At 41.0% G+C, this 57,671-nt stretch carries 60 protein-coding genes, 7 tRNA genes and 1 riboswitch (2 of these 68 cut by a window edge); of the genes, 52 read left to right on the forward strand and 15 right to left on the reverse strand.

Annotated features, from left to right (window positions below; translation table 11 throughout):
* Positions 1–760, reverse strand: the 5' portion of a protein-coding gene (locus tag ACN6NB_RS02315) for a TRAP transporter substrate-binding protein (protein WP_260775319.1). The gene continues 338 nt to the left of window position 1, outside the view; only the first 760 of its 1,098 coding nucleotides appear in the window; the start codon lies at positions 758–760; its stop codon lies beyond the left edge, outside the window.
* 67 nt (positions 761–827) lie between these two features.
* On the opposite strand from ACN6NB_RS02315, the gene ACN6NB_RS02320 reads away from it, so the two are divergent.
* From ACN6NB_RS02320 to ACN6NB_RS02355, 8 genes are all read left to right on the forward strand, one after another.
* Positions 828–2,447, forward strand: a complete 1,620-nt coding sequence (locus tag ACN6NB_RS02320; protein WP_039182991.1) for an ATP-binding protein — start codon at positions 828–830, stop codon at positions 2,445–2,447.
* On the forward strand, positions 2,444–3,127 hold the full coding sequence (locus tag ACN6NB_RS02325) for a response regulator (protein WP_260775320.1): 684 nt from the start codon (positions 2,444–2,446) through the stop codon (positions 3,125–3,127). Before ACN6NB_RS02320 ends, ACN6NB_RS02325 begins: the two co-directional genes overlap by 4 nt.
* A 124-nt stretch (positions 3,128–3,251) precedes the next feature.
* Positions 3,252–4,520: a C4-dicarboxylate transporter DctP gene (gene dctP / locus ACN6NB_RS02330; protein ID WP_039176689.1), complete on the forward strand. Its 1,269-nt coding sequence runs from the start codon at positions 3,252–3,254 to the stop codon at positions 4,518–4,520.
* 198 nt (positions 4,521–4,718) lie between these two features.
* Positions 4,719–5,741 carry an AI-2E family transporter gene (locus tag ACN6NB_RS02335; RefSeq protein WP_039176691.1) on the forward strand — a complete coding sequence of 341 codons (1,023 nt, stop codon included), beginning with the start codon at positions 4,719–4,721 and terminating at the stop codon, positions 5,739–5,741.
* A gap of 63 nt (positions 5,742–5,804) precedes the next feature.
* A riboswitch (cyclic di-AMP (ydaO/yuaA leader) is annotated at positions 5,805–5,938 on the forward strand.
* A 76-nt stretch (positions 5,939–6,014) separates the two neighbouring features.
* Complete coding sequence (locus tag ACN6NB_RS02340; RefSeq protein WP_058837370.1) at positions 6,015–7,256, forward strand: dicarboxylate/amino acid:cation symporter; 1,242 nt, start codon at positions 6,015–6,017, stop codon at positions 7,254–7,256.
* A 127-nt stretch (positions 7,257–7,383) separates the two neighbouring features.
* Complete coding sequence (locus ACN6NB_RS02345) at positions 7,384–8,310, forward strand: ABC transporter ATP-binding protein (protein ID WP_058837371.1); 927 nt, start codon at positions 7,384–7,386, stop codon at positions 8,308–8,310.
* On the forward strand, positions 8,288–9,055 hold the full coding sequence (locus tag ACN6NB_RS02350; RefSeq protein WP_039176696.1) for an ABC transporter permease: 768 nt from the start codon (positions 8,288–8,290) through the stop codon (positions 9,053–9,055). Before ACN6NB_RS02345 ends, ACN6NB_RS02350 begins: the two co-directional genes overlap by 23 nt.
* Positions 9,056–9,172: 117 nt before the next feature.
* Positions 9,173–9,508 carry a hypothetical protein gene (locus ACN6NB_RS02355; RefSeq protein WP_008359528.1) on the forward strand — a complete coding sequence of 112 codons (336 nt, stop codon included), beginning with the start codon at positions 9,173–9,175 and terminating at the stop codon, positions 9,506–9,508.
* A 97-nt stretch (positions 9,509–9,605) separates the two neighbouring features.
* On the opposite strand, the gene fbpB is transcribed toward ACN6NB_RS02355, so the two are convergent.
* On the reverse strand, positions 9,606–9,755 hold the full coding sequence (gene fbpB / locus ACN6NB_RS02360) for a Fur-regulated basic protein FbpB (protein ID WP_064498175.1): 150 nt from the start codon (positions 9,753–9,755) through the stop codon (positions 9,606–9,608).
* Between the two features lie 308 nt (positions 9,756–10,063).
* Positions 10,064–10,384 carry a thioredoxin family protein gene (locus ACN6NB_RS02365; protein WP_012008983.1) on the reverse strand — a complete coding sequence of 107 codons (321 nt, stop codon included), beginning with the start codon at positions 10,382–10,384 and terminating at the stop codon, positions 10,064–10,066.
* A gap of 184 nt (positions 10,385–10,568) precedes the next feature.
* Here ACN6NB_RS02365 and ACN6NB_RS02370 point away from each other — a divergent pair, with 184 nt between their 5' ends.
* From ACN6NB_RS02370 to ACN6NB_RS02400, 7 genes are all read left to right on the forward strand, one after another.
* Entirely contained in the window at positions 10,569–11,651 is a 1,083-nt protein-coding gene (locus ACN6NB_RS02370; RefSeq protein ID WP_039176698.1) for a D-alanine--D-alanine ligase, read from the forward strand.
* Positions 11,652–11,731: 80 nt separating this feature from the next.
* Positions 11,732–13,096: a UDP-N-acetylmuramoyl-tripeptide--D-alanyl-D-alanine ligase gene (locus ACN6NB_RS02375; RefSeq protein WP_474253216.1), complete on the forward strand. Its 1,365-nt coding sequence runs from the start codon at positions 11,732–11,734 to the stop codon at positions 13,094–13,096.
* Between the two features lie 18 nt (positions 13,097–13,114).
* The gene (locus ACN6NB_RS02380; protein WP_058837372.1) at positions 13,115–13,807 is read left to right on the forward strand and encodes an alpha/beta hydrolase; all 693 of its coding nucleotides are present in this window, start codon (positions 13,115–13,117) and stop codon (positions 13,805–13,807) included.
* Positions 13,808–13,934: 127 nt separating this feature from the next.
* Positions 13,935–14,273: an avidin-fold protein gene (locus ACN6NB_RS02385; RefSeq protein WP_064498174.1), complete on the forward strand. Its 339-nt coding sequence runs from the start codon at positions 13,935–13,937 to the stop codon at positions 14,271–14,273.
* Positions 14,274–14,438: 165 nt separating this feature from the next.
* Positions 14,439–15,938: a degradosome RNA helicase CshA gene (gene cshA, locus ACN6NB_RS02390; RefSeq protein ID WP_024427371.1), complete on the forward strand. Its 1,500-nt coding sequence runs from the start codon at positions 14,439–14,441 to the stop codon at positions 15,936–15,938.
* Between the two features lie 112 nt (positions 15,939–16,050).
* Positions 16,051–16,530 carry a PH domain-containing protein gene (locus ACN6NB_RS02395; RefSeq protein WP_058837374.1) on the forward strand — a complete coding sequence of 160 codons (480 nt, stop codon included), beginning with the start codon at positions 16,051–16,053 and terminating at the stop codon, positions 16,528–16,530.
* Positions 16,520–18,016 carry a PH domain-containing protein gene (locus ACN6NB_RS02400; protein WP_047202004.1) on the forward strand — a complete coding sequence of 499 codons (1,497 nt, stop codon included), beginning with the start codon at positions 16,520–16,522 and terminating at the stop codon, positions 18,014–18,016. Before ACN6NB_RS02395 ends, ACN6NB_RS02400 begins: the two co-directional genes overlap by 11 nt.
* 54 nt (positions 18,017–18,070) lie before the next feature.
* Here ACN6NB_RS02400 and ACN6NB_RS02405 read toward each other — a convergent pair whose 3' ends face one another.
* A complete protein-coding gene (locus tag ACN6NB_RS02405; RefSeq protein ID WP_126681956.1) occupies positions 18,071–18,676 on the reverse strand; it encodes a rhomboid family intramembrane serine protease in 606 nt (201 codons plus the stop codon).
* A gap of 94 nt (positions 18,677–18,770) precedes the next feature.
* Between ACN6NB_RS02405 and acpS the strand changes: the two genes are divergently transcribed.
* The 14 genes from acpS (at position 18,771) to ACN6NB_RS02475 (ending at position 29,771) form a co-directional block, all read left to right on the forward strand.
* A complete protein-coding gene (gene acpS, locus ACN6NB_RS02410; protein WP_059376208.1) occupies positions 18,771–19,136 on the forward strand; it encodes a holo-ACP synthase in 366 nt (121 codons plus the stop codon).
* 160 nt (positions 19,137–19,296) lie between these two features.
* Positions 19,297–20,313, forward strand: a complete 1,017-nt coding sequence (locus ACN6NB_RS02415) for an outer membrane lipoprotein-sorting protein (protein WP_087975235.1) — start codon at positions 19,297–19,299, stop codon at positions 20,311–20,313.
* 140 nt (positions 20,314–20,453) lie between these two features.
* Positions 20,454–21,635, forward strand: a complete 1,182-nt coding sequence (gene alr, locus ACN6NB_RS02420; RefSeq protein WP_058837377.1) for an alanine racemase — start codon at positions 20,454–20,456, stop codon at positions 21,633–21,635.
* Between the two features lie 294 nt (positions 21,636–21,929).
* Positions 21,930–22,211: a hypothetical protein gene (locus tag ACN6NB_RS02425; RefSeq protein WP_003214273.1), complete on the forward strand. Its 282-nt coding sequence runs from the start codon at positions 21,930–21,932 to the stop codon at positions 22,209–22,211.
* A 4-nt stretch (positions 22,212–22,215) separates the two neighbouring features.
* Positions 22,216–22,566: a type II toxin-antitoxin system endoribonuclease NdoA gene (ndoA, locus tag ACN6NB_RS02430; protein ID WP_024425388.1), complete on the forward strand. Its 351-nt coding sequence runs from the start codon at positions 22,216–22,218 to the stop codon at positions 22,564–22,566.
* A gap of 116 nt (positions 22,567–22,682) precedes the next feature.
* The gene (locus tag ACN6NB_RS02435; RefSeq protein ID WP_039176712.1) at positions 22,683–23,513 is read left to right on the forward strand and encodes an RsbT co-antagonist protein RsbRA; all 831 of its coding nucleotides are present in this window, start codon (positions 22,683–22,685) and stop codon (positions 23,511–23,513) included.
* 4 nt (positions 23,514–23,517) lie between these two features.
* A complete protein-coding gene (gene rsbS / locus ACN6NB_RS02440; protein ID WP_003214235.1) occupies positions 23,518–23,886 on the forward strand; it encodes an RsbT antagonist protein RsbS in 369 nt (122 codons plus the stop codon).
* A 2-nt stretch (positions 23,887–23,888) separates the two neighbouring features.
* Positions 23,889–24,290 carry an anti-sigma regulatory factor gene (locus ACN6NB_RS02445; protein WP_024425390.1) on the forward strand — a complete coding sequence of 134 codons (402 nt, stop codon included), beginning with the start codon at positions 23,889–23,891 and terminating at the stop codon, positions 24,288–24,290.
* A gap of 10 nt (positions 24,291–24,300) precedes the next feature.
* On the forward strand, positions 24,301–25,308 hold the full coding sequence (locus ACN6NB_RS02450; protein WP_039176714.1) for a PP2C family protein-serine/threonine phosphatase: 1,008 nt from the start codon (positions 24,301–24,303) through the stop codon (positions 25,306–25,308).
* A 59-nt stretch (positions 25,309–25,367) separates the two neighbouring features.
* Entirely contained in the window at positions 25,368–25,697 is a 330-nt protein-coding gene (locus tag ACN6NB_RS02455) for an anti-sigma factor antagonist (RefSeq protein ID WP_017358393.1), read from the forward strand.
* Positions 25,694–26,182 carry an anti-sigma B factor RsbW gene (rsbW, locus tag ACN6NB_RS02460; protein WP_039176716.1) on the forward strand — a complete coding sequence of 163 codons (489 nt, stop codon included), beginning with the start codon at positions 25,694–25,696 and terminating at the stop codon, positions 26,180–26,182. Before ACN6NB_RS02455 ends, rsbW begins: the two co-directional genes overlap by 4 nt.
* Positions 26,148–26,936: an RNA polymerase sigma factor SigB gene (gene sigB / locus ACN6NB_RS02465; RefSeq protein WP_024427378.1), complete on the forward strand. Its 789-nt coding sequence runs from the start codon at positions 26,148–26,150 to the stop codon at positions 26,934–26,936. Before rsbW ends, sigB begins: the two co-directional genes overlap by 35 nt.
* A complete protein-coding gene (locus ACN6NB_RS02470) occupies positions 26,936–27,535 on the forward strand; it encodes a PP2C family serine/threonine-protein phosphatase (protein ID WP_039176718.1) in 600 nt (199 codons plus the stop codon). The genes sigB and ACN6NB_RS02470 overlap by 1 nt, the downstream gene beginning before the upstream one ends.
* A 76-nt stretch (positions 27,536–27,611) precedes the next feature.
* The gene (locus tag ACN6NB_RS02475) at positions 27,612–29,771 is read left to right on the forward strand and encodes a Tex family protein (RefSeq protein WP_039176721.1); all 2,160 of its coding nucleotides are present in this window, start codon (positions 27,612–27,614) and stop codon (positions 29,769–29,771) included.
* A gap of 19 nt (positions 29,772–29,790) precedes the next feature.
* Here ACN6NB_RS02475 and cmpA read toward each other — a convergent pair whose 3' ends face one another.
* Positions 29,791–29,925 (reverse strand): cortex morphogenetic protein CmpA, encoded by a 135-nt coding sequence (gene cmpA / locus ACN6NB_RS02480; protein WP_008346893.1) that lies wholly within the window; start codon positions 29,923–29,925, stop codon positions 29,791–29,793.
* 99 nt (positions 29,926–30,024) lie between these two features.
* Between cmpA and ACN6NB_RS02485 the strand changes: the two genes are divergently transcribed.
* The 15 genes from ACN6NB_RS02485 (at position 30,025) to cspC (ending at position 39,549) form a co-directional block, all read left to right on the forward strand.
* Positions 30,025–30,498, forward strand: coding sequence for a SprT family protein (locus ACN6NB_RS02485; RefSeq protein ID WP_099662930.1), 474 nt, complete (start codon positions 30,025–30,027; stop codon positions 30,496–30,498).
* A 200-nt stretch (positions 30,499–30,698) separates the two neighbouring features.
* A complete protein-coding gene (locus ACN6NB_RS02490; RefSeq protein ID WP_064498168.1) occupies positions 30,699–31,676 on the forward strand; it encodes a thiamine pyrophosphate-dependent dehydrogenase E1 component subunit alpha in 978 nt (325 codons plus the stop codon).
* A 20-nt stretch (positions 31,677–31,696) separates the two neighbouring features.
* Positions 31,697–32,734 carry an alpha-ketoacid dehydrogenase subunit beta gene (locus ACN6NB_RS02495; protein ID WP_008346887.1) on the forward strand — a complete coding sequence of 346 codons (1,038 nt, stop codon included), beginning with the start codon at positions 31,697–31,699 and terminating at the stop codon, positions 32,732–32,734.
* Positions 32,735–32,751: 17 nt separating this feature from the next.
* Entirely contained in the window at positions 32,752–33,885 is a 1,134-nt protein-coding gene (locus ACN6NB_RS02500; protein WP_126681957.1) for a dihydrolipoamide acetyltransferase family protein, read from the forward strand.
* Between the two features lie 16 nt (positions 33,886–33,901).
* Positions 33,902–35,281 carry a dihydrolipoyl dehydrogenase gene (gene lpdA, locus ACN6NB_RS02505; protein ID WP_039176732.1) on the forward strand — a complete coding sequence of 460 codons (1,380 nt, stop codon included), beginning with the start codon at positions 33,902–33,904 and terminating at the stop codon, positions 35,279–35,281.
* Positions 35,282–35,385: 104 nt separating this feature from the next.
* Positions 35,386–37,233 carry a sigma-54-dependent Fis family transcriptional regulator gene (locus ACN6NB_RS02510; RefSeq protein WP_474253217.1) on the forward strand — a complete coding sequence of 616 codons (1,848 nt, stop codon included), beginning with the start codon at positions 35,386–35,388 and terminating at the stop codon, positions 37,231–37,233.
* 223 nt (positions 37,234–37,456) lie between these two features.
* Positions 37,457–37,531: transfer RNA gene (locus ACN6NB_RS02515), tRNA-Asn, on the forward strand.
* A 4-nt stretch (positions 37,532–37,535) separates the two neighbouring features.
* Positions 37,536–37,626 (forward strand) — tRNA-Ser (locus ACN6NB_RS02520).
* Between the two features lie 9 nt (positions 37,627–37,635).
* Positions 37,636–37,707 (forward strand) — tRNA-Glu (locus ACN6NB_RS02525).
* A gap of 20 nt (positions 37,708–37,727) precedes the next feature.
* Positions 37,728–37,802: transfer RNA gene (locus ACN6NB_RS02530), tRNA-Gln, on the forward strand.
* 31 nt (positions 37,803–37,833) lie between these two features.
* Positions 37,834–37,909, forward strand: a tRNA-Lys gene (locus ACN6NB_RS02535).
* 7 nt (positions 37,910–37,916) lie between these two features.
* Positions 37,917–37,999, forward strand: a tRNA-Leu gene (locus tag ACN6NB_RS02540).
* A gap of 48 nt (positions 38,000–38,047) precedes the next feature.
* Positions 38,048–38,131, forward strand: a tRNA-Leu gene (locus ACN6NB_RS02545).
* 161 nt (positions 38,132–38,292) lie between these two features.
* On the forward strand, positions 38,293–39,087 hold the full coding sequence (locus ACN6NB_RS02550; protein ID WP_039176737.1) for an alpha/beta fold hydrolase: 795 nt from the start codon (positions 38,293–38,295) through the stop codon (positions 39,085–39,087).
* 258 nt (positions 39,088–39,345) lie between these two features.
* Positions 39,346–39,549, forward strand: coding sequence for a cold shock protein CspC (gene cspC / locus ACN6NB_RS02555; RefSeq protein WP_008346765.1), 204 nt, complete (start codon positions 39,346–39,348; stop codon positions 39,547–39,549).
* A 266-nt stretch (positions 39,550–39,815) separates the two neighbouring features.
* Here cspC and ACN6NB_RS02560 read toward each other — a convergent pair whose 3' ends face one another.
* Complete coding sequence (locus ACN6NB_RS02560) at positions 39,816–40,277, reverse strand: CarD family transcriptional regulator (protein ID WP_039176740.1); 462 nt, start codon at positions 40,275–40,277, stop codon at positions 39,816–39,818.
* A gap of 248 nt (positions 40,278–40,525) precedes the next feature.
* Positions 40,526–41,575 (reverse strand): NAD(P)-dependent alcohol dehydrogenase, encoded by a 1,050-nt coding sequence (locus ACN6NB_RS02565; protein ID WP_106025669.1) that lies wholly within the window; start codon positions 41,573–41,575, stop codon positions 40,526–40,528.
* A 208-nt stretch (positions 41,576–41,783) separates the two neighbouring features.
* On the opposite strand from ACN6NB_RS02565, the gene ACN6NB_RS02570 reads away from it, so the two are divergent.
* The gene (locus ACN6NB_RS02570; RefSeq protein ID WP_144495831.1) at positions 41,784–42,185 is read left to right on the forward strand and encodes a MerR family transcriptional regulator; all 402 of its coding nucleotides are present in this window, start codon (positions 41,784–41,786) and stop codon (positions 42,183–42,185) included.
* Positions 42,186–42,228: 43 nt separating this feature from the next.
* Here the strand turns inward: ACN6NB_RS02570 and bglS are convergent, their stop codons facing one another.
* Positions 42,229–42,957, reverse strand: coding sequence for a beta-glucanase (gene bglS, locus ACN6NB_RS02575; RefSeq protein ID WP_041089240.1), 729 nt, complete (start codon positions 42,955–42,957; stop codon positions 42,229–42,231).
* Positions 42,958–43,192: 235 nt separating this feature from the next.
* Between bglS and ACN6NB_RS02580 the strand changes: the two genes are divergently transcribed.
* A complete protein-coding gene (locus ACN6NB_RS02580; protein ID WP_224930346.1) occupies positions 43,193–43,789 on the forward strand; it encodes a TetR/AcrR family transcriptional regulator in 597 nt (198 codons plus the stop codon).
* 79 nt (positions 43,790–43,868) lie between these two features.
* Positions 43,869–45,308 (forward strand): DHA2 family efflux MFS transporter permease subunit, encoded by a 1,440-nt coding sequence (locus ACN6NB_RS02585; protein ID WP_059376082.1) that lies wholly within the window; start codon positions 43,869–43,871, stop codon positions 45,306–45,308.
* A gap of 139 nt (positions 45,309–45,447) precedes the next feature.
* Here ACN6NB_RS02585 and ACN6NB_RS02590 read toward each other — a convergent pair whose 3' ends face one another.
* From ACN6NB_RS02590 to ACN6NB_RS02600, 3 genes are all read right to left on the reverse strand, one after another.
* Positions 45,448–46,755, reverse strand: coding sequence for an aspartate aminotransferase family protein (locus tag ACN6NB_RS02590; protein WP_341039990.1), 1,308 nt, complete (start codon positions 46,753–46,755; stop codon positions 45,448–45,450).
* Positions 46,756–47,004: 249 nt separating this feature from the next.
* Entirely contained in the window at positions 47,005–48,138 is a 1,134-nt protein-coding gene (locus ACN6NB_RS02595; RefSeq protein WP_144491832.1) for an aminotransferase, read from the reverse strand.
* Positions 48,139–48,237: 99 nt separating this feature from the next.
* Positions 48,238–49,293 carry an ornithine cyclodeaminase family protein gene (locus ACN6NB_RS02600; RefSeq protein WP_247544584.1) on the reverse strand — a complete coding sequence of 352 codons (1,056 nt, stop codon included), beginning with the start codon at positions 49,291–49,293 and terminating at the stop codon, positions 48,238–48,240.
* A gap of 394 nt (positions 49,294–49,687) precedes the next feature.
* On the opposite strand from ACN6NB_RS02600, the gene ACN6NB_RS02605 reads away from it, so the two are divergent.
* From ACN6NB_RS02605 to ACN6NB_RS02620, 4 genes are all read left to right on the forward strand, one after another.
* Positions 49,688–50,569: a LysR family transcriptional regulator gene (locus tag ACN6NB_RS02605; RefSeq protein ID WP_106025664.1), complete on the forward strand. Its 882-nt coding sequence runs from the start codon at positions 49,688–49,690 to the stop codon at positions 50,567–50,569.
* 285 nt (positions 50,570–50,854) lie between these two features.
* Entirely contained in the window at positions 50,855–51,748 is an 894-nt protein-coding gene (locus ACN6NB_RS02610; protein WP_039176762.1) for an alpha/beta hydrolase, read from the forward strand.
* Between the two features lie 140 nt (positions 51,749–51,888).
* Positions 51,889–52,266 carry an MmcQ/YjbR family DNA-binding protein gene (locus ACN6NB_RS02615; protein WP_058837436.1) on the forward strand — a complete coding sequence of 126 codons (378 nt, stop codon included), beginning with the start codon at positions 51,889–51,891 and terminating at the stop codon, positions 52,264–52,266.
* Positions 52,267–52,378: 112 nt separating this feature from the next.
* A complete protein-coding gene (locus tag ACN6NB_RS02620; RefSeq protein WP_474253218.1) occupies positions 52,379–53,140 on the forward strand; it encodes an SDR family NAD(P)-dependent oxidoreductase in 762 nt (253 codons plus the stop codon).
* Positions 53,141–53,341: 201 nt separating this feature from the next.
* On the opposite strand, the gene ACN6NB_RS02625 is transcribed toward ACN6NB_RS02620, so the two are convergent.
* The 3 genes from ACN6NB_RS02625 to ACN6NB_RS02635 are packed head-to-tail and all read right to left on the reverse strand — an operon-like array spanning position 53,342 to position 55,335.
* Complete coding sequence (locus tag ACN6NB_RS02625) at positions 53,342–53,698, reverse strand: hypothetical protein (RefSeq protein ID WP_080967148.1); 357 nt, start codon at positions 53,696–53,698, stop codon at positions 53,342–53,344.
* Complete coding sequence (locus ACN6NB_RS02630; RefSeq protein ID WP_126681967.1) at positions 53,683–54,540, reverse strand: SAR2788 family putative toxin; 858 nt, start codon at positions 54,538–54,540, stop codon at positions 53,683–53,685. Before ACN6NB_RS02630 ends, ACN6NB_RS02625 begins: the two co-directional genes overlap by 16 nt.
* Before the next feature lie 9 nt (positions 54,541–54,549).
* A complete protein-coding gene (locus ACN6NB_RS02635; protein ID WP_052773102.1) occupies positions 54,550–55,335 on the reverse strand; it encodes a S8 family peptidase in 786 nt (261 codons plus the stop codon).
* A gap of 268 nt (positions 55,336–55,603) precedes the next feature.
* Between ACN6NB_RS02635 and ACN6NB_RS02640 the strand changes: the two genes are divergently transcribed.
* A complete protein-coding gene (locus ACN6NB_RS02640; protein ID WP_039176770.1) occupies positions 55,604–56,752 on the forward strand; it encodes a type II asparaginase in 1,149 nt (382 codons plus the stop codon).
* A gap of 35 nt (positions 56,753–56,787) precedes the next feature.
* On the opposite strand, the gene ACN6NB_RS02645 is transcribed toward ACN6NB_RS02640, so the two are convergent.
* Positions 56,788–57,671: the 3' portion of an alpha/beta fold hydrolase gene (locus ACN6NB_RS02645; RefSeq protein ID WP_039176773.1), read on the reverse strand. The gene runs 10 nt beyond the window's last position; 884 of the gene's 894 nt are visible here — the last part of the coding sequence; the start codon falls outside the window, past its right edge — the gene reads right to left on this strand; its stop codon occupies positions 56,788–56,790.

Raw genomic sequence — 57,671 nt, forward strand, 5'->3', positions numbered from 1 at the left:
CTAAATACCCGTGATTGCTGATCGTCATATAGTCTTGTATATGATAGAATTTTTTTGAATAAATATTTGAAATGGTATTTTCTTCACCGTCTACTTTTTTGGTTTCTAATAGCTGAAACGTTGAATTAAATGATTCCTGATAGGGCTTTGCACCAAGAAGTTTAAATTGTTTTTCAATCATGTCGCTTTGCATAATGCGGAGAGACTGGTTTTTTAAATCAGCCGGCTGTTTGATGGGTCCTTTATTTGAGGTGATTTGCTTAAAGCCATTTGTCCAATAAGCCATTCCCTTTAATCCATCTTTTTGCAGCGTGCCAAACAACCTTTGGCCAATTGCACCGTGCAGGCCTTCTTGAACCGCGTTGTAATTTGAAAAAGCAAAGGGAAGATCAAGTGCCAGCCACTCAGGAGACAGCATGCCGAGCTTCGAGGTAGACGGAGCGATAAATTGAACTTGATTCTCTTTGAGTGCATTAATTTCTTCAATATCAGAATAAAGGCTCCCGTTGGAGAAAATTTGAATGCTGATCTTTCCATCCGATTTTTCGTGCACAAGCTCAGCAAATTTCTTTGCAGCAAGTCCTTTAGGTGTATTGTCTGCCACGACATGACTGAATTTGAACACAAGCTGGTCCTTCAGTCCGGTTTGTTCATCATCAAAGATTGTCGCTGATTTTGGCATCATATGATAAAAGCCAAAGTATAAAGCGGTTACAAAACCGATCATGAGTAATAGCGTATAAGCGAGTAAATTCTTCATGCGTCAGATCCCCCTTATGTCAAGCATACTTGACAGAGGAAGAATTCGTAAAGATACAGGTGAAAAAATGATGAGAAATCGATTGAAATTACAACAATTATCTATTAGATGGAAGCTTACCATCCTCACATATTTCGTTGTCATTTTCGCCCTTTTAATCGGAGGGATTGTCCTTGTTGGGGGAATTCAGCAAACAGAGGAACGGGAGCTTCGAAAGAGACTCATGAACACGGCGAGAACTGTGGCAGAAATGAATGAGGTGAAGCAGGCGTTAGCTGATCAGACAAAGGAACGTGATCGATTACAGCATGCAATCGAAGAAATTCGGATTATTCAAGACGCTGACTATATTGTCGTGATGGATATGGATCATGTGAGATTAACGCATCCAGTAAAAACAAGGATTGGCCAGCGCTCAGAAGGAACAGATGAAGAGCCGGCTTTTGCAGAGCATATTTATTTCTCAGAAGCAGAGGGAGAGCTTGGAACAGCCATCAGAGCTTTTTATCCAGTGAAGGATGATCAATTTAATCAAACAGGGGTTGTGCTTGTAGGAAGAACCCTGCCAAGTATGGCAGATATATTAGGAGAAATGAAGCGAGATATCCTCATGATTCTCCTGCTGACGCTCAGCTTTGGGCTTGTAGGTTCATTTTTGCTCGCCCGCCATATTAAACAGCAAATGTTTAAGCTGGAGCCGCATGAGATTGTTAGAATGCTAGAGGAACGTACTGCAACCTTTCACTCTATTAATGAAGGGGTCATCGCCATTGATAATCAGCACATGATCACCATTTTTAATGAGAAGGCGAAGCAGATTTTTGGCGTGACAGGTGATGTCGTGGGCCAGAATATTTGGGGTGTGCTCTCTGATACACGACTTCCTGAGATCATCGATCGCGCAGAACCCGTCTACAATGAAGAAATTCATATGAGCGGAAAGCGGATCATGAGCAGCCGGATTCCGATTGTGATGAAAAAGAAGATCATCGGAGCGGTCGCCATTTTTCAGGACCGGACGGAAGCGGCAAAATTGGCGGAAGAGCTCACAGGGGTTAAAAACTTTGTGGACGGTTTGCGGGTGCAAAACCATGAACATATGAATAAGCTCCATACGATTGCCGGGCTGATTCAGCTTGGTAAAGCCGATCAGGCGCTCGATCTAGCCTTTCAAACGACAGAGGAGCAGGAACATGTGACGGACTTTCTTCATCGCGTCATTCAGCATGATGCGGTCGCAGGATTATTGATGAGTAAAATCAGAAGGGGCAAGGAGCTTGGCATCAAGGTCGAAGTAGATGAACATAGCAGTCTCCGTCATTTCCCTGAGCGGCTTGATCAGCATGATATGACAAAGCTGCTCGGAAATCTCATTGAGAACGCCTTTGCTTCGTATGATACTGTAGAAAGAGACACAAAAGTCATTTCCATTAGCATCGATCAAACGGAGGATGTCCTCGCGATTTTAATTGAAGACAATGGCTCCGGAATCGAAGAGGAACTAATTCCTTATCTTTTCGATAAAGGCTTCACACACGGCAAAGAGGGCGGAACAGGCTATGGCCTGTATATTGTAAAAACGATTATCGACAAAGGGATGGGAAATGTAGAAGTCACATCAAGCATCGGCATTGGTACCACCTTCTCAATCGAATTCCCAATGACCATAGAGGAGAGAGACAGATGACTCAGATTAAGGTGCTGTTAATTGAAGATGACCCGATGGTGCAAGAAGTGAATAAAGAATTCATTATGAGTGTTCCTGGCTTTCAAGTAGCAGCTGTCGCAGGAAATGGGGAGCAGGGCATCCAGTTGATTAAAGAGACTCGTCCAGATCTCGTGGTACTTGATGTGTATATGCCAAAAAAGGATGGCGTCAAAACGCTGCAAGACATCAGAAAACAGAAGATGCAGGTGGATGTGATTGTGATTTCAGCAGCGAAGGACAAAGAGACCATCGGCATCATGCTTCAAAATGGTGCGCGGGATTATATTATTAAACCATTCAAATTTGAACGAATGAAGGAATCTCTTGAAAGCTATAAGGCGTTTAAATCAAAAATTCGAACCGCTGCAGAATTTTCTCAGGAGATGCTCGATGATATCATACGAAAGCCTGTTGTTAAGCAGGAAGATACTTGGCTTCCTAAAGGGCTGAATGTGCATACGATGAACGAAATTAAAGCGTATATGGGCTTGCAGGAAGGCGCACAGTCTGCGGAGGAAGTTGCCAATGCACTTGGCATTGCCCGTGTCACGGCACGCCGGTATTTAGACTTCCTCGTAAAAGAAGGCGAGCTGAAATTAGATATGCAATATGGCGGGGTAGGACGACCCGTGAATAAATATATCGTACATTCTGACTAAGAGACCAAAAAGACCAAAATGTACGATATGTCCATAAGCTTCACAGTCTTTGATGAAATCGCTATCATTTACCTACAGATAATAGTTAAGCGTTTACATCAAAGGGTGAGGGAGTTGATTTTTTATGAAAAGGCTTTTGAAGAACCTGACATTTCAGGTGATTGCAGCTGTCATCATCGGGATCATTGTCGGGATGGTGTGGCCAAACGTCGGAAAAGAAATGAAGCCGCTTGGTGATACCTTTATCAATGCCGTTAAAATGGTCATTGCACCAATTATTTTCTTAACCATTGTTCTTGGTATTGCCAAGATGGGGGATATGAAAAAGGTTGGAAAAGTTGGGGGGAAAGCATTTATTTATTTTGAAGTCGTCACGACACTTGCTCTGGTCATCGGTCTTTTTGTTGTGAATATCATGAAGCCAGGTGCAGGTCTTGACTATAGCAAGCTTGAAAAAGGGGATGTCTCACAATATACCCAAAATGGCGGACAGGGCATCGACTGGATGGAATTTGTCACACACATCGTGCCATCTAACATGGTAGATGCTTTCGCAAAGGGTGATATTTTACAGGTCTTATTCTTCTCTATTTTATTCGGTGTTGCGCTCGCTGCACTTGGCGAGAAGGGGAAAGGCATCATCGAATGGCTTGATAAGCTTTCACTCGTTTTCTTTAAAATCATTGGATATATCATGCGTGCTGCGCCGCTCGGTGCATTTGGGGCAATGGCCTATACGATCGGACACTTTGGGCTAGCATCGATTAAACCGCTCGCGAGTCTGATGCTCTCCGTTTATATGACGATGTTCATATTCATCTTTGTTGTGCTGAACATCATTTGTAGAATGTATGGTTTTAGTCTGTTCAGTTATCTGCGATTCATCAAGGATGAAATTTTGATTGTTCTTGGCACAAGCTCTTCAGAATCTGTGCTGCCAAGAATGATGGATAAAATGGAACGCTACGGTTGCTCTAAGTCTGTTGTTGGTCTTGTTATTCCAACAGGCTATTCCTTTAATCTAGACGGAACTTCAATCTATTTATCGATGGCCGTCGTCTTCTTGGCGCAAGTGTTTGGTGTAGACCTGTCCATCGGTCAGCAGATCACGATTATCCTTGTTCTGATGCTGACATCAAAGGGAGCTGCTGGGGTGACAGGAAGCGGATTTATCGTGCTTGCATCTACACTTGCAGCACTTCAGGTCATTCCGTTAGAGGGGCTTGCACTGCTACTTGGGGTTGACCGCTTCATGAGCGAAGGAAGAGCCATCACAAACCTCATTGGTAATGGAATCGCAACAATTGTTGTCGCGAAGAGTGAAGGTGAATTTGACGAATCGAAGAGCAAAACAGCACTTCAGGAAATGCGGAATATGAAGCAGGCTGTTTAGTATAAAAACAACCAAAAACCGAAACCTTATGTTCTACATAGGTTCGGTTTTTTCTTGTGTAAAAAATAAAATCAATAAAATGACTACGAATCGTAAGACCTCGTTGACCTTTTATTATATAATTTACAGAAAGATCCGATATAATGTATATCAGATACGATGAAAAATAGACTTTAGTCCTGGCAGGTGTGTAACGTAATGGCGGCATTTTTAAAATTGTTCGAAAAACCCGGTGTTAAGCGGTTTTTAGTATTTGTAGTATTAGCTACAGCATTATATCTATTAAGAGGAATGATGAATTTAATTCTTCTGACCTTCATTTTCACCTTTTTGATGAATCGGTTAGAAGAGGTCATTAGAGGCTTTTTAAATCGCTTCCTGAAAATAGGACAGAAATCGGTCATTACTATTTTGTATATTCTTCTGGCTGGTGGTTTGACATTTGGCGGTTTCGTTTTTGTACCAATCATCGCCAAACAGGTGGAGCAGCTATTCCATTTAGGAAAGAAAATCGCAGATCATCCACAAGATTTACCCTTCTTTGACGTCATCACGAACGTATTTGGTGATTTCAAAATATCAGCTTTCTTTGAGAAAGGGTTTAATTTCCTCTATACATACTTAACAGATTTCAGCACGTTCAGTATCCAGGTCATTATGTCCTTAATATTAAGCATGTTCTTCCTGTTCGAAAAGGAACGCCTCATTCAATTTATGAACAAGTTCAAAACGAGTAAAATCTCCGTGTTCTATCATGAAATTGCCTTCTTTGGACGTAAATTTTCCCGAACGTTTGGAAAAGTACTCGAAGCACAGTTTATTATTGCAACCGTTAATTGTGTGCTAACGACAATTGCGCTGGGCATTATGGGTTTCCCGCAGTTATTTGGCTTAGCGGTCATGGTCTTTTTGCTAGGCTTAATCCCAGTAGCGGGTGTGGTTATCTCTCTTATTCCACTCAGCATCATTGCGTATACACTTGGAGGCGGAATGTATGTCCTCTATATTGTGCTGGTGATCGTGATTATCCATGCCATTGAAGCTTATTTCTTAAATCCGAAGCTCATGTCAGCTAAAACAGAACTCCCTATTTTCTTCACGTTTATTGTGCTGATCTTCTCTGAACACTATATTGGCATTTGGGGACTTATTATCGGTATCCCAATCTTTGTGTTTATTTTAGATATTCTTGAGGTCACAAATAGGGAAGAAAGTAATTAAAAAGTTCATATGAACCTGTTTACAATTTTCTAAAAATAAGGTATAAATGGTATGAAAATATCATATTACCACACGCTTAATCCTTCTAAAGGAATGGGGGACCCAAGTTTTTGGGGTGAATTTTTCTTATCTGAGAAAAAAGGACATCTCTTCGTCCTAACCCGTCAGCTAACCTCATCAGCGTGAAGAGAGTAGACAGTGGTACACGTATGGACACGCAGGCCCACGAGAAGACTCTCTCGTGGGCTTTTTGACGAGGAAGGGGAGATTTTATTGAAGCTGGCGACGAAAATTATTATTGCCTTGTTTGTAGGTGCCATCACAGGATTGCTGCTTAACCTTTTTGCTCCAAATGTATTCAAAGTGTTAGATCCGTATTTATTTACACCTCTAGGTCAAATCTTCTTAAATCTGATTAAAATGCTGGTTGTGCCCATTGTATTCTTTTCGATCACGCTTGGTGTAGCAGGCCTTGGTGATCCGAAAAAGCTAGGCAGAATCGGCGCAAAAACCATTACTTACTTCCTGCTCACTACGACTTTTGCCATCATCATTGGTATTTCATTAGCTGTGTTAATCAAGCCGGGAGCCTTCGGCAATTTTGATACAAAAGCAGCTGATTATTCCGCAGAGGAAGCCCCGTCAATGGCAGAAACACTACTCAACATTATTCCAACCAATCCAGTCCAATCGTTAGTTGAAGGAGATATGCTTCAAATTATCGTCTTCTGTGTATTTTTAGGTCTTGGCATCGCCATGCTCGGTAAAAAAACGGAAGGCTTGCTAAAGCTGTTTGAACAAGGAAATGAATTAATGATGTATCTTGTCGGTGTTGTGATGAAATTTGCACCATACGGGACATTCGGTTTAATTGCAACCGCCATCGGCAGTCAGGGGCTGGATGCCATGAAAGCGATGGGACTTTACTTCTCGGTCGTGTTAATTGCGCTCATCCTGCATTTCTTCCTGACATATGGTTCAACCGTTGCGATCTTAGCTAAACGAAATCCGATGGAATTCTTTAAAGGATTTTCCCCGGCGATGGTTGTTGCATTTAGTACATCAAGCAGTAACGCAGTGCTGCCGGTTTCAATGGAAACAGCGCAAAAGCGTTTAAAGGTACCAGAGTCGATTTCAAGCTTTGTGCAGCCGCTTGGTGCAACTATTAATATGGATGGAACGGCCATTATGCAAGGTGTTGCGACCATTTTTATCGCTCAAGTATATGGGGTTGAACTGACGCTTGTTCAAATGCTGACGGTTGTGTTAACGGCTGTATTAGCAAGTGTCGGTACAGCAGGCGTGCCAGGGGTAGGGCTCATCATGCTGGCCATGGTTTTAAATTCCGTGAATCTTCCTGTTGAGGGAATAGCGCTGATCCTTGGCATAGACCGCTTATTAGATATGGCAAGGACCGTAGTGAATATTACAGGTGACGCAGCATGTGCGGTGATTGTTTCTGAAACCGAAAAGAAACATGAAAAAGAAGCGCCGACACCTAACTTATCACTGTAATAAGCAAGAAGGGCTGAGTGGATCAGCCCTTTTTTTCATGGATTGATTTGTCTAGCGTGATATACTTTTTACAGGATGAGCGGTCGTAACTGCCGCCATAGGCTTTACATCAGAAGGAGGAACCACTTTGCAGTCTGCTGTTTTAAAAGTAGAGAAAGTCGACAAACAAATTGGCCGGAAAATGATCTTGCAGGATATATCTATGGAAATTGGGCGGGGAGAAATTGTCGGATTACTTGGCCCCAACGGGTCTGGAAAAACAACCTTGATTCGATTGATCGTTGGCTTGATGAAAAAAAACAATGGCCGCATCATGATCAATGGATATTCACAAGATGAGGACTTTCTCCAGGCGATGTCATCTGTTGGTGCAATCATAGAAAACCCAGAATTTTATTCGTATTTAACAGGCTTTGAAAACCTTGAAATGTATGCAGCGATGCACGACGGGGTGACGGAGGAACGCATTCAGGAAGTAGTGGAAAGAGTTCGTCTGGAGGATGCCATTCATCAGAAGGTCAAGACGTATTCGCTAGGGATGAAACAAAGGCTTGGGATTGCACAAGCTATTTTGCATCGGCCGAACCTGCTCATTTTAGACGAACCGACAAATGGGCTAGACCCTGCAGGCATGAAGGAATTCCGGGAGCACTTGCAAATGCTCGTAAAGGAAGAAGGAACCTCCGTATTATTTGCGACGCATTTATTGCATGAGGTAGAGGAGCTATGTGACCGCATGATCATCATTCAAAAGGGACAGATCAAAGCTAGCACTCATCTCCTTGATATGGAAGGGAAAGAGCAGGTGCTGATGAATATTCAGCCAGTAGAAAAGGCGGTTTCATGGCTTGACGCACAGGAGTATACATATGAACGAGACGGAGCGCGTGTACTGCTTCAACTGGACAAAGAACGTGTGCCAGAGCTAAACAAACAGCTTGTGCTGGCGGGGTTTGATGTACTTGAAATGACGCCTCAAAAGCAATCAATTGAAGAGGCGTTTATGAAATGGACGGAAGGCGGGAAGACAGATGCTGAACCTCATCAAAAATGAGCATAAGAAAATTATGAGGAAAAAAATCACATTCATTGCTCTTGGGTTGATCGTTGTATTTCAACTAGCAATGGCTCTCACCTTGAAACGAGTCATATCAAGCTTTGGTGGACAAGACACAGTCGCAAACTATTTTGCTTATTCCACGAATGTCGTGTTTATTTTACAGGTGCTTGCTGTCGTTATTGGCGCGACCTTGATCTCAACAGAGTTTCAGAAAAGGACGATCAAGTTTTTATTGATCAGGCCAAAAACAAGACTGCACATTTTTCTGTCAAAATACATCACACTTCTGCTGACAGTCATTTATTTGTTTGTTTTTTATTATGTGTTAGCTTTTCTATTTGGTCTTATTTTCTTCGGTACTGATTTTGATGAAAGAACGGGGCAATTATTTCAGCATACGTTTGCCGTCATTGGATCTCAGTGGGTGGAAGTGGTCATGATGGCAAGCTTTGCTTTTATGTGTTCCAGTTTGTTTAGAAACAGTCTTGTTGCACTTGTGACCTCGTTTTTTGTTTTATATGCGGCGAAATCACTTGTACCGATCATGTCGCTCTTAGAAAATCAGTGGGGGAAAATCCTTCTTTTTGCGAATACGGACTTTACTCAGTACAGCTTTCAAGGACCGCCGCCTTTTCATGGGATGAGCCTTTTGTTTTCTCTATTTATAGTGGGGGCGCATTTTGTTTTCTTTGTTGGATCGGCTTGGATTCTTTTTTGGAAACGTGATGTAAATGTGTAAAAATTGTGTCAAATAACAAGAAAAATTCGTGACATCTTTGTGAAAACGAGTCTGTATTTCACGATAACCGGCTGATTTTGTCTTATAATAAGAAGGAGTCATGGAGGTGGCACTATCGTGAAAAATTTCATTACGGCTTTACCAATTTTGTTGCTGCTGTCGTTTTCGTTTGTGTCTTTTGCCTTCCAGTTTGATCATCTTGTTTATTTCAGACTAGCGCTGGGGATCTTTTCGTTAGCCGGTCTTTTCTTTCTGTATACACTTAAAAGAAACATGAAATGGTTCATGGTTTATTTATATGCGAGCTGGATCATTCTTGCTGCCGTTACAACATTTGAGGAACCAGTCTTTTCTCAATTTTTCTTCGGTGGTTTAACGATGACAATGGGTTATCTCACATATATGCTCATTTATTTAGGAATGAAGCAGGACCGTGTAGCGAAATCACATTAAAACAAAAGCCGATAAAATCGAATAACAGATTTTATCGGCTTTTTTATTTTATTGAAGCAGACAAAAGAGCAGCCAGTGATGACTGCTCCTCTTGTAGTTATGATTCACGCCCAGCAGCTGTAAGCTGCTTCTGGTGTTTTTTGTCGATGGTTTCGTATATACTTTCCATCATTTGAGGATCGCGCATGATCGCCTTTTTGTTCTCTTCAATCAATTGCTGATAGGTTTTGATCTTCTTCTTAGACATGTGACTCATCGCTCCTTTATTAGAATGACCGTCTATAGGATTTCACATAGATGAAATTGATAATCATTTTCAATTAGCAACTCCATTATACAAAGACAAATGTCATAAGTAAAGATTCAATTCAGAAAATTCACGTAACCGACATATTCCAAGCTGTATCGACGCTGCATTCTTTCCCAGGAAATAATTTTGTCATGACTTGTCGTAAGGGAAAACATCAATTTGAAACGTTTTGGCTGCGAAGCTCGTCTTATGAAGAGATTAAAAAAGAAAAAAGACACCAGCAAAAGTTTGCTGATGTCCTTCAATTAAGAAACGTGCTCTTGAAGAAACTCTGTCACTTCTTCAGGCGATTTTGCGTTTGCACTGTGTAAATGCCCTGTTTTTTCACCATTTTTGAAAATTAACAAGCTTGGAATACCCATTACCTGATACGTTTCCGCTAATTCAGGGAAATCATCTTTATTTATTTCAAACCATTCATGGTGAGCATAAGCTTCTAGGATGTCTGGAATGAACATGTCCATTCTTGTGCAGTCAGGACACCATGTTGCAAAGAATTTAACGATGACTTCTTTGTCTGATTGAATTATTTCATTGAATTGTTCAGTACTTGTGATTTTTTTCAATTTGTCACAACTCCTTTTCAATGTCATTTTAATATAAAATTAAGGCGAATGACATACAAATGCTCGGGAGGCGCTTACAACCTTTACAAATCATTTCAATTACGTAACAACAAAAATTAATTAGAGCATTTTTGCTTGAAAGTGATAAGATAGTAAAGATGAATTTTAGTGGGGGGAGTATCCATTGAAAATAAGTTTAGGATTGATTTACGGCGGAAAGTCAGCCGAACATAATGTATCACTGCAAACAGCCCTTGCAGTTACAAAAGCACTTAACACTGAGAAGTTCGATATACATCCAATTTATATTACAGAAGAGGGTGAATGGTTAAGAGGAGAAAAACTCACTGAACCAGTATCAAACGTCAAAATGCTTCAATTTGAACAGAACGCAAAGACGTTTTTACCAACTTCTTTAAATGAAAGCATGTTTCCACAGCCTGCAACGGTTGATGAGAAAATTGATGTTGTCTTCCCGTTGCTGCACGGACCTAATGGAGAAGATGGCACAATGCAAGGATTACTTGAACTGTTAAATATCCCGTATGTCGGCAACGGCGTTCTTGCGTCTGCTGCGGGTATGGATAAAGTCATGATGAAAGATGTTTTTGCACAAGCAGGACTTGCACAAGCAAAGCACCTTTCCTTCAATAAAAAAGACTTTGAGAAAGCGACAACAGAAAGCTTAGAACAAGTGGAACAAGTACTTGGCTATCCATGCTTTGTGAAACCTGCCAATATGGGATCAAGTGTTGGAATTAGCAAATGCCGCAGCAAAGAAGAGCTGCAGACTGCATTCGACCTCGCTTTCCAATATGATCGTCGTGTGGTCGTAGAAGAAGGCGTTGTTGGAAGAGAAATTGAGATTGGTGTATTAGGCAATGATGAGCCAAAATGCTCTGTCGTTGGTGAGATTGCACCTAAAACAGATTTTTATGATTACAAAGCAAAATATGAAGATGGCGATACAGATTTGATCATTCCTGCGAGTGTGTCAGAGGATGAATATAAGACGATTCATGACATGGCAATTAAGGCATTTAAAGCCCTTGATGGATCTGGTCTCGTACGTGCAGACTTCTTCCTTACAGAAAAAGGTGAAGTGTTGATCAATGAAGTGAATACAATGCCTGGATTCACACCTTTTAGTATGTTCCCATTACTTTGGAAGCACACTGGTGTAGAGTATCCAGAGTTGATTGAAAAGCTGGTGTCACTTGCAATTGAACGCCATCAAGAAAAACAAACCATTAAAACAACTTTTTAATGTGAGCAGCAAGCAGACACTATCCTTAGGTAGTGTCTCTTTTCCTTCAAACGTGAAATGAGAAAGAGAGGCGAAAAATCATGATCAAACGTACAGTGAAACAAATCGCCCAAATGGCTGGTGGAACCCTATCTAATCAAGCTTTTGGCGAAGAGCAGATTCACGGAGTGACAACAGATACACGAAAAGTATCAGACGGCGCACTGTTTATCCCGCTTATTGGAGAACATTTTAACGGTCACACATTTGCTTCAAAAGCAGTAGAGCTTGGAGCATCAGCTGTTCTATGGAATCAAAAAGAAGCCAATCCGCCAGAAGGCGTTCCTGTTATTCTTGTAGAGGATACACTAGCTGCGCTTCAACAGCTGGCGAAATCATACTTAAAAGAAGAAAATCCTCGTGTTGTCGGTATTACAGGAAGTAATGGGAAAACCACAACAAAAGACATGATTCATTCCGTCTTGCAAACAGCGTATCAAGTTCATAAAACAGACGGTAACTTTAATAATCATATCGGTCTTCCGCTCACCATTCTTGCAATGCCAGAAGGAACCGATATTGCGGTTTTGGAGATGGGTATGAGTGCAAAAGGCGAAATCGAATTTTTATCAGACCTCGCTGAGCCGGATGCAGCAGTCATCACAAATATCGGGGAATCTCATATGCAAGATTTAGGATCAAGAGAAGCCATTGCCGATGCAAAATATGAGATCGTAAAAGGCTTAAAAGAAGACGGCGTCTTTTATTACCTAGGTGATGAGCCATTGCTTCGAGAAAGATCAAGTTCACTTTCTCAGCGTGTAAAAACCTTTGGAGAACCAGAGGACTGTGATATCAAGGTAACGCACATCAACCAGCTTGCAGAAGGAACAGAATTTCAAGTAGAAGGGTATGCCCAGGGTTTTCTCATTCCTGTATTAGGGAAACATAATGTGAAGAATGCACTTGCTGCTATTGCAATAGGTCAGCATTTTGGGCTGAATGAAAGACAAATTGCCCAAGGACTGATGCAAACGAAGTTGACAGGGATGCGGCTTGAGCTGTTTAAAACAGACAAGGGAATCACCGTCATCAATGATGCGTATAATGCAAGTCCGACTTCAATGAAAGCGGCCATTGATCTTGTGGGGGATATGGACGGCTTTGCCAACCGTATTCTTGTACTTGGAGATATGCTCGAAATGGGCAGCGAAGAAGAAACGTATCATTATGAACTTGGCCGTTACATCAAGCCAGAATTTATTGATCATGTCATGACGTATGGCCGCCTAGGTGCATTTATTGCTGAAGGAGCGAAAAAATCATTCGGGGCTGAGCACGTATTCTCCTTTATGGACAAAGAGGACCTGAAGAAAAAACTAGCTGAAGTGGCAGGGCCTGACGATGTTGTGCTTGTCAAAGCCTCACGCGGTATGAGATTGGAAGAAGTCATTACTGCACTATAAAAGTGAGAAGGTGACAGAATGATTGGCTGTTTATGTATTCACGGTTTTACTGGTGCCCCTTATGAAGTAGAACCGCTGGCGCAATATTTAAAACAGGCGGCAGATTGGAATGTGCAGTCTGTCACGCTTCCAGGGCATGGGGATGAGCTGCAGTTAAAAGGCATTCTTTATCAAGAATGGATAGCGACAGCTGAACTCGAACTTCTATCCCTTTACCGGACTTGTGACACCGTGTATTTGGTCGGCTTTTCTATGGGCGGAATGATTGCTTCTTACTTAGCGGCGAAGTACCCAGTTGCCCGCCTTGTCCTTTTAAGTGCTGCGGCCAAATATGTGAACCCAAAACAAATGATGCAAGACACACGGCAGATGGTAAAGGAGTCCCTGTCAGGGATCGTTGATACAAACCCTTTATATGATCGATATCGCCATAAGCTCACAAGCACGCCGCTGTCAGCTGCGATAGAATTTATGAAGCTGGTAAAGCAAACGAAGAATTCGCTTGAGAAGCTTCATCTGCCTGTGTTAATTGTTCAAGGTGAAAGCGACGGGATTGTGCCTGCTTCAAGTGCAGAATTTATTTATCATAAAGTCCCGTCTCGCCAGAAAGAAATGTTTTATTTGCCGGATTGTAAACATCATGTTTGCCATGAGCCATGTGCCCAGCAATTGTTTGAGAAAGTAGAACATTTTCTAAAAAAAGCAATTTAATATATAGAAAAGCTAAAATGTGGCTAAACTAATATAAATTGAATCCCACTTGTTAAAATTTGCATCATTTTTGTCGAATGAGTGACAGGCCTATGGTACAATAGGAAAGAAAAGGTGGTTGATTCGGTTGTTTCAATATGACGGAAAAACCTTTGTCCCGCAGTCTAATTCGAGTAACGGAGAAGTATCAGCAGGAACCATATTTCAATATCGTCAGGACGGGAATATATTAACGGGCACATATCAAGGCGGCAGTATTATATCTGGCGTACTTGTAGGAACTGTGAATGAGGATGGAACACTTCATTTTAGATACCACCATGTAAGCAAGGACGGCGGCATAAGAAGCGGGTCTTGCGACTCCACTCCTAAGCAGCTGGATAACGGAAAAATTCAACTGTTTGAAAAGTGGAAATGGATGGACGGAGATCAAAGTGAAGGTGAATCTGTCATTGTAGAGCAGTAGATATATCCATTTCTGTCTTGTTGAAAAACAAATAGTGTAATGGTAAGATATAAGGTAGGGTAATTCGGGCTTTGTATATAATGGACCTGTCCTTTCAGAAAAGGGCAGTTTTTAATGATCATTCACGAGATTACTGAAACAGCAATTAGAAGGAGTTTGAATAAATTGACTATAACGTTTCAAGATTTTCAATTAAGCGAAAGTCTCATGAAGGCTATTAACCGCATGGGATTTGAAGAAGCAACACCGATTCAAGCAGAAACGATTCCTCTTGGTCTTCAAAATAAAGATGTCATCGGACAAGCACAAACAGGTACAGGAAAAACTGCAGCATTTGGTATTCCTCTGGTTGAAAAAATCGACCCAGCGTCTCCAAATATCCAAGCGATTATCATTGCGCCAACAAGAGAATTAGCGATTCAAGTATCTGAAGAGCTATATAAAATCGGCCAAGACAAGCGTGCACGCGTACTTCCGATTTACGGTGGACAAGATATCGGCCGTCAAATCCGTTCGCTCAAGAAAAATCCTCATATCATCGTAGGGACTCCAGGACGTTTACTCGATCACATTAACCGTCGTACAATGCGTCTTCAAAATGTTGAAACAGTCGTGCTAGATGAAGCAGACGAAATGCTAAACATGGGTTTCATCGAAGACATTGAAGCGATCCTTTCAAATGTACCAAGTGAACACCAAACACTTTTATTCTCTGCGACAATGCCTGCACCAATTAAGCGCATTGCAGAGCGTTTCATGACAAACCCAGAACACGTAAAAGTAAAAGCGAAAGAAATGACTGTATCTAACATCCAACAGTTCTATTTGGATATTCACGAACGTAAGAAGTTTGATACATTGACTCGTCTTCTTGACATTCAATCACCTGAGCTTTCAATTGTCTTCGGCCGTACGAAACGCCGTGTTGACGAATTGACTGAAGCACTTAACCTAAGAGGTTATACAGCTGAAGGAATTCATGGTGACCTGACTCAAGCAAAACGTATGGTTGCGCTTCGTAAATTCAAAGAAGGTTCAATCGATGTGCTTGTCGCAACAGACGTTGCAGCACGTGGACTTGATATCTCAGGCGTCACACACGTGTATAACTTCGACGTGCCGCAAGATCCAGAAAGCTATGTACACCGTATTGGACGTACTGGACGTGCTGGACGTACAGGTATGGCGATGACATTCATCACACCACGTGAAAAAGATATGCTTCGTGCGATTGAGCAAACGACTAAACGTAAAATGGATCGTATGAAAGAACCTACACTTGATGAGGCAATTGAAGGACAACAGCAAGTAACAGTTGACCGTCTACGCACGATCATCAGTGAAAACAACTTGAACTTCTACATGACAGCTGCTGCTGAATTGCTGGAAGATCATGATTCTGTAACAGTGGTTGCGGCTGCCATCAAAATGATGACAAAAGAGCCGGATGCAACGCCTGTTCGTTTGACAGATGAAGCACCAATGATTTCAAAACGTCATCGTAACAACCGCAGCTCTTCTAAACGCAGAGACGGCGGCGGTGGCGGAGGCTACCGTGGAAAAGGCAAGAACAGCCGTTCATCTTATGGTGATAAAAAGCGTTCTTCAAATGACCGCAATCGTTCTTCTAACGATCGTCGTCAAAAGAAATCTTATAACAACTAATACAAGAGCGAATCCTTTGCAGGGTTCGCTTTTTTTAACAGGCTAAAATTGAAACTTTTTAGGCTTTGTTACGTAATATATTGATAGAAAAGTAAGAGAATGGGGGAAGAATGTGAGAAAACAGCCGCAACGTCAAATTAGTCTAAATGGTTTAAAGGTATGGCGTCTTCAAAATGGAATTATCTCATTGATTTTCTTACTCATCATCATTGGGGTATTTGTTACTAGCTACTATTTACAATGGCCATATTGGATTGGAGCGATCCTTTCTGGTTTATGGGTCTTACAGGTCATCTTTGGCATTTGGCTCATACCAAAAATCCGCCATCACATCTGGCGCTACGAAGTATTCGAAAATGAAATTGAAATACAGCATGGACTCATTCGTGTCACACGTGTGATTGTGCCGATGGTTCGTGTTCAGCATGTTGATACATCTCAAGGGCCGCTCTTAAGGCGCTACCGTTTAGCCTCTGTTCAAATTTCGACTGCTGCCACAGTTCATGATATACCGGCGCTAGAATTAGAAGAGGCAGATGAGCTTCGTGATTACATATCTCGTTTAGCAAGGGTGACGGAAGATGATGTCTGAACCAAAACGTGTACATCCTATCTCGATGTTCATTGATTTTATATCAGATGCTGTATCCATGATTAAAAACTTCATTATCCCTTTTTTCGTATTGATTTTTGTGAACTCGAATTCGAGCATCCGCTTTTATGCATTTATCATTCTTGGTGTGCTTCTTTTATGGAAAGCCGTTTATACCATTTTAGAATGGAGACGATTCACCTACCGGATGGAAGACGATGAATTTCGTGTGGAATCGGGCGTAATTACGAAAAAGAAAAAATATATCTCATTAGAACGAATTCAAACAGTCAATACAAGTGAAGGCATTTTCCAGCGGATTTTTGGTTTAGTACGGGTCCAAATCGAAACGGCAGGCGGAACGGATGGTCCAGAAGTGAGCCTTACCGCTATTACTAAAGCAGAAGCAGAACAATTAAAGCGGTCGATTTTCAACCGGAAGAAACGCTTGCAGGAAGAAGAAATGACGGATGAAGCAGGAGATCTGCATGGCCATTTGACTGCTCAGAAACCTGTGCAGGAAGAAATCAATGTCTCCTACCGTATGGGTGTGCCAGAATTACTTTTGGCTGCGACCACTTCAAGCGGTATCGGGGTCATTATATCTGGGTGTCTTGCCATCTACACGCAAATAGATGAAATTCTCCCTTTGGACGGGTTCTTCAAGAAGTTCTCTTTTTTAAGTCATGCGAGCGTTGAAATTTATGCGATTTTGATATTTCTTGCCGTATTGATCGCGTGGATCCTGAGTGTTGGGGTAACAGCGCTTCAGTATGCGAATTTTGCTGCAAAACGAAAAGGGAATGACATCATCATTACAAGAGGACTCATCGAGAGACATCAAATGACCATTCCACTTGCGAGAATTCAAGCAGTGAAGATCAAAGAGAATATTATCCGTGAGCCTTTTGGCTTTGCGACAGTGATGCTTGTTAGTGCAGGAGGTTCGATTACAGAGAAAGAAACCTCTTCCGTCTTATTTCCGCTCATTCGGAAGAAAAAAATAAATGAATTGCTGTCCCAATTCACGGATCATTATCATGTAGCACCAGAAACTGAGCTGAAAAAGGTGCCAAAGCGTTCACTCAAACGCTACCTGATCTCATATGGCTTTGTGCCGTTACTTGTAGGTGTCATCCTGTCGGTACGCTTTCCACCATGGGGGTATTTGGGACTCATTCCGTTACCGCTTGCTCTATTCTTTGGCTATTTAGCTTATAAACAATCAGGATATACAATCAAAGATTCATTGATTCAACTGACATCAAGAGGCATTGGCAAGACCACTGGCATTGTCTTGAGAAAACGAATGCAAAACTATACGATGACGCAATCCTTTTTCCAAAAGAAAGGCCGGGTCGCAAGTATTCACACCTTTGTGAAATCCTCTGCGCTGCTTGATTCCTTTGGTGTGCATCACCTTGAGGAAGAAGATGCTGCACGTGTATTTGATTGGTATTCGTATGAAAAAAATCAATCGTCTTAAACGAAAAATGTCGATCAGCTCCAGCTCAAGGAGGGATCGACATTTTTTATGAGATTAATAGCGTCTTTTTTTCGAATGGAAGAACAGCGTAATAGGTGCTAGAATCATACCGCCGATCAATCCAAATAAGTGAGCCATGATATTGATATTCGAATTGACGAAGGTCATGATGACAGAAACAGCAAGAATCGTTAAAATCACTTGTGAATTGCCGCGGTCCATCATGTGCGGTTTAAATAGGACAAGGTATAGATACACTCCAAACAAACCAAAGATCGCACCAGAAGCGCCAACGTGTACATACTCTAAAGGCTCCACCCAATAGGTCCCGAGATTGCCAATGAACCCTGCTCCAAGATAAATGATTAAAAATCGAACCTTCCCGAGCAAATGTTCAAGCGCTGGGGCGAATAAGAAAAGGGACATAGAATTAAATAAAATATGCGTGAGACTTCCGTGGAGAAAAATAGGTGTGACGAGCCGCCACCATTCCCCAGCCGCTACACCATAGTTGAAACCGACGAGATGATCCTGTCCAAGCTGTATAATAGGGATAGGAATCGCAAATATAAGCCACAGGCCGATTTGTAAAGCGAGGATCGCTGTTACGATTGGATACGATTTAATAAATTGTTGAAAGCTCTCCGTTCGAATAAACATAACAAACCCCTTTTGACTAGATAATGGTAAGTTTATAGTAACACGTTTATGAAGAGAACACTCAAATTAGTACGAGTATCATAGGAGGTACCTCATGATCAAAGGAATAGGCATTGATATTGTAGAGATCGACAGACTATCGCGAGTGCTCAGCAGACAGCCCCGTTTACCAGAACGCATTTTGACTTTAAGTGAACAGGATGTCTTTCGTACACTCAGTGAAAAAAGACAGCTGGAATTTTTGGCAGGACGTTTTGCGGCAAAGGAAGCTTTCGCTAAAGCATATGGAACCGGAATCGGTCAGTATTTAAGCTTTCATGACATAGACATTCAAAAAGACGATAATGGAAAACCCTTCATCAAAAGCGAGAAAGCGGAGGGAGATCAGGTTCATGTGTCCATTACTCATACAAAGGAATATGCTGCTGCACAAGTTTTAATTGAAAGGTTGTCAAGCTAGTCTGCATATTGTTTGTCCCCCCTTCATATATTGGGTAGTGCGATAAGGAAGGGCGAGTTGCTAACAGGCTTTGATGGTTCGCGGTACGCAGTTAACTCTTGAGGCGTACTGTTAAAGTCAAACAAGCGGTTTCTTCCTTTTAACACAATTAACGAAGGGGTTGAAAAGGGTGAGAAAAAGCTTTGTTTTGCTTGTAACGGGAATCCTTTTTGTACTGATTCTCTCCGCATGCGGTCAAAAATCTCAGCAGGATATCGTTGGAGATTTAAACAAAAAGGCAGAGGAAATGACATCATACAAAGCCAAAGCAAAAATGACCATTGAGACAGGAAATGACCCGCAGGAGTACCAGGTAGAAATTTGGTACAAAAAGCCGGAGCTTTACCGTGTCTATTTAGAAAATCCGAAAAAGGATCAGAGTCAAGTCATTTTAAGAAACGGCAATGGTGTGTTTGTGCTGACACCTTCATTGAACAAGAGCTTCCGTTTCCATAGCGATTGGCCGAATAATAGCAGTCAAGTCTATTTATTCGAATCACTCGTGAAGGACATTAAGAATGACAGTGCAGCTCAGTTCAAAGCGAAAGAGTCTAAGTATGTGTTCGAAACGAAGACCAATTATCAGCACAATCAAATGCTGCCTACCCAAGAGATTACCTTTCATAAGAAAACAATGGCGCCTGCCAGTGTAAAAGTGCTGGATAGCGACAAAAAGCCAATGGTGAAAGTGGAATTCTCTCACTTTGAATTCAATAAATCCTTTGACAAAGATGCATTTGATGAGAAGAAAAACATGACACTCTCTCAAATGGATGTTGCCACAAGTGCAGACCCATCTGACAGCTTTGCGGTGAAAACACCAGTTGATATGCCAGAAGGCGTGAAGAAGATGGAAGAGAAAGAAATGACAACAGATGCTGGGAAGCGTTATGTGATTACGTACGGCGGCAAGAAATCCTTCACACTCATCCAGGAAAAAGCGAGAGTAGCGGAAGCATCTACGCCTGTCACGATGAACGGCGAGCCGGTCGATCTTGGTATGACAGTAGGGGTTCTGACAGATCAATCTCTCTCATGGACTTCTGACGGAGTTGACTACTTAATTTCCTCAAGTGATCTATCGAAGGAAGAGCTGTTGATGGTCGCAAAGAGTGTAGAAGGCCAGTCAGCTAAATAAATGAGGTTCTCAGGCCGAAAGCCTAATAATTGAAGCATCAGCCCTGTGCAAGGGCTGATTTTCTTTGATTTGTTTCACATTATTCTTGATTTTTAGTATCATATGAGGGGATTGAATCATTCAATAGGGAAGTGTGACTGATGGACACAAATGCCTTTTATAGAGACACATGGGCAGAAATTAATTTAACAGCAATCAAGCACAATGTTTCACATATGAAAGATCATATCGGTCAAAATGTTCAACTGATGGCTGTTGTGAAAGCCAATGCATATGGACATGGAGATATAGAAGTGGCAAGAGCTGCCCTCAAAGCAGGTGCAGACTTGTTAGCTGTAGCCTTTTTAGATGAGGCCATTTCTTTAAGAAATAAAGGTATCAAAGCACCGATTCTTATACTCGGCGCAGTACCGCCGGAGTATGTCAAAACCGCTGTTCGATACAATGTAATTATGACCGCTTACTCCACCAGGTGGCTGAGGGAAGTCGTCGATATGGTGAAAGGGCAGATGGGACAACCCATTCGTTTTCATTTGAAAATAGACAGCGGAATGAACCGTTTAGGTGTGAAAACGTTAGAGCAAGTGAATGAAGTAAAGAAGCTTGTCAGCGAGCATTCTTATTTACAGCTGGAAGGAGTATTTACTCACTTTGCGACCGCGGATGAAAAGGATGAGAACTATTTTGATCGGCAGGTCGACACCTTTCAAACCTTGCTTCAGCCGCTTCATACGGAAAAACTGCTTGTTCATTGTGCCAATAGTGCAGCAGGATTAAGGTTTAAAGAAGTTTTATTTAATATGGTTCGCTTCGGCATCAGTATGTACGGGCTGTCGCCGTCAGAGGAAATCAAAGATGAACTTCCTTTCAAGCTGGAAGAAGCCATGTCGCTTCATACAAAGCTTGCCCATGTAAAGCTCATTCAAAAGGGTGAGAGTGTCAGCTATGGGGCGACGTATACAGCTAATCAAGATACGTGGATCGGTACGGTACCAGTCGGCTATGCAGACGGGTGGATCCGGAAGCTGGCAGGTACGGAAGTACTTGTTGGCGGAAAGCGCCGGAAGATTGCCGGAAGGGTATGTATGGATCAATTCATGGTTGAACTGAAAGAGAACCTTCCAGTAGGGGAGCCAGTCGTTTTGATTGGTGGACAAGGTGAAGAAATGGTATCAGTCGATGAAATTGCAAAAAGGCTTGAAACCATTAACTATGAAGTCACATGCTCCATTGGACACCGCGTCCCAAGAGTATATATAGAGGACGGCAAAAGGGTGCATGTGTGGAATCCGCTGCTTCAAGGCGGGCCAAGCTTTTTCTAAACAGCTTTCACAGGAACGATCGTCAAACTGACATCGTTCCTTTTTATTCTACAAAGAAGGGGTAAACATTCTCCCTTTTTTAGAGATTTTGGAAATACCGTATGATTTTCGGAAAAAAGCGTATAATGTGAAAGAGGAACTCCATTATCATCTTTGATTTACGGGTGAACAGCCGCTTCATGTTCTAATAAGAAATCATGAAAAAACAGCTTTGCTTGCGCATTGAATAATGGTATGATTAGTCTTGGAATGGATCGAAACGGTATCCGTAAGTTTTGTGGAGGTGTATGTTTTTTGTCTGAATCCAGCGCAACAAACGAAATGAAGATTCGACTACCGGAGGCTTTGATGTCTGAAATCGAACGAGTAGCAGAGCAGGATAAGGTAACAAGAAATGAATTGATCTACCGAGCGACAAAAACGTATATTCGTGAACGTAATATTCGACAAAATCGTGAATCGATGAGACGCGGCTACATGGAGATGGCGAAAATTAATCTGAATATCTCTTCAGAGGCACAATACGCAGAATTTGAGGCTGAGAATACAGTTGAGCGATTAGTCAGCGGGGGTTAAACATTTGATTGTTAAACGCGGTGATGTTTACTTTGCTGATTTATCTCCTGTTGTTGGCTCCGAGCAGGGCGGGGTTCGCCCAGTATTGGTGATTCAAAATGACATTGGAAATCGCTTCAGCCCGACTGCTATCGTTGCAGCCATAACAGCCCAAATACAAAAAGCGAAATTACCGACTCACGTCGAAATTGATGCAAAGCGCTACGGCTTTGAACGAGATTCTGTCATTCTCTTGGAGCAGATTCGTACAATCGATAAACAAAGATTGACAGATAAAATCACACATCTTGATGATGAGATGATGGAGAAGGTTGATGAAGCCTTACAAGTTAGTTTGGCTCTTATTGATTTTTAATATGGTGAGATTTGGTTGCTCTCTTGAGAGCAACTTTTTTTTGTGTTCAATTTTTATTAACGTTATAATGAAGAAAGACTAAAAGAAGTGCTGTTTATGTACGTAGGGGGTAAAACATGTCGAATCATATCGTGTTAGCTTTCGCAAGGGAGCATCAAGAGGAATTACAAAAAGAGTGGACGGACATTTTTAGACGACTCGGAGAAAAAGAAACGGACATGATGCTGAACGACAAAATGTATGAAACCATCTGTTCGGAATATGTTCAACTAATCATTACATCTCTTTCAGAGGGGTATAATGAGGATTTTGAAGAAAAAGTGCAAACTCTTGCTTTAAACATTGTTCAAATGGGTATATCACTTAAGTTACTGGCAAATGGTCTAACTGAAATCCGTACACATTTATATCAAAAAATGAACGATGACAAAGATACAACAGAAGAAAGTCATGACCTCATCTGGCAAATCGACCAATTCATCACACCAATTCATAACGAGATCTTAAACCAGTATTCCATCTCATGGGAGAAAACAGTCAGCCTTCAAAAAATTGCGCTGCAGGAACTTTCTGCCCCGCTGATCCCTGTATTTGAGCACATCACCGTCATGCCGCTTGTTGGAACAATTGATACAGATCGTGCGAAAAAAATTATGGAGAACCTGCTCAATGGTGTCGTCAAACATCGCTCACAGGTCGTCTTAATTGATATTACGGGTGTCCCTGTTGTTGATACAATGGTAGCCCACCATATCATTCAAGCGTCTGAGGCTGTGAGATTAGTAGGTGCGAAGTGTTTGCTTGTCGGTATTCGCCCAGAAATAGCCCAAACCATTGTGAACCTTGGAATTGATTTATCTCAAGTTACAACAAAGAATACCCTTCAAAAAGGAATTCAAACTGCTTTGGAAATGACAAATCGAAAAATTGTTTCATTGGAGGGATAACCTAGTGAGAAATCACCCGAAGATTCCAATCTTAAAACTATATAACTGTCTTCTGATTTCAATACAGTGGGAGCTTGATGATCAGACAGCTCTCCACTTTCAAGAAGACTTGCTGAATAAAATTCATGAAACAGGAGCAAACGGTGTTGTCATTGACCTCACATCCGTCGACATGATTGATTCCTTTATTGCAAAGGTATTAGGCGATGTCATCACGATGTCCAAGCTCATGGGGGCAAAAGTTGTATTAACAGGAATACAGCCAGCAGTCGCTGTGACGCTGATTGAACTTGGAATATCGCTTGAAGAAATTCAGACAGCACTAGATCTTGAACAAGGGCTTGAGACACTGAAGCGGGAATTGGGGGAATAGATATGAAAGACCAATCCTGTGTAAGAATATTGACGGAATGGGACATAGTCGCAGCAAGACAATTGGGGCGCAATGTTGCAAAAGAACTTGGATTTGGAACAGTTGACCAAGCAAGAATTACGACGGCCATTTCAGAATTAGCTCGAAACATCTATTTATACGCTGGTAAAGGTCAGATTTGTATAGACGAAGTGATGGAGCGCGGAAAGCGTGGACTCAAAGTCATCGCAGCCGATGAGGGCCCGGGTATCATGGATATACGTAAAGTAATGGAAGACGGATTTTCAACATCAGGCGGACTCGGAGCAGGTCTTCCGGGTGTCAGAAGACTGATGGATGAATTTAAATTAGACTCTGCACCAGAACAAGGAACGGAGATACAAGCTGTTAAGTGGCTTCGCTAGGAGGGAAACCATGGATTTTAAGGAGGTAATGGAGCAGCGGTACCATCAGCTGCTCAGTCGTTATATCAGTGATTTAACTGAAACATCGCTTTATCAAGCTCAAAAATTTAGCCGTAAAACCATTGAGCATCAAATACCTCCTGAAGAAATAGTGAGTGTTCACCGAAAAGTGATTCAGGAGCTTTACCCTGATTTGCCGGAAGATGTTTTTCATTCACTAGACTTCTTAATTGAAGTCATGATTGGGTACGGACTTGCTTACCAAGAACATTTAACACTCAGAGGCATCCAGCAAGAAATAAAATCTGAAATCGAAATTGCTGCAAATGTTCAGCAAACCCTTCTGGAAACGAAAATTCCAGAAGGAGATACCTTTGATATTGGTGCGATTAGTGTACCGGCAAAACAGATGAGTGGAGATTATTACCACTTTGTAACGGATCACGATACAATCAATATCGCGATCGCAGATGTCATTGGAAAGGGAATCCCGGCAGCGCTCTGTATGTCGATGATTAAATATGCGATGGATTCCTTACCAGAGTCAGGGAGCGGCCCAACAAAGGTACTGAAAACCCTGAATCGTGTAGTCGAGCAAAATGTAGATCCAAGTATGTTTATCACGATGTTCTATGGCAGCTATAATAAAGAAACGCATGAGTTTAAATACGCATCGGCTGGTCATGAGCCGGGCTTTTTCTATTGCAAAAAAGAGGACAAATTTTACGATTTAGAAGCGAAAGGGCTTGTCCTCGGGATTGCACCAGACTTTGATTACAGACAGTATGAGAAGCATTTAGACATAGGAGACATGGTGATCTTATTCTCTGATGGGGTCACAGAATCCAAGTCAGAGGACGGTTTCCTAGAGCGGGAAGACATCAAAGCACTCATATCAGAGCACCTATCCTACTCAGCTCAAGAAATGGTGGATGCCATCTACGCCAGCTTACTCAAACTGCAGGATTTTCAGCTGCACGATGACTTTACTTTACTTGTTCTCAAAAGAAAGGTTTAGAAAGTGAACATGCGGGTATATAAAACTTTAGGAAACAAGAATTTCGAGGTGAATGCATAATGAATATGTCTGTAAAAGAGCATCAAATAGATCAAAAAACGAAAATCAGTGTCAGCGGAGAAATCGATGTGTACTCCGCTCCTCAGCTAAGAGAAACGCTCATGCCTAAAGCAGAGGCGGGAGAGCATCTTGAAATCTGTCTAAAGGATGTTACGTATATGGATAGTACAGGTTTAGGTGTATTCGTTGGGCTGTTTAAAGCGGCTCAAAAAGCAGGTGGAACATTAAAGCTTGAGAACTTGTCAGAACGGCTTGTAAGGTTGTTTGAAATCACTGGATTAAAGGACATCATTGACATTTCTGCAAAGTCAGAGGGTGGGGTACAATGAACGAATCAGTAGATCTAATCGAGATGAAAATACCGGCAAAACCAGAATATGTAGGCATCATTCGTTTGACTCTTTCAGGTGTAGCGAGCCGGATGGGCTATGCCTATGAAGAGATTGAAGACTTAAAAATTGCCGTCAGTGAGGCCTGTACAAATGCAGTTCAGCATGCCTACAAAGGTGAAGACGGCGAAGATGGAGAGGTAGCTGTTCGCTTTCTTGTCTACGCGGATCGTCTAGAAATCATTGTCGCTGACAAAGGCGGTAGCTTTGACTTTAAGCAAAAACAGGAAGACTTGGGACCGTACACATCTGCTCATACGGTGGATCAATTGGCAGAAGGAGGTCTTGGTTTATACTTAATGCAAACATTGATGGATGAAGTCGAGGTGCAAGCAAACTCCGGAGTTACCGTGGCGATGACAAAGTTTTTAAACAGGGAGCGAGTTGACCATGACACAACCATCCAAAACTATGAAACTAACTAAAGATGAAGTAGATCGCCTCATCCAAAGCTATCAAACCAATCAAGACGAGCAGGCGCAGCTCACGCTGGTCGAATGCTATACAAACTTGGTTGATATGCTGGCGAAAAAATATTCTAAAGGAAAAAGCTTTCATGAGGACCTCAGACAAGTTGGAATGATTGGTTTACTTGGCGCCATTAAACGATACGACCCGCTCGTCGGTAAATCATTTGAAGCCTTTGCTATTCCAACCATCATCGGGGAAATCAAACGCTTTTTACGAGATAAGACATGGAGTGTCCATGTACCAAGGCGGATCAAAGAGCTTGGACCAAGAATCAAAATGGCAGTCGATCATTTGACAACAGAGACACAGAAATCACCTAAAGTCCAAGAAATTGCAGAATATCTGGATGTAACAGAAGAAGAAGTACTTGAAACTATGGAGATGGGCAAAAGCTATCAAGCACTGTCTGTTGACCAAGGCGTAGAGGCTGATTCTGAAGGAAGTACTGTGACGATTTTAGACGTTGTCGGCTCACAGGAAGAAGGCTACGAACGTGTGAATCAAAAAATGATGCTTGAGAGTGTGCTTCATGTGCTGTCGGATAGAGAAAAAGAGATTATCAATCTGACTTACTTGCAAAATAAGAGTCAGAAAGAGACAGGCGATTTACTCGGCATATCCCAAATGCATGTATCGAGACTGCAGCGGAAGGCAGTGAAAAAACTGCGAGATGCATTATCAGAAGATGCGTCTATGGAGCTAGGGTAATGAAACAGATTGAACAGCATGAGCATGTAAACGCCATTATCTATCAATCGAATAAAGAAGGAAAACCATGCTGCGGGGACAGTTTTTTTATTAAAGCAGATGATGAAGAACTAATTTGTGCTGTAGCAGACGGATTAGGCAGCGGCCAGTACGCCAATGAATCATCTTCTTTAGTCAGCGAAATTGTCGAAGAATATGGACATGAGGATGTGGCGACCCTCATCGACAGATGCAATCAGGCCATGAAAAATAAACGCGGTGCCACAGCTGCGATCTTAAAGGTGAATTTTTCCCAGCAGCAATTTACCTATTGTTCGGTTGGTAATATTCGTTTTATCTTGAATGCACCTTCTGGCGACTATATTTATCCACTTCCGACATCAGGATACTTATCAGGGAAACCTAGAAAATATAAAACATACACCTATTCCTACGAAAAAGGATCGATATTCATTATGTATTCAGACGGACTGAATGTGCCAAACATGCGCATGTGTTTAAAGCATGGACATTCAGTTGAAGACATCGCCAAACAGCTTGAAACATACACACAAGACAAAAAGGACGATCTCACCTATGTACTTGGTCAGCTCACGTAAAATAGCTGACCTTTTTTCTGTTTTGCCGGTTTTTTTGATACACTAAAAGAGAAGACACAGTGAGAGGATGCAAAGTATGAAGACATCTGACTTTTTATTGAAACAAATTGCGACAGAATTAAAGCTTTCAACGAAACAAATTGAAAGTGTGATCAAGCTTTTAGAGGATGGCAACACCGTCCCGTTTATTGCCCGTTATCGGAAAGAGCAGACAGGCTCACTGGATGAGGTGCAAATTCAAACCATTTCAGAGCGCTATACATATATCCAAAATGTCACGAATCGAAAAGAAGAAGTCATTCGCTTAATTGCTGAACAAGACAAACTAACCGATGAATTAAAACAGAAAATTGAACAAGCTCATAAACTGCAAGAGGTCGAAGATTTATACCGGCCATTCAAACAAAAGCGCAAAACAAAAGCGAATGTAGCCAAAGCAAAAGGGCTGGAGCCGCTGGCGGAATATTTACTCACGCTGCCAAGCGATCAGATCGAGAAGAAGGCAGCTGCTTTTATGAATGAAGAAAAAGAAGTGACGAATGTAGAAGAGGCACTTGAGGGTGCGCAGCACATCATTGCTGAACAACTGGCAGATGATCCTGATATGCGAAAATGGATTCGCAGTGAAACGTACCAAAAGGGCAGTCTGGTCACATCAGGAAAAGACGTCGAAAGCGATGAGAAAAACGTCTATGAAATGTATTACGATTATCAAGAGCCAATCAAAAAGATTGTCCCGCACCGTGTACTAGCGGTCAACCGTGGGGAGAAAGAGGGCATTTTAAAGGCAGCCATCGAACCACCTGCTGAAAATATTCGCTTCTATCTCGACAAACAAGTTCTAAAAGGCAAACAGACGACGGCGAGACCGTTTATTGAAGCAGCAATCGATGATGCATATAAACGTCTCATTCAGCCTTCCATCGAACGAGAAATACGAAAAGAGTTGACAGAAAAAGCAGAGGAACAAGCGATTCATATTTTTGCTGAAAACTTAAGAAAACTGCTGCTTCAACCGCCGATGAAAGGGAAGCGTGTACTTGGAGTCGATCCCGCATTTCGGACAGGCTGCAAATTAGCCGTCGTGGATGATACAGGCAAAGTCCATCATATTGGCGTCATTTACCCGCATCCGCCCGTGCAGAAAAAAGCGGAAGCGAAACAAAAAGTGAAAGAGATCATTCAATCATCGAACATTGAAGTCATTGCGATTGGAAACGGAACAGCCTCAAGAGAGACAGAACAATTCATTGCAGACTTGATTCAAGAGCTGGATCAGCCGGTGTCCTATTTGATCGTGAATGAAGCAGGAGCAAGTGTATACTCCGCATCTGCACTTGCGCGAGAAGAGTTTCCAGATCTGCAAGTTGAAGAACGAAGCGCCATTTCAATCGCTAGAAGATTACAAGATCCTTTAGCAGAGCTCGTGAAAATTGATCCGAAGTCTGTTGGTGTGGGCCAATACCAGCATGACGTCAGCCAGAAGCAATTAAACAGCTCGTTAACCTTTGTGGTAGAAACAGTCGTCAACCAAGTTGGTGTAAACGTCAATACAGCCTCACAGGCGCTGCTGCAATATGTGTCAGGCCTTTCAAAAGCCGTCGCTGGGAATATCATCAAAAGGCGCGAAGAGATTGGGAGATTCACAAGCAGAAAAGAATTGAAGGATATTCCAAGGCTCGGTGCTAAAACATATGAGCAGTGTATCGGTTTCTTGCGTATTACAGACGGACAAGATCCGCTTGACCGTACAGGCATTCACCCAGAGAGCTATAAAGAAACAAAACAGTTTTTACGCATGATCAACATGACGCCAGACGATCTTGGCACAGAGCAGTTAAAAGAGAAAATTGCTGAAGTGAAACTGGACGAAGCAGCAGAACAGCTAGATATTGGGACAATTACACTGCAAGATATCATCGATCAGCTCACAAGACCTGAGCGTGATCCGCGGGATGAAGTACCAAAACCGCTGCTCAAAACAGATGTATTGAAATTGGAAGACTTGAAGCAAGGAATGGAGCTGCAAGGAACGGTAAGAAACGTCGTAGACTTTGGCGCATTCGTTGATATTGGCGTAAAGCAGGATGGGCTTGTGCATATTTCCAAACTAAGCAATCGTTTTGTGAAGCATCCGCTTGACGTTGTATCAGTTGGTGACATTGTGACCGTCTGGGTGGACTCGGTTGACCAGGCAAAAGGCCGCGTTGCCCTCTCCATGCTGAAACCAGAGTAAACAAAAAACGAGGCGCACCTTAGGATGGGGTGTGCCTTGATGTGACTGAATGTTTTTTTCTATAAAAGTACCAGCATTGATTCAGCAATTTGATTTGATAATGATTTTTCTCATAAAATGCCTTCTGCATCTGATTTTTCAGCCAGTTGGGCATCGCCCATTCCTCCTTTGATCGAAACAGTGGGTGTATCTTCAATGTATGCATAGGGGAAATTGTCCCGTTCGAGGTTTTTATAGAAAGGAACGATCTTGATTGAACGAGAGAGAGTTACAGCAGTTAACAGAGCACATTTCCCAGCAGTTCTTTGGCAAGACATTCCGCCATCAGGCTGTTTTTAATGAACGGTTAAAAACGACAGGCGGGCGATATTTACTTGGTACACACAATATCGAACTGAACCGCCGATACCTAGAGGAGCATGGACGAGAAGAATTAATCGGGATCATCAAGCATGAGCTGTGTCATTATCATCTACATCTTGAGGGAAAGGGCTATCAGCATCGCGACCGTGATTTTAAAGCGTTATTAAAACAAGTAGAAGCCCCGCGTTTTTGTACACCGCTTAAGACCGTACAAAAGAAGCGACGTGTGGGGAAACGCCATGAATACATTTGCACAGGATGCGGCCGGTCTTTTATCAGAAAAAGACGGTTTGATACCTCTCGTTATGTATGCGGCGTCTGCAAAGGGAAATTAAAGTGGCAGAGCACAACCGATTCATTATGATAAGCATTCCTCTAAGGGGATGCTTTTTTTATTCCAATAGATGTGTGGACATATGGAGACAAAAAGAGACGCATGTCTCATTTTGTCTCTTTTTTCATCGGTGTGATTCGGTCAAAGCCTAAGTGTTCATGTATCTTCATGTTGGCACGATTTTTGCTTGTATAGTAGTGCAAGCAAAAAAGGATAGGAGGTTTTACCAAATGGAAAAGGCATTGACTAAAGAAAAAGCCGTATGGATGTATCAAAAAATGCAGGAAATCCGCCAATTTGAAGATCGAGTACACGCGCTTTTTACAAAAGGAATCTTGCCGGGGTTTGTCCATCTTTATGCTGGCGAAGAAGCTGTTGCCGTAGGAGTCTGTGCACATCTGAATGAAAAAGACAGCATTACAAGTACCCACCGCGGCCACGGCCACTGTATAGCGAAGGGCTGTGATCTAAAAGGAATGATGGCAGAAATCTATGGGAAAGCCACAGGTCTTTGTAAAGGCAAAGGCGGATCCATGCACATTGCAGATTTTGATAAAGGAATGCTTGGTGCCAACGGAATTGTTGGAGGGGGCTTTCCTCTTGCGTGCGGGGCAGCCCTCACAGCCAAATATAAAAAGACAGAAAATGTAAGCGTTTGCTTTTTTGGGGATGGTGCAAACAATCAAGGGACTTTCCACGAAGGAATCAATCTCGCGGCCATCTGGAAACTGCCCGTCATTTTCATCGCAGAAAACAATGGGTACGGAGAAGCGACACCATTTTCCTATGCTTCAAGCTGCAAATCAATCGTCGATCGAGCGGCCGGTTATAACATTCCTGGGATTCAAGTAGACGGAAAAGATGTGATGGCCGTTTATCAAGCCGCAGAACAAGCAATTGAACGAGCGAAAAATGGAGAAGGTCCGACATTGATTGAATGCATGACATATCGGAATTATGGCCATTTCGAAGGAGACGCCCAGCGTTACAAAACCAATCAAGAAAAAACAGAACATCAAGAAGAGAGGGATGCGATCACTCTTTTTAAAAATGAATTGATCAAGCAGCAGCTGCTGACGAATGGAGAGCTATCAAATATTGAAGCGGCAGTAACTGAAGCGATAGATGAAGCCGTTCAATTCAGTGAAGAAAGTGAATATCCAGATCAGACCGAATTATTGACCGACGTGTATGTTTCGTATCAATAAATCAGAAGGAGGAGAGGAAAATGACAAGAGAAATCAGCATGTCTAGTGCATTGAATGAAGCGATTAAGCTTGCCATGAGAAGAGACGAGGATGTCATTTTAATGGGGGAAGATGTTGCTGGAGGCGCTCATGTAGATCACTTACAAGATGATGAAGCATGGGGCGGCGTGCTCGGTGTAACGAAAGGAATCGTTCAGGAGTTTGGACGTGAGCGAGTCCTTGACACACCGATTAGTGAAGCTGGCTATGTAGGTGCGGCCATGGCAGCTGCTTCCACAGGGCTAAGGCCAATTGCAGAACTCATGTTTAATGATTTTATCGGCACCTGTCTGGATCAAGTGCTGAATCAAGGGGCTAAATTTCGATACATGTTTGGCGGAAAAGCAGAGGTGCCAATCACGATCAGAACGACACATGGAGCGGGTTTTAGAGCAGCTGCTCAGCATTCGCAAAGCTTGTATGCGCTATTTACAAGCATCCCTGGATTGAAAGTGGTGGTGCCTTCTTCACCATACGATGCCAAAGGATTGCTACTAGCAGCCATCGAGGATCAGGACCCTGTCATCTTTTTTGAAGACAAAACGCTTTACAATATTACAGGAGATGTTCCGGAGCGATATTACACGCTGCCGCTTGGCAAAGCAGATGTGAAAAGAGAAGGCTCAGATGTGACCATTTTTGCAGTAGGCAAACAAGTTCATACAGCACTCGAAGCAGCAGAACAATTAGCTGCCCAAGGAATAGAAGCCGAGGTGATTGATCCTAGAAGCTTGTCACCGCTCGATGAAGAGGCCATTCTGACTTCAGTAGAGAAAACGAATCGGCTTGTCATTGTGGATGAAGCAAATCCGAGGTGCGGAATTGCCGCAGATATTTCTTCTCTGGTTGCGGATAAAGGCTTCGATTTACTCGACGCTCCAATCAAAAAAGTGACGGCTCCTCATACACCGGTCCCATTTTCACCACCGCTTGAAGATATATATTTGCCGACACCTGATAAGGTTGTGAACACTGTCTTAGAGATGGTTGGAAAAAGTCATGACAAGATCTTGAACTAAAGAAAGGAGAGAGGGAGATGGCTGTCGAGGTTGTGATGCCGAAATTGGGCATGTCAATGAAAGAAGGAACGGTATCTGTCTGGAATAAAGAGATCGGAGAGACCGTGAATAAAGGGGAAAGCATTGCAAGCATCAACTCTGAAAAAATTGAAATGGAGATCGAATCACCTGCAGAAGGAACTATATTGGATATAAAAGTGTCTGAGGGAGAAGGTGTACCGCCTGGCACGGTCATCTGCTATATCGGTGAAGGAAATGAACAGGTCGAGGAAAAGAAAGAAAAAGACCTGCCGCCAAAACAAAAGAAAGAGAGAATAAAAATCTCCCCTGTTGCACGTAAGATTGCTCAAAGTGCTAATTTGGATATTCATACACTAGTGGGAACAGGTCCAGATGGGAGAATCACGAAAGCGGATGTGCTTCGGGCACTTCCTGATGAAAAAGAAAAACAACACAATGAACCAACAAAGCATCAGCCAGTCAGCATGATGCGGAAAACCATTGCCTCGCGAATGATGGAAAGCCTGCAAACAAGTGCACAATTAACAATAACGATGAAAGCGGATGTGACAAAACTTACAGCTTTACAGTCTGAGTTGAACGAAACAGCTGGAGCACAACACGATATGAAATTAACCATGACCGATTTTGTAGCCAAAGCAGTGATTCTTTCTCTGCAAAAGCACCCTGCAATGAACAGTCAATATCAACATGATAGAGTCGAAACTTTTGAGCATGTACATCTTGGAATCGCTGCTGCTTTAGATCATGGGCTGGCAGTGCCTGTTATTCGGCATGCGGAAAAGCTTTCACTTATTGAGCTGGCGAAGAGTATCAAATCGTATGGCAAAAAAGCACGTGAAGGCAAACTTCTCCACGATGAAATTGAAGGCTCTACCTTTACAATCACTAACCTAGGTGCTTATGGTGTGGAACATTTCACCCCGATTTTGAATCCGCCGGAAGCAGGTATTCTTGGCGTTGGAAAAGCGGATCAAATGCCTGTTTATCAGGGGAATGAATTATGTAAAGGGACGATCCTGCCACTCAGTCTGACATTTGACCATCGCGTGCTGGACGGGGCGCCGGCATCACAATTTTTATCAACTGTTAAAGCGTATTTAGAAAATCCAGTATCCATTCTTTTATAGGAAGCAGGTGAAATGAATGACGCTTGTCATTATAGGAGGCGGGCCAGCAGGATATGTGGCGGCAATAACAGCCGCCCGTTTTGACAGAGAGGTTGTACTAATCGACCAAGGCCTGTTAGGAGGTACCTGCCTGAATGAAGGCTGTATCCCAACGAAAGCACTTTTACAAAGCGCTGATATGTACGAGCATGTGAAATCAGCTGGTCATTTTGGAATTGAGCTTCCAGGGAAGGAGCCTATCATTCATTGGGATGCCGTTCAAAAGCGGAAGCGGTCAGTCGTCAAGCAGCTGACTGATGGCGTTCGTTATTTGATGAATAAAAACAAAATCAGCGTGTTAAATGGGAAAGCATCATTTCTTTCGGCACATGAGCTATTGATAGAAAGTGAAGGGACATCTGAAATCATTCAAGCAAAACAAATCATTATTGCTTCAGGATCAGAACCTGCTGCTTTGCCTTTCGCCCCATTTGACAGGGAGTGGATCATTGATAGTAAGGATGCCATGACGCTCCCTTCAATACCAGATTCGCTTTGTATCATTGGCGGAGGGGTGATCGGTTGTGAGTTTGCAAGCATCTTTAGCAGAATGGGATCAAAGGTTGTCATGGTTGAACAGGCAGCACACATTTTACCTGAAGAAGATCACGATACCGCTAACTGTCTTCACGATCAGCTTCAAAAAGCTGGTGTGGAGATTTTGACATCAGCAACAGTCAAACAGCTTGATGCAATCTCAAAAAAAGTGGTGGTTGAGAAGGAACATGGAGAGCGCTGTGACATCAAGGCCGATCATTGTTTAGTCGCCATTGGCAGAAAGCCGAGGCTGGGAGAGCTGAATCTTGAACAGGTCGGCATTGAATTTGATAGAAACGGGATCTGCGTCAATGAGCATATGCAAACCAATCTCCCGCATATCTATGCGTGCGGTGATGTGACAGGCGGTGTTCAGCTTGCTCATGCTGCTTTTCATGAAGGAACGATTGCGGCATCACATGCATCAGGTGAAGATGTAAAGGTCAATGAACAAGTGATTCCAAGGTGCATCTACACGTCTCCAGAAATCGCGAGTGTCGGTTTAAATGAAGAGAGTGCTAGAAAACAATATGGGGAGATTCGGATAGGGAAATTCGCTTTTTCTGCTAATGGAAAAGCACTCATTTTAAATCAGCCAGCAGGTCAAGTAAAGGTCATTGTCGAACCGCAATATCAAGAAATTTTAGGTGTATCCATTATCGGGCCAAATGCCACAGAACTGATTGGACAAGCGGCAGTGATGATGCATACAGAGTTAACAGCTGATACATTAGAGCAGTTTATTGCGGCACATCCGACACTCTCTGAGGCGATACACGAAGCCTTGCTGCAAACAAATGGACGAGCGGTGCACTGCTGATAGAGAAACATTTTATCCGAATGAATTCCCTGGGTCAGCCAATAATTGAAAGCGCTTTTATAATTATCTATAATGGATAAAAAGCCCCCAGAGGAGAGGATGGAATGAATCCGACGCCTTGTTATTTAAATACTTGGAAACGTTTTGTTCGTGAAGGTTTACTTGATAGGTCTCGTCTGGATAAGAGAGTGATGGAGTCATGGCACAGATGTAAACAGGCAAATGTGAACCCGTATTTAGATAAAGGACAGTCGTTGTTAGAAAAGGAATTATTCAGTATTCAAAAAAAGAAGTACTCACTATTCCTAAATGCCGCTCTTCCTTACTTAAATAAAATTAGTCAGCAATTAAAAGAATCGGACATGATGGCCTTACTCATCGATGCAGATGGCTATGTGCTGAGTTTGACAGGAAGCCAAAGGACACTGGTAGAAGCGAAAAAAATAAATTTTATGGAGGGCGCGCGCTGGACCGAAGCCGATGTGGGGACGAACGCTATTGGAACGGCACTGGTCATTGGGGAAGCTGTAGCGATCAACGGAACTGAGCATTTTTCAGTCGCTTCCCACCATTGGAGTTGTTCAGCGGCCCCTATTCGTGATGCAGACGGCACGGTCATAGGAGTCATTGATATCTCCTGTATGGCGGATCAAAGGCATCCTTTTATGCTTGGGATGGCTTCAACAGTTGCATATGCTATAGAGAGAGAAATTCAGGTCCAGCAAAAAAGGAAAGAGATGGAGCTGGTCAGTCATTGTCTCCAGCAGGTGGAAGCGGACGAGCCGTATGTTGTCTGTAATGAGAAAAAGCAGATTGTTTCGGCAAGCAAGCCGATTAGAGATCGGTTTTCAGACTGGTATGGAATGGATGTTGAGCTGCTCATGGCTGATACATTTGTTACACGAGACAAGCGTCTCATTCAGTCAGAACAAGACGGAGAGCTGCTTGGGATGTCTTTTTCTCTTGAAGAAGCAAAGAAGAGAAATATCACCGTTTCTTTTCCTCAATTTCCCGGGGAATCTGGAACAAGTACAGTATTTCAGCAGACACTTAGCGAATTGAAACGAGCGGCACAAACAGATGTAAATGTATATATTTGGGGAGAAACAGGTACAGGGAAAGAACTGGCCGCTCGAGCAATTCACTTAGCTAGTGAAAGACATAAAGGACCGTTTATTGCCGTTAATTGTGGAGCCATACCAGAAAGCCTGTTAGAAAGCGAACTATTTGGTTATGCTGAAGGAGCTTTTACAGGGGCAAAACGTCATGGAGCAAAGGGGAAATTTGAACAGGCTCAGAAAGGAACTCTCTTTTTAGACGAAATTGGCGAAATCCCTTATGCGATGCAAGTGGCGCTTCTTAGGGTCATTGAAGAAAGAAAAGTCGTACCGCTCGGCGGGACACACGAAATCCCTTTGGATATTAGAATCATAACAGCGACACACCGGAATATAAACGAACTGCTGAAGGAAGGAAAAATACGTGAAGATTTGTATTACCGTCTTCATGTCTATCCAATCAACATCCCGCCGCTTAGAGAAAGAAAAGAAGACATTGTTGATTTCTATCGCTATTACCAAAAGAAACACCAATGGAATGCGACATTTCCTGAATCTTTTTTTCGTAAGCTAGAAGCGTACCACTGGCCAGGAAACATACGAGAGCTTTTTAATCTGTTTGAACATATAAGGGTACTATTTCCTAAAGGAGGATGGATTGGTGAATCGCAATATGCGGCGTTATTAGAGGCGATGGATCAGAAAAAGCAGAAGCTGCATCTACCAGAGTATACCGAGAATCCAAAAGAACTCACGCTAAGGGAACGCATTCAAAAGCAAACGGTGATTGAAGCATTGCACAAAACAAAAGGTCATGTGTCAGAAGCAGCGAGGCTGGCAGAGGTGCCAAGAAGCACCTTTTACAAGTGGATGCGAAAGTATAAGCTGTCATGAACTCATAGGGAGCGCAGCAGCAAGGAGGCCTTGGTCTTTCAGTTAGAGGTCGGGGTCTTTCTGTCATGTCTAAACAGAAAACAAAAAGGAAGGAAGAAAGGCTTGACTGTTATATTAGTATATGTTAAATTATAAAAGCCGTCGCTAATGAGACAGGAATGAAACACTTAAAAATTCTTGACACATTTTTCTGGCATAGATATAATGAAACATGTCTTATTATTCCGCAGTAGCTCAGTGGTAGAGCTATCGGCTGTTAACCGATCGGTCGTAGGTTCGAGTCCTACCTGCGGAGCCATAATGGAGAAGTACTCAAGTGGCTGAAGAGGCGCCCCTGCTAAGGGTGTAGGTCGCGCGAGCGGCGCGAGGGTTCAAATCCCTCCTTCTCCGCCATTATTGTATGGCCCGTTGGTCAAGCGGTTAAGACACCGCCCTTTCACGGCGGTAACACGGGTTCGAATCCCGTACGGGTCATGTTTTGTTTTTTGATTCGTTGGGCTATAGCCAAGCGGTAAGGCAACGGACTTTGACTCCGTCATGCGTTGGTTCGAATCCAGCTAGCCCAGCCATTTTTTATATATGTTTTTCTGCATAGCAGATGAGCCATTAGCTCAGTTGGTAGAGCATCTGACTTTTAATCAGAGGGTCGAAGGTTCGAGTCCTTCATGGCTCACCATTGTCACGCGGGTGTGGCGGAATTGGCAGACGCGCTAGACTTAGGATCTAGTGTCTTTATGACGTGGGGGTTCAAGTCCCTTCACCCGCATTGTTTTTTCAAACAGTGCACTTATGAATATATGAGCACATCATACACGCGGTCGTGGCGGAATGGCAGACGCGCTAGGTTGAGGGCCTAGTGGGTGAATAACCCGTGGAGGTTCAAGTCCTCTCGGCCGCATCTAAGAAACCAAAGGTTGTAGACCTTTGGTTTTTTTTGTGCTTTCTAATTAGTTTGAACAGTTATATATGATAGTTTACGATGATAACAAGTTTAGTGAAAAAAGAATTTTTCTAAAATTGTGATAAAATATTGAAGAGTAGGAAAGGGGAAATAAAAACATGTCAATTTACCATAAAGTCATTGGAGAAGGGTATCCGATCGTGATATTGCATGGTTGGACTCTTGACCATCAGGTAATGTTACACGCATTGGAACCGGTATTCGAAAAACGAAGCGGTTGGAAGAGAATATACATAGATTTACCAGGTATGGGACGTTCAAAGCCACATCCGTCTATTCAGAACTCTGATGATGTGCTAGAAGCGATATTGTGTCTTTTGGACGAGATTATCCCTGATGAACAGTTTATTGTTTGTGGTTATTCATATGGAGGGTACATCGCCAGAGGTATCGTTCGTTCACGTCAGGAAACCGTTCGTGGATTACTGCTTGTGGCGCCCATGACTATACCAGAATTCAATGAAAGAGTCGTACCAGAGGCGGCGGTTTTAAAAAGTGACAGCAGCTTCATATCACAATTGTCTTCAGAGGAGGTAGATGAATTTTGCTCTATGATAGTTGTGCAAGGAAAAACGGAATGGGAGAGGTTTCGAGATGAAATTTTACTTCCTTCTAAACAAACAAATCATGATTTCATCAACAACATTCATCAAAATGGATATGGTTTTACCTTCGATATTTCAACTGATCTTAAGTATCCAACGCTCATTATCACAGGGCGCCAGGACAATGTAGTCGGATACCACGATGCATGGCGGCTCATCGAAGATTATCCAAGAGCCACTTTTGCGGTGCTTGATATGGCTGGTCACAACCTACAAATTGAACAACCCGATGTATTTAACTCATTAGTCGATAATTGGTTAAATAGACTTGAGTTGGAAAGTCTTTAGTAAGGTACAACTTATTATAGAATTCAAGCTTTATGATTAACATGTCTATACCTTTTACCATCATCCCCCTGTCTAATGATGTACTTATGTTTCTTCTAATCAACAAATTGCAATTATTACCGATTCATGCTATAATGAAAAGTAATTATTTTTGTTCGGCGTAAAGGATAGTATGAAGATTGACTTTTCGTCTTGAGGGTACTTTGGGCAAGGATAGTATAATACATTGTGTGGTAAACGCACGAGGAGGCAACAATCATGGAACAAGGTACAGTAAAATGGTTTAACGCAGAAAAAGGTTTTGGATTTATCGAACGTGAAGAAGGCGACGATGTATTCGTACATTTCTCAGCTATCCAAGGCGACGGATTCAAATCTTTAGACGAAGGTCAAAAAGTATCATTTGACGTAGAGCAAGGTTCTCGTGGAGCTCAAGCTGCTAACGTTCAAAAAATTGCTTAATCTTCATTCTTTTAAAACAGGTTCTCTACGGAGAGCCTGTTTTTTTGCATGAAAAAACCCTACTCAACGTACAAGTAGGGAGATGGTACAAGGTATTCGTAAAAATTTCATGCTTCAAAGGTTAGTTTAGTATAACATACTGGATTGACAATATGCGGAATTTTCCTAAATAATTTCTTTTTCTTTTCAAAGTGACAGGGCGTGGAGCTATTCGTAGAGAATAACAAATGAGGGAGAAGGTGGGAGTAAAAAAGTGGTATAAATTTTTAAGAAAAGCTCTTAATCTGTTTTTCGGTAATTCCTTCGATGACTTCCAGTTCACTAATCAAATACTCATAAGCATCATCCAGCATTTTCTTTTCACTTGAATTGAGTGGTTTTTCTTTTTTCATTCGCAAGAGGTCACGTACAACTTCAGCGCCTTCTTGGATATCGCCTGTTTTGATTTTGTTTGTATTGATTTTATACCTTTCTTTCCAGGACAATAATGTATCTGAGGTTTCATTCTGAAAAATGTGGATAATGTTCTTGATGGCAAGTATATTCGTAACTGCTCTTATATTTGACCCTGACATTTTCTTTGTTGGAATCATCACTTTCATCTGGCTGACGGACATCTTAATGACATAATACTCTTCTGTCTCGGCAGAAAATTTCTTTTCTTCTATGGCTTCAATTATGCCTGTTCCGTGCATTGGATAAACAATGTTATCACCAATTTGAAACATTTCATCCACCTCCATAAATTGTATCTACTATAAGGGTATCACAAATGAAGGTGTAATAACCAAATTTTTAATAATAACATGTTTTTTATTTTTATGTCAATATTTTTTGTGCGAATTTCAGAGGATTTTTGCTGTGAAATGTCCATTGCATACACCTGTGTAAAAGGAAAAGGTTGAAACATAACAAAAGACCAGCCAATCAGGCTAGTCTCTTAAAACAAATAGCAATCACAACGTAGCAATATCAATCACAACGTAGCAATATCAATCACAAACCGGTAACGCACATCACTTTTCAGCACACGTTCATACGCTTCATCAACTTGATTCGCGTTAATCACTTCAATTTGTGGTGCGATGTTGTGAGCAGCTGCGAAATCGAGCATTTCTTGTGTTTCTTGGATGCCGCCAACGAGTGAACCAGCAATGCTGCGACGGCCGGAAATTAATGAAAAGACGTGGAATTGATCCGGCTTAGGCGGTGCACCGACGTTCACCAAGGTTCCATCTACACGGAGTAAGGACAGATAGGCATCCACATTAATGTTGGCAGAGACTGTATTGAGAATGAGGTCATACTGACCGGCTAGTGTCTGAAACGTTTCAGGATCACTTGTAGCAAAATAGTCTTTTGCACCAAATGATCGTGCTTCTTCTTTTTTATTCAAAGAGCGGCTTAAAACCGTTACTTCAGCGCCAAGTGCGCGTGCGAATTGAATGGCGACATGACCGAGTCCACCCATCCCGACGATAGCGACCTTTTTACCAGGGCCTGCCTTCCAGTGCTTTAATGGAGAATAAGTTGTAATGCCGGCACAGAGAAGAGGGCTTGCGGCATCAAGAGGCAGTTGATCAGGAATGCTGACGACAAATCGTTCAGTCACGACAATTTTTTGACTGTAGCCGCCATAAGTCGGTTCCCCGTCATAGTCACGGCTGTTATATGTTTGGACGACCCCTTTTGTGCAATACTGCTCGTCTCCATTTTGACAATATTCACAGGTGCCGCAGGAATCCACAAAGCAGCCAACACCTACACGGTCACCGATTTGAAACTTCGTCACATCATCCCCTACAGCTGCAACGACCCCAGTAATCTCATGACCAGGAACCATCGGGAAAATACCGCCGCCCCATTCATCAAAAGCGCTGTGGATATCTGAATGACAGATCCCGCTAAATTGAATATCAATTAAAATATCATGTGGACGAAGTGCTCTTCGTTCAATAGTCGTCCGTTCAAAATTCGCTTTTGCGTGTGAAACACTTAAAACATTTGATTGGTGCGTCTGACACATTCTTGATCATCCTTTCAAAAATAAGCTTCGATTCTTTCTTCTATACTGTACTTCTTAAAGTGAACTATAAGTCAACAGAAAACCTTTTGTAATAACGAATTCAACATTCTTGAATCAAGAATTGAGCCAAAAGCATCTTGCTTTCTTTTTTAAAATGGAGATGATGAGGAAAGGGAGATCGGAAGGTAAGAGAAAGAGGGAGGGCACAATGAAAATAGCACAAGCAGCAAAACAGCTCGCTTTATCCACTGCGACACTTAGATATTACGAAAATATTGGTTTGATTAGAGAAATCAAACGTGATGATCATGGGATTCGTGATTATACAGAGGATGATCTTCAATGGATTGAATTTATCAAGTGTATGAGAAATGCTGGGCTCTCGATTGATGCGCTTAGAGAATATACAGCCTTATTTTTTGAGGATGATGATCATACGTTATCTTCGCGAAAAAACATTTTGATCAATGAACGAGAAAGACTCGTCCAAAAACAAAAGGAAATCGAAGAGACCATTAAACGATTGGATTTCAAAATAGAAAGTTATGAAGATATTATCCACAATCATGAGAAAAAACTCGCTCATCAGCTGAAAACTAGTTCAAATTAAACGAAGAAAAACCTGTGACAAGTCACAGGTTTTTTTGATAGAGTTATCTTTTTGTGTAACGCACCCAGTTATAATGTGCGTGGAGTGGTGTAACACCGTTGTAGGAACCAAGCCATTCATCGACACCTGCACCATTCCACAGGTTCATCATAATTTTCCCTGGTGTTTGAGGAATTTGTGTGGTGGCGGTATGCTTTAATTGTCCATCGACATACCATTTGATAGAGTTTGGCTGCCAGTCAAATGCATACGTGTGATAAGAGTTCGCTGCATCGAAACCAAGGTTGACGATCTTTTCATGATTTCCTACACCATTGGTATAGTAATTAAACTGTACCTTTGTCGTATCTTTTCCTAGAAATTCAATGTCAATCTCATCCCAAGGCGTGCCATCAGTCGGTCCCGTATAAGTGAAGAAAGAAGAGACGATCCCCACATTTTTGGCGGGCTTCATGTTGACTTCATATAACCCATAGCCGTACGTTTGAACGGAGCGGTTTTCTCCGCAGTCAAACTTGTTATAGGAGGGACTTGTGAGAGATAAACGCATTTCACCTGCTGAGGTCATCGACACATTATTTGCACGCCACGTACAGTTAAACATGTTTCCATTCGAGTATCCATCGGCTTTTTGCCATAACCCCGTATTATAGTTGTTAAAAGGTTCATAAAACGATCCACCCGTTTGTGCTGAGGCACCCACAGTAAATGTGGACAAACTCAAGACTAATCCAGTGACAACCAGCATCAACATTCGTTTCATACGGTACATATTCGCATTCTCCTCTCCTTTTGTGGAAGCGCTTTCTTTATTGATCATACATGATTCTTTCAAAAGGGAAAATCGGTCTAAATAATGATAAACTGTGTGCATCATTTAATAGAATTGAAAGAAAAAAATAATGATTGACAATGCGGACAGTTGTCCGTAAGATAATATCGGGACAATTTTCCTAAGAAAAACCTAAAGTGTTTTGATTTAACACATAGAGATGAGTGTCATGTGGATGAAGGTAAAGAAGGTGTGTATGGTGGAAAAGGATATTGGTGAGGAAATTGAAGAGATCGCATTCTCCTTGTTTCAAGAATTTGGTGTAGAAAATGTCAGCATGCATAAAATTGCGAAAACAGCTGGTGTTGGACAGGGCACTCTATACCGCCGCTACGCCAATAAAAGTGATTTGTGCCTTTCTATCCTTGGGGAGAGATTTGAACAGCTGATCCCAGCTTTGCATCTTTACTTGAGCAAAATAAGTGATCAGCCGGTTCGTGAACGTTTACGCTATGTTCTCGAAGAAATTCATCTGATCGTCGGTCACCATTTAGACTGGATTCGGATGCTCACAATCTCTGGGAATTTAGAGCAGACAAGTAAAGTGTATGATAGTCATTACAGTCAATCACTCAGACAAATCATTCGTGAATTGCTTGAAGAAGCGAGAGAAAAGGGAGAAGCGAATATACAGGATATAGAACTGACAACGTTATGTATGTCCTCTCCAATGACGCCTGAGCTCATGTTTTATATACATGAATCTGGCTATTCGATCGACAAAATTGCTCAATTTGCTGCAGAAAAACAGATTTTATCCGTCTTTCAATAGACATTGAAGTGGCTCATTTCTGACCACCCTGACTTCCTAAGGTTCATCTAAATTGAAAAAGAAAAGGAGCCAACTTAATATGAACAAACAGCAAGCAGCAGCTTCTGAAATTCGAACGCTGCCCATTATTATTTCTTTTATCACAGCTGGATTTATTGGCCTGTTCAGTGAAACGGCATTAAACATGGCGCTGAGAAGTTTAACGTTAGACTTTGGAATTGAAGCGACGACTGCTCAGTGGCTGACAACAGGATATTTATTAACACTTGGTATTCTCGTGCCGATTTCAGGACTCATTCTTCAATGGTTTACGACAAGGCAGCTTTTCATTACGTCGCTCGTCTTTTCGATCATCGGAACATTTATTGCGGCGGTTGCGCCGGTCTTTAGTATTTTAATGGTAGCACGTGTCGTGCAGGCAGTCGGTACAGCATTGCTTCTGCCATTGATGTTTAATACGATTTTGGTCATCATCCCGCCTCATAAACGTGGCCGATCAATGGGGATTATTGGTCTTGTGATTATGTTTGCACCAGCTGTCGGCCCGACAGTCTCTGGTCTTATTTTGAAATCGTTGACTTGGCATTGGATTTTCTGGATTTCACTTCCTTTATTAATGGCTGCACTTGTTTTTGGTTTTATCTTTATGCAAAATATTACAGAACCAACAAGACCGAAAATCGACATTCTATCGATTGTTCTTTCAACCATTGGTTTCGGAGGAATTGTATATGGATTTAGCAGTGCCGGTGAAGGCGGCGGCTGGAGCAGTATGCATGTCATCGTTGCAATTGTAGTTGGTGTCATAGGGATTCTTGTATTCTCCTTAAGACAGCTAAACATGAAAGAACCAATGCTGAACTTAAGCCCGTTTAAATATCCGATGTTTGTCATTGGGTTACTTCTAATTTTAGTGTGTATGATGGTGATGCTGTCTGCTATGATGATTTTGCCATTGTATCTACAAACGTCCTTGGCGCTTTCCACTTTTACAGCAGGTTTAATGCTATTGCCAGGTGGAATTATCAACGGATTGCTATCTCCAATCATGGGTGGTCTATTTGATAAGTTTGGTCCAAAATGGCTTGTCATTCCAGGTCTTGTCATTGTCGCAGCGACGATGTTTGGCTTTACGAATCTAAGTGTGAATACGTCGATTGGATTCATTGTAACTCTTCATATTACCTTAATGATCGGAATCGCGATGATCATGATGCCTGCTCAAACCAATGGATTAAATCAGCTTCCGCCAGAGCTATATCCGCATGGTACAGCGATTATGAATACTTTGCAGCAAGTGTCAGGAGCTATTGGTACTGCGATCGGTATCTCGATCCTTTCATCAGGAACTCGAAGCTTTATGGAAAATGTATCTGATCCCGCAAATCCGGTGAATCAGCTGCTCGCCTTTACAAATGGTGTCCAGCATGCATTTATCTTTGCCGTGATCATGACCGTCATTGGATTGATTATTGCTTTCTTCATTAAACGAGTGAAGGTAGAACAGCAAGTATCATAAGAGAAATGAAAAGCACTGAGGACATAGCGCCGCAGTGCTTTTTTTCAATAAATTAGTCTTTCATCAAATAATGATATCATTAAATATGAAAAAAAGAGTCGTACATAGAATAGCGGTGAATACTCGAAACGGCTTCTACTTAAAATTCTTTCTCAAATTGGTGCAATGCCTTTTCTAATTTTGAAAGCCCATCGTCAATCTGTTCTTTTGTGACGGTCAGAGGAGGGATCATTCTAATCACTTCTCCTTCGTTACCGCATAAGTAAAAGAGAACTCCCTGCTCAAGGGAATAATCTAAAATCTTCATGACGGCGCTTCCATCGGGTTTTTTTGTTTTTGGGTTTATCATTTCAATTCCAATCATTAAGCCTACCGAGCGTATCTCTCCAATGATCGGGTGATTTTTTTTCATTTGTTTTAGTTTTTCAGCAGCATATTGACCAACCACTTTTGCATTATCTAGTAATCTTTCTTCTTTCATTATTTCAAGAGTGGTCAACGCTACCGAACAGGCAATTGGATTTCCACCGAACGTTGTTCCATGACTTCCAGCAGGCCATTTGCTCATCAGTTCTTTTGAAGCTACTGTGGCACTTAAAGGTAGACCAGAAGCTATTCCTTTAGCGATAGCCATAATGTCTGGGGTGACTTCAAATGTCTGAGCAGCAAACCACTCTCCTGTGCGTCCAAAGCCAGTTTGTACTTCATCAAAAATAAGCAGTATACCATGCTGATCGCATATTTCGCGGATCTTTTTCAGCCACCCTTTAGGAGGGATGATGTAGCCGCCTTCTCCTAATACAGGTTCTAATATGACGCAGGCTACTTCTTCAGGTGTCACTTGGTGTTTAAATAATTCTTCAAAATGTTTTTCTAATTCGTTAATGCAGAAAGTTTCTGGGTCTTTACCTTCGGGGCATGCCTGCATATTAGCGTAAGGCAGATGATAAGTCAGGTGAGACGGATTTATATATTTTCTATATTTACTTTTTGATGTTGATACGCTTAAAGCACCTAAAGAACGGCCATGAAAGCACCCCGTAAAAGAAATAGCATAAGGTCTCTTTGTTGCATATTTAGCCAATTTTAAAGCTCCCTCAATTGCTTCAGCACCACTATTGGCAAAGAAAAAACAATTTAAATCTCCTGGCAGAATTTCACCTAGAGATTTGGCCAGCTTTAAAATAGATTCATACATAATGACTCCCGAAGGGCCATGAGTTAATTGATCTGCTGCATCCTTGATACTTTGTACGATTTTAGGATGGCGATGTCCTGTATTAGCTACTGCAATCCCGGAAGTAAAATCTAAATAGGTTTTCCCATCCAGCCCGTAGTAATAACAACCTTCTTCTTTTACCACAGGTAAGTTTGGATGATCTTTGGCCATGCTAGGTGCTAAATAATCACTCATGTTCTCAACTAAGGAACTCCAGTTGTTGCTCATAAAATCTCCCCCCTTAAGCTTTTTACACCTCTACCTTTCTTCTGTTGCAGGTGTAGAATAACACGAAAATAATTAACTGAAAATTTTAACTTATTTATAGTAACTATTGAAGATAATGATGTGAGATAATCTGACAAGAAAAGGTTTTTAAATATCTTTTAACTTTACAAAAAAACCGAACTAACCATAATTGGCAGTTCGGTTTTTGTACGATCAGATATTCCAAATATTTATCTTAATGGTTTTTAATCAGCTATTTACTTTAAGGGTACGCAAATATTCAGAGAATTTCTCAAGACCTGCTTTTAATACATCTGTTGAACATGCGTAACCGATACGAACGTAACCTTCCATATCAAAGCAAGAACCTGGCGTTAAGAATGTGCCATTCGTTTTAAATAGGTCAACGCAAAATTCTTCTGATGAAATAGGGTAATCGTATTTCAGCATAGATGTTGTGCCTGCACGTGGCTTTACGTAGGAGATTGAAGGTTCATTTTGAACCCACTCATCTAAAATAGCCAGATTATCTTTGATAATTTTGCGGCTTCTTCCTAGGACTTTATCATAGTTTTTAAGAGCATGAACGGCTAACATATCGTCAAGCACACCACAGCTGATTGTTGTGTAATCACGGTGTTTTATGCATTCAGCGATCACATCACTTGGACCTGCAATCCACCCAAGGCGCAAGCCGGCTAATGAAAATACTTTTGACATACTTGATGTACTGATTCCTCTTTCATATAAATCAGCAACAGATGGCACAACAAGGTTATCTTCCTGTAATAGGTTTCTGTATACTTCGTCGCACAGCAAGTAAGCATCACATGAGCGTGCAATTTCTACAATTTCTTCAAGCATTTCTCTCTCAATAATAGCACCTGAAGGATTATTCGGATTGTTGATAATAATCAATTTTGTTTTTTCGTTAATCAGAGACTTTAATTCGTTTAGATCCGGCAGGAAGTTATTTTCTGGTCTCAATGGCAGCAGATCTACATTCGCGCCAAATGAAGCAGGCACATCATATAACTGCTGGTATGTTGGGTGTACAGCAATTACATGATCTCCTGGCTCAATAAGAGAATAGAGCACTAAGAAGTTTGCACCAATTGCTCCATTCATGACAAGTACATTATCAGCTTCAACTGTCTCATACAGGCCAGATACTAAGCTTTTAAACTCTGGAGATCCTTCAATATGTCCGTATGTTAATTTTTTCTTTCCGACTTCATTGAAAAAATCTGCTGGATTTGAGCCATCGATTCCGATCAACTCATTTACAGTGAAAGATTCAACACATGTTTCCGCGATATTATAAACGGCCTCTTGCTCGTATAAATTCATCCAATGTTCTACAGCAAATGTTTTTATATTCATCCTATTAACTCCTCTGTAAGTATTATTTATTTTTTGATACGTAGTCTTTTGGTAAAGAATACTTTCTAAAATCTGCTGATTTAAAAGGCTATCGATCAGTTACAGCTTTGTCGACATCCCAATTTGTTTTTCTTCTGCCTGTTCTAGAACATAGCTCGCTGTCAATAGATCTTGAAGAGAGATGCCTGTACTGTCAAAAACTGTGATATCTTCTGGAGAAATGCGTCCTGGTGCTTGACTTGTAATCACTCCTCCAATTTCCGAAATGATGCTATCTTTTGCGATGATGCCTTTTTTAAATGCAGTTTCAAATTCCCCTACCGTAACAGACTGTTCAAGGTCATCAACGAATATGCGAGCATCAGTTAAAATATTTTCATCAATTTCCTGTTTTCCTGCCATGTCTGCACCCACACATGAAAAATGAGTACCTGGCATTACCCATTCTTTTAGAATAATTGGTTGGCGTGCTGGAGTAGCTGTAATAATAATATCTGCATTTCTCGTAGCTGTTTCAATATCATTAACCGGCGTATACTCAATCTCTATCTTTTGAAGCATTTCTTCATAAACTTCCGGGTTTTGTTCTTTAGTTTGAGCTAACAGCTCTTTTAACTTGCCTTTGATGTCTGCACAAAACTGACCAGCTCGGTCAAATGAATGAGCATTATACACTCGAACTCTTTTGATATGGTTCATTGTCATTAAAACAGCTAAGATTTGATAAGCTGCAACATGACCTGACCCTACCATAAGCAATTCTTCTGAATCTTTTCTTGCTAAATATTTAGCTCCAATTCCACCAGCTGCTCCGGTGCGCATCATGGTCATATACTCACCGCTCAAGATACCGATCGGAAGGCCTGTACGGCTGTCAAGAACTAAGACAGTACCAACAACAGCAGGAAGGCCTTTAGAAGGGTTGTCCCCGAACCAGGAAACAAGTTTTAAACCGAAAATGCCTGCTCCTGACAATTCTCCTGATTTAATATCCATGTCCGCTTTACCAGGTTCGAACTCGTGAAACACCATTGGGAATAAAGAAGCTTCTTTATTTTCTTTTAAGACGTAAGCTTTTTCTACGATATCGATTACATTTTTCATATCAAGAATAGCTTTGATATCTTCATGATTTAATATTTTAAATGGATACATAATATTCTCCCTTTCCCTTACTTCGTTCTGCTCTTTATCAAATCTATCACAGGATGAAAAAAGCTAAAAATTAATTAATTTAATAGTATGCATTAGAAAACTTTAGCGATATATCATAACCTTAAGAGTAAGGAGATGATTTGGTTTTTTATTGGTATATTAAATCAGGCGATTCAATAGTTACCAATAAAAAATGAATGATTCGTATCAAACTTTTAGATTCTCCCGTTAAAATTTTTGATATAATGATTTGATTGCTATTCGCTTCAGAGCATCTTGTCTATGGGGTTATATGGTTAACCTTATATCCTATGAGAAAGATGATTACTTTATATACTTTTGGTTAGGAGCTTTTGTAGGCTATAAAAAATATAGATAGTGAGATGAAGGTTAAATGGAACTCAGAAATCTAAAAACTTTTCAAGTAGTAGCCAATGAATTGAATATGACCAAAGCTGCAAAGATCTTAAAATATACTCAACCCACTATTACTTTGCAAATTCAAGTATTAGAAAGGGAACTAAACCATTCTCTATTCACCCGTATTGGAAAAAAAACGTTTTTGACGCCTGCTGGAAAAAAATTAAAGCAGCATACAGATAGATTATTTGAATTAATGGAATATATGGAAAGAGACATGGAAGAGTTAAATGGTCCTTCCGGAAGTCTAACTATTACAGCTTCAGAATATTATTGTACGAATCACCTTTCCCTACTGCTTAGTTCTTATACAAAATTGCATAAACAAGTTAAGCTGCGCCTCATGCCAGCAAACAGCCTTATAGCTGTCGATAAAATTTTAAATAATGAAGCAGATATTGGGATTGTTGCAGGGGAAGTTGATTCCTCAGAATTAGAAAAGTTTGTTTTAGAAAGGGAAAAGGCGGTGTTGGTTGTCTCCGCCGATCTTACCAAAAATCGCTCTAAAGAAGAGGTTATAGAATCCTTTCCGTTTCTCGCTTATCATGAACATTGCGGTTTTAGCTCAATTACAGAGCAGTGTTTTTCTGAAATTAACACCCGTCCATCTTCTATCATTGAATGCGGGGGAAGTGATGAAACGATTAGGCGGGCAGTTTTAAATAAAACCGGAATCGCCTTGCTTGGTGAAAATATGATTAAAGAGGAATTAGCAGAGGGTATTCTTATCCCTTTGCATTATTGTGAAAAACCAATTGAAACATCTGTCGTATATTTAAAAAGTCGTTCAGAAGGACCAACCATTCAATCTTTCTGTGAATTGCTCAAAGAAACTTGGTTTGCAGTTACAGATTGATATTTTTATAGGTTTTCTGCGTAATATAAAAACGAGTTTTCCCGTTTTACATTGAACATGGAAAACTCGTTTTCTTCTTTTTTCATTCTCTTAGTATCGTGTGTTAAATTCAGTGTGTTACTTAGCTTTATTGATTAGTTTTAGCTAATAAACGTATACCTTCTTCAATGTCTTCTCTTTTTTATTTTGATTAATCCAGTAAGGTGCCGCTGATTCAGTAGAAGGAAAAGAGGAAAAAGGAACGAATGAGTTAAGAAGAAATGAATAAGATAGGAGTCTGAGATCATGAACTTAGAAGAACAAATCAAAATCGCTGCTTCATTACGCCAGCCATCTGAAGGTTCATTAGCAAGTCAATCGGAACTAAAGCCAGTAAATCCTCCTGATGTGAACAAAATGGAATATGACATTCCAACAAGTGCTGGCGAAACAAAGGTGTGGGTGTTTAAGCCAGTGAACACATCAAAGCAGCCACTTCCTGTTTTTGTGAATTTACATGGTGGCGGATTTATCATGGGCAGTGCTGAAATGGATAATCCATGGTGTCCAGTCATTGCAGACCGGGCGCAATGTATCGTGGTCAATGTCGAGTATCAGCTTGCTCCTGAGCACCCTTTCCCAGCGGCTCTTCATGAATGCTACGATGTACTGAAGTGGCTGTATGAACACCCTGACGAGCTTCAAATCGATCGGAATGCATTAGCCGTTGGCGGACATAGTGCAGGAGGAAATTTGGCAACGGCTGCTTGTCTATTGAATATTCAAAAAGGAAATACACTCCCAATTGTTTATCAGGTGCTTGATTATCCGCCGCTTGATCTAGCCACTGATCCAGCAGAAAAGCCAGCGTTTGATGAAGCGATTCCAGTTGAATTGGCGAGACTCTTTAATTCCTTCTATCTGCAAGGCCAAGATCCGCGCAATCCGCTCGTTTCTCCGGTTTTTGCAGATCGTACATCCTTGGCACAAATGCCTCCAGCTCTCGTCATCACAGCAGAGAAGGATTCGCTGGCTGAAGAAGCTGAGCAATATGCTGCCAAGTTAAAAGAAGCTGGGATAGACGTCACGTATAAACAATTTAAAGGAGTTCCACACGGCTTCACGCACGCCGGAGATTTAGCCATAGCTGAAGAAGCTTGGCATTTAATGGGGGATCAACTAAAGAAGGCGTTTGAATAAAAAAAGCAGAGTGATTCAAAAGCACAGGAGACAAAGGGCCTGTGCTTTTCTTATTGTTTCTGAAAAAAAGCGTCAGATATCTTTCCTCATTGTCGATATAATAGAAAAAATAGATGATTTCTAAAAAAGGAGCTAATGAAATGAAAAAAGAACAGCTGCAGGCATTTTGTCTTTCCTTAAAAGGAACAACCCATGATTATCAACCTGAGTGGCAGGCAGATCGTTATCATATTGGCGGAAAGATGTTTGCTATGATGGGGGGAGATGCGAATCGAAAGCCTGTCATCACTTTAAAATGTGATCCTCTTCGTGCTGAAGAACTAAGAGAGATGCATGAAGGAATTATCCCTGGCTACTATATGAATAAGACTCATTGGAATTCCATTTACCTTGATGCAGACATTCCATCCTCATTTGTAGAGGAGTTAATCGAACATTCCTATCAATTGGTTTTTCAAAAATTAACAAAAAAATCTCAGCATGACATCCTCCAAAATGATTCAAAAGGAAGTAACTGAGGAGCTGTATCTAAGTTGACATGATGCCCTTTGACTCTCTTCAAAATTGACTTGAGCGAAACGCTGTCGTTATAATTTAACCAGTTAGAAGACGCGAATAGGGGGATATAAAATGGGCTATACAGTCATTACAGGAGCAAGCTCAGGTATTGGATATGAGGCGGCTCTCGCATTTGCAGCACGAGGGAAAAATCTTATATTAGCTGCACGCCGGCTCAATAAACTCCAAGAATTGAAGAAAAAGATTCATGATCAATATCCCGATATCACAGTAGTCATACAGTCAGTTGATTTAACAAACATAGAGCAAGTGTATTCATTTTATGAATCATTGTCAGATTATGAACTGGATACGTTCATTAATAATGCAGGGTTTGGTCATTTTGGCTCTATAGGAGAACAAGATTTAAGTAAAATTGGGGATATGCTTCATCTGAATATAGAAGCATTAACGATTCTATCCACCTTATTTGTTCGTGATTATGAGCAAGTAGAGGGAGCTCAGCTCATTAACATTTCTTCACGAGCAGGATATACAGTCGTTGGCAATGCCGTCACCTATTCAGCAACGAAGTTTTACGTGAGCGCCTTTACAGAAGGACTGGCCCTAGAATTGAAAGAAAAAGGTGCCAAATTAAAGGCAAAAGTTTTAGCGCCATCCGCGACAGAATCAGAATTTGCAAAGCGCTCATTGGATCTAGACGAATTTGAATATGAAGGCAATTTCAAGAAATATCATACATCAAAAGAAATGGCTGCTTGTATGCTTGAGCTTTATGACAGTGAAAAAACAGTCGGTATTGTGGACGGAAAGACATTCGAATTTGAATTGAAATATCTAATCTTTTCACACGCAGGTTCAATGAAGAAATAACGATTCCCATCACTGAGGTAGATATCCTCAGTGATTTTTTTTGGCATGATTGACTGTGTGGTCAAGCATATTTGGAGCACTTAAAATGCGTAATAAATCAGGTAAAAACAACCTATACATTAAATATTTTTTTGCTGTAGTAAAGACATATATTAAAATATGAAAACCACTCAGAATAAAACCTGAGTGGTCTTTGTTCGTTTAAATGTCATTAAAATCTAATCCAAGATTCTTTTTCAATTGAATCTCTAAGTAATCTCTTTTTAAAAATTTACCGTTTCGAAATTCTGGAGAAAAGATTTTAGGATTGAACAACTCTAGCCCGTTTTCAATCCAATGTTTTCTCCATATGATATGGGACTTTTCAACAATTTCTTGGTCTGTTAACCCCTCATGATCAAATTCATCACAATCAAAATCATCTACTCCAAACTCAAAACCGCAACATGGACAAATTTCGTTACTACCTGCAAAATCGGAATAGTAAGGTCTTTCTTCTAATTCATTATAGCCGCAAATTAAACAAACGTTTTTATTCATTTCTACTGGTCCTTCCAATAATTAATTCCTCTTTTAGGTTTGAAAAAAGTGATAATGACATCTTTATCTTTTTGTTTCTCTACAGATAAAAATTCATTTGTTTTTTTATTATATTTATAATAACGGTGTTTACCATTAAACTTTTTCTTGCTTTTCTTTTCTAAAATATTGTTGCTCTTACTTGCTCCTAATAGTTTGCGTGCTTTATTTAAATACTCAGATTTTGTAATGTTACCAAATTCTTTTTTGTGTTTCTTATAATGATAGTCTAGCCGCGACATACTCACTTTTTTGACTGCGTTTGAAGTAGTGGTTTTCTTACCATGTTTTTTAACAGCATTTTTAACAGCAGTTTTACCAAACTTCTTTATTGCTTGGTTAATTCCAACACGAGCAATATAGATTGCTACGACTACTAAAGGATACCATGATGCTTGAATTTGTGAGTCACTTACTGTGTACTCTTCACCAGTTTCAATATCCACTAATAAGAGATGAGGTTCGCTTTTTTCAGCAACATCAATATCTGCTATTTCAAAATTATATTTTACAGTCTCTTTTGTGTCTTCATCAACAATTTCAGCTTCAACCATTGGTAATTGTTCTGATTCTTGAGATAAAATCACTTTACTGTTGATCAATAAATTTTCGTTTTCAACACTTACTTCAAGTTCCTGTTCATTATTCGTGTTTTTAATGACCTCTGTACTATGCAATTCCCCCGTGTTTGGTAGAGTGTTAATATCATTTGAATTAATTTCATCATGTTCATTTGAATTCATGGTCGCATTAGAAATGCTAGGTCCAATAATTGAAAATATCATTACTAAACTTATTACTTTAATAATATTCTTAAACATCATAAACTCCTAATTCTTATTTAATAATAGGCCATAACCATATGTTGAATCTCGTTCGTCATTATTCAGCGTTTGAGTTTTTTGTTTTAATCTGTGAAGAATATCTTTAAAAGATAGCGAAAAGTCATCTGGTATTAGCTTGGAAATATACCCTGTAGCATTTGCTGTAGCAAAAGAAGTACCGCTTAAAACTTTAACTTCAGCCAATTTTTTTATTTTCACTGTTTCTACATCGACACCAAGAGAAACAAAGTCGATTTTTCCTTTAGCTGCAAATTTATATATCTTATTTTTAGAATCAACAGCAGAAATAGAAATCACGTTATTATAACGAGCAGGATAATCACTTTTTAAACCAAATTTATTACCTGCAGCAGCTATAATTAAAATATTATGACTAACGACTTCGTCAATCTTTTTTTGTAGTTTTACATTATTCTCAGAAAGACCAAAACTCATATTGATGAGATTCACTTTGTTGTCAATACACCAATCTAAAGCTTTGATTAAAGTTTCTACACTTGTGTTTCCATTCTCGTCTAAAATATTTCCATCATAAAAATCTATGTTCTCATTGTTTTTATTAATAATTTCAGCAATAGCAGAACCATGTCCGAAAGAATCCATCACTGTTTTCTTATTATCAAAGCGCTTTATCACAGAAACATCAACATGATTTACGTCAATACCGCTATCAATGACTGCTATTTTAATGTTGTGATCATTTTTAGGTATGTAAATGAAAACAATAGTGATTATTATGAACAAGAAAAGAAAAATAAACTTTATTTTCATATTCCCTCCTTTATAGTATATTCTACTCACGTAATTACTTTTTTCCATATGTAAATAATTTTGTTAAGGTAAAATTAAGGTTAAATGGGTTATTTTTATAATTTAGTTTTATGTTTTAAAGTAATTCATTAAAAATATAAGGAGTATTCCCAGTATTTGGTTCTATATCTTTAGCCTCATGCCGATGAATGAAGGTATGGTATAAAGTAAAGTCTATAGAAAGAGATTTAGCCATGAAATCCATCAAATGAGGAAAAGAGATGATCCAATGAACATGACAAAATGGTTAGGTGCTGTCCTTCTTTCTGTTTTATTACTAGTGACAGCAGCTTGTGCGAACACAGGCACTCAAGAGAATAGTCAAAGCGAAAAAGAAAACGTATCCAGTGAAACAAAAGAGAAAAACAATGCGGTTGAAACAGGGAATAAGTCCTTATCAAATATTAAGGTATTAGCCACAGGCGGGACGATTGCTGGCAGTTCAGACAGTGATACAGATACGACGGGCTATAAATCTGGTGCACTTGGCATCGATAAAGTCATTGCTTCAGTTCCACAGCTGAAGGATATTGCAAATGTCACTGGTGAGCAGGTTGCGAATGTTGGAAGTGAAAATGTTGATGACGCTCTTCTTTTAAAATTAGCCAAACGAGTCAATGAGCTATTAAAAGATGATCAAGTGGATGGCATTGTCATCACGCATGGAACAGATACACTTGAAGAAACAGCTTACTTTTTAAATCTGGTGGTCAAAAGTGATAAGCCTGTTGTGGTTGTTGGCTCAATGAGACCAGCATCGGCTATCAGTGCAGATGGCCCGCTTAACTTGTATCAGGCGGTGAAAATTGCATCCACCAAAGAAGCGAAGGGCAAAGGGGTCATGGTCACATTAAATGATCGAATTGCATCAGCTCGTTTTGTTACGAAAACAAACACAACCACAACTGATGCCTTCAAGTCACTTGAGCAAGGATACATGGGAGAAATTGCTGGTGAAGTGGTGTCCTTTTATAACGAACCGACAAGAAAACATACGACTGAAAGCGATTTTGATGTATCGAAGATAAAAGAATTGCCACAAGTTGATATTTTATACGGCTATCAAAATGATCAAAAATATATGTATGATGCTGCAGTAAAAGCAGGAGCGAAAGGGATTGTTGTAGCCGCAGCAGGAAATGGAACGATGTCAACAGAAGCCATCAAAGGAGCAACAGATGCAGTGAAAAAAGATGTGGTTCTCGTGCGATCAAGCCGTACGGGTAATGGAATTGTCACCCATGAAAAAACGGATGATGAACATCACTTTGTGTCGTCTGATTCATTAAACCCGCAAAAAGCACGTATTCTGCTCATGCTGGCACTGACGAAGACAAAGGATCCAGATAAAGTGCAGAGGTATTATGAACAATATTAATGAAGAAAAAGACCCGAGTCATATCGGGTCTTTTTTCATGCATGTTTCTGATGTTCAGCACGCTCCTTTAAAGAGCGTAAAATATCTCGCCAAATATCGTCTACATCAGTAAGAAAATGCCCTGCTTGATCTATATAATGCGTTTTGACGTTTGGAATCGCCCGAGCTATTTTTTCTATTTCTACAAATGGAGCCATCGTGTCTTCTTTTCCATGCCAGACATCAACAGGGATTTGAATATCTTTCATATCGAATGCCCATGGTTTCGAAAGTAAAATGGGTTCACGAATACACTCATCCACCGATTGACGAGTCGCTTCGTGTAAATGTGTCATCATCATTTCTACCTGCTCATCGGTTTGAAGGAATTGCCGATCCCACGGATGTAAATGCTTGTTCCCGTTTTTGGCCAGCTTCTTAAATTTCTCTGGTTTGTTCTCAATCATTTTTTTCTGGGAACGATAGCTTGCTTTCAATAGCCAAGGAAACTTCTTACTAAGGAAAAAGGCTAATTTATTTTCTTTCAGCATGCTTTTTGGCGGTTTTCCGTCCTGAAAAGGGGTTGTACTTGAGATCAGAGCGGCAGAAAGAACGCGATCCGGCAATTGATAGGCACAACCAGCAGCGAATGCACCGCCTCCAGATACACCCATCACTGAAAAATGTTGAATGCCAAGATCATCTGCCACTTCCTGCACGTCTTTTGCCCAGTCTAAAATTGTGCGGTCAGGTAGAGGGGTGGATAAACCAAATCCAGGTCGATCCAAACAGATGAGACGAATGCCGAGCTTTTGAGAGATTGGATCATCATCTAAAAACATCACTCTTGATCCAGGTGTTCCATGAAAAAAGAAAATTGGAAACCCCTCAAGATCACCGTATTGAATCAAACCGATGTGCCGGCTATCTTGTAAATGAA

The organism is Bacillus sp. 11B20 (genome assembly GCF_056098985.1).

Excerpts from the sequence above, each read along its gene's own strand:
- ACN6NB_RS02630 (WP_126681967.1), bottom strand. The coding sequence starts at position 54,540 with ATGTTTAAGAATATTATTAAAGTAATAAGTTTAGTAATGATATTTTCA.
- cmpA (WP_008346893.1), bottom strand. The coding sequence starts at position 29,925 with ATGCCCAACTGGCTGAAAAATCAGATGCAGAAGGCATTTTATGAGAAA.
- ACN6NB_RS02590 (WP_341039990.1), bottom strand. The coding sequence starts at position 46,755 with ATGAGCAACAACTGGAGTTCCTTAGTTGAGAACATGAGTGATTATTTA.
- bglS (WP_041089240.1), bottom strand. The coding sequence starts at position 42,957 with ATGTACCGTATGAAACGAATGTTGATGCTGGTTGTCACTGGATTAGTC.
- ACN6NB_RS02510 (WP_474253217.1), top strand. The coding sequence starts at position 35,386 with ATGAATCCGACGCCTTGTTATTTAAATACTTGGAAACGTTTTGTTCGT.
- ACN6NB_RS02595 (WP_144491832.1), bottom strand. The coding sequence starts at position 48,138 with ATGAATATAAAAACATTTGCTGTAGAACATTGGATGAATTTATACGAG.
- ACN6NB_RS02470 (WP_039176718.1), top strand. The coding sequence starts at position 26,936 with ATGAAACAGATTGAACAGCATGAGCATGTAAACGCCATTATCTATCAA.
- ACN6NB_RS02475 (WP_039176721.1), top strand. The coding sequence starts at position 27,612 with ATGAAGACATCTGACTTTTTATTGAAACAAATTGCGACAGAATTAAAG.
- ACN6NB_RS02615 (WP_058837436.1), top strand. The coding sequence starts at position 51,889 with ATGAAAAAAGAACAGCTGCAGGCATTTTGTCTTTCCTTAAAAGGAACA.
- ACN6NB_RS02600 (WP_247544584.1), bottom strand. The coding sequence starts at position 49,293 with ATGTATCCATTTAAAATATTAAATCATGAAGATATCAAAGCTATTCTT.
- ACN6NB_RS02435 (WP_039176712.1), top strand. The coding sequence starts at position 22,683 with ATGTCGAATCATATCGTGTTAGCTTTCGCAAGGGAGCATCAAGAGGAA.
- ACN6NB_RS02635 (WP_052773102.1), bottom strand. The coding sequence starts at position 55,335 with ATGAAAATAAAGTTTATTTTTCTTTTCTTGTTCATAATAATCACTATT.
- fbpB (WP_064498175.1), bottom strand. The coding sequence starts at position 9,755 with ATGTCTAAGAAGAAGATCAAAACCTATCAGCAATTGATTGAAGAGAAC.
- ACN6NB_RS02580 (WP_224930346.1), top strand. The coding sequence starts at position 43,193 with ATGAAGGTAAAGAAGGTGTGTATGGTGGAAAAGGATATTGGTGAGGAA.
- ACN6NB_RS02500 (WP_126681957.1), top strand. The coding sequence starts at position 32,752 with ATGGCTGTCGAGGTTGTGATGCCGAAATTGGGCATGTCAATGAAAGAA.
- ACN6NB_RS02325 (WP_260775320.1), top strand. The coding sequence starts at position 2,444 with ATGACTCAGATTAAGGTGCTGTTAATTGAAGATGACCCGATGGTGCAA.
- sigB (WP_024427378.1), top strand. The coding sequence starts at position 26,148 with ATGACACAACCATCCAAAACTATGAAACTAACTAAAGATGAAGTAGAT.
- ACN6NB_RS02495 (WP_008346887.1), top strand. The coding sequence starts at position 31,697 with ATGACAAGAGAAATCAGCATGTCTAGTGCATTGAATGAAGCGATTAAG.
- ACN6NB_RS02585 (WP_059376082.1), top strand. The coding sequence starts at position 43,869 with ATGAACAAACAGCAAGCAGCAGCTTCTGAAATTCGAACGCTGCCCATT.
- ACN6NB_RS02620 (WP_474253218.1), top strand. The coding sequence starts at position 52,379 with ATGGGCTATACAGTCATTACAGGAGCAAGCTCAGGTATTGGATATGAG.
- ACN6NB_RS02450 (WP_039176714.1), top strand. The coding sequence starts at position 24,301 with ATGGATTTTAAGGAGGTAATGGAGCAGCGGTACCATCAGCTGCTCAGT.
- ACN6NB_RS02560 (WP_039176740.1), bottom strand. The coding sequence starts at position 40,277 with ATGTTTCAAATTGGTGATAACATTGTTTATCCAATGCACGGAACAGGC.
- ACN6NB_RS02570 (WP_144495831.1), top strand. The coding sequence starts at position 41,784 with ATGAAAATAGCACAAGCAGCAAAACAGCTCGCTTTATCCACTGCGACA.
- ACN6NB_RS02640 (WP_039176770.1), top strand. The coding sequence starts at position 55,604 with ATGAACATGACAAAATGGTTAGGTGCTGTCCTTCTTTCTGTTTTATTA.
- ACN6NB_RS02405 (WP_126681956.1), bottom strand. The coding sequence starts at position 18,676 with ATGTTTATTCGAACGGAGAGCTTTCAACAATTTATTAAATCGTATCCA.
- rsbW (WP_039176716.1), top strand. The coding sequence starts at position 25,694 with ATGAACGAATCAGTAGATCTAATCGAGATGAAAATACCGGCAAAACCA.
- ACN6NB_RS02490 (WP_064498168.1), top strand. The coding sequence starts at position 30,699 with ATGGAAAAGGCATTGACTAAAGAAAAAGCCGTATGGATGTATCAAAAA.
- ACN6NB_RS02605 (WP_106025664.1), top strand. The coding sequence starts at position 49,688 with ATGGAACTCAGAAATCTAAAAACTTTTCAAGTAGTAGCCAATGAATTG.
- ACN6NB_RS02400 (WP_047202004.1), top strand. The coding sequence starts at position 16,520 with ATGATGTCTGAACCAAAACGTGTACATCCTATCTCGATGTTCATTGAT.
- ACN6NB_RS02445 (WP_024425390.1), top strand. The coding sequence starts at position 23,889 with ATGAAAGACCAATCCTGTGTAAGAATATTGACGGAATGGGACATAGTC.
- ACN6NB_RS02320 (WP_039182991.1), top strand. The coding sequence starts at position 828 with ATGATGAGAAATCGATTGAAATTACAACAATTATCTATTAGATGGAAG.
- ACN6NB_RS02455 (WP_017358393.1), top strand. The coding sequence starts at position 25,368 with ATGAATATGTCTGTAAAAGAGCATCAAATAGATCAAAAAACGAAAATC.
- ACN6NB_RS02350 (WP_039176696.1), top strand. The coding sequence starts at position 8,288 with ATGCTGAACCTCATCAAAAATGAGCATAAGAAAATTATGAGGAAAAAA.
- alr (WP_058837377.1), top strand. The coding sequence starts at position 20,454 with ATGGACACAAATGCCTTTTATAGAGACACATGGGCAGAAATTAATTTA.
- cspC (WP_008346765.1), top strand. The coding sequence starts at position 39,346 with ATGGAACAAGGTACAGTAAAATGGTTTAACGCAGAAAAAGGTTTTGGA.
- ACN6NB_RS02565 (WP_106025669.1), bottom strand. The coding sequence starts at position 41,575 with ATGTGTCAGACGCACCAATCAAATGTTTTAAGTGTTTCACACGCAAAA.
- lpdA (WP_039176732.1), top strand. The coding sequence starts at position 33,902 with ATGACGCTTGTCATTATAGGAGGCGGGCCAGCAGGATATGTGGCGGCA.
- acpS (WP_059376208.1), top strand. The coding sequence starts at position 18,771 with ATGATCAAAGGAATAGGCATTGATATTGTAGAGATCGACAGACTATCG.
- ACN6NB_RS02610 (WP_039176762.1), top strand. The coding sequence starts at position 50,855 with ATGAACTTAGAAGAACAAATCAAAATCGCTGCTTCATTACGCCAGCCA.
- ACN6NB_RS02380 (WP_058837372.1), top strand. The coding sequence starts at position 13,115 with ATGATTGGCTGTTTATGTATTCACGGTTTTACTGGTGCCCCTTATGAA.
- ACN6NB_RS02335 (WP_039176691.1), top strand. The coding sequence starts at position 4,719 with ATGGCGGCATTTTTAAAATTGTTCGAAAAACCCGGTGTTAAGCGGTTT.
- dctP (WP_039176689.1), top strand. The coding sequence starts at position 3,252 with ATGAAAAGGCTTTTGAAGAACCTGACATTTCAGGTGATTGCAGCTGTC.
- ACN6NB_RS02375 (WP_474253216.1), top strand. The coding sequence starts at position 11,732 with ATGATCAAACGTACAGTGAAACAAATCGCCCAAATGGCTGGTGGAACC.
- ACN6NB_RS02550 (WP_039176737.1), top strand. The coding sequence starts at position 38,293 with ATGTCAATTTACCATAAAGTCATTGGAGAAGGGTATCCGATCGTGATA.